The 57671-nt window shown below is 39.7% G+C and carries 50 protein-coding genes and 1 tRNA gene (1 of these 51 only partly in view); 28 read left to right on the top strand and 23 right to left on the bottom strand.

Annotation, left to right across the window (positions count from 1 at the left end):
* A protein-coding gene (locus tag AC0L7T_RS28025; protein ID WP_473340130.1) for a Gfo/Idh/MocA family protein crosses the window boundary here: on the bottom strand, nucleotides 1–747 show its 5' portion. It extends 420 nt beyond the left edge of the window; the window shows 747 of its 1167 coding nt (coding positions 1–747); the start codon lies at nucleotides 745–747; the stop codon falls past the left edge of the window.
* Nucleotides 748–996: 249 nt separating this feature from the next.
* Between AC0L7T_RS28025 and AC0L7T_RS28020 the strand changes: the two genes are divergently transcribed.
* From AC0L7T_RS28020 to AC0L7T_RS28005, 4 genes are all read left to right on the top strand, one after another.
* Nucleotides 997–2268: a nucleoside permease gene (locus AC0L7T_RS28020; protein WP_473340128.1), complete on the top strand. Its 1272-nt coding sequence runs from the start codon at nucleotides 997–999 to the stop codon at nucleotides 2266–2268.
* Nucleotides 2269–2412: 144 nt separating this feature from the next.
* Nucleotides 2413–4092, top strand: a complete 1680-nt coding sequence (locus AC0L7T_RS28015; RefSeq protein WP_473340127.1) for a GMC oxidoreductase — start codon at nucleotides 2413–2415, stop codon at nucleotides 4090–4092.
* Between the two features lie 17 nt (nucleotides 4093–4109).
* On the top strand, nucleotides 4110–4679 hold the full coding sequence (locus AC0L7T_RS28010) for a gluconate 2-dehydrogenase subunit 3 family protein (RefSeq protein WP_473340125.1): 570 nt from the start codon (nucleotides 4110–4112) through the stop codon (nucleotides 4677–4679).
* Between the two features lie 118 nt (nucleotides 4680–4797).
* Nucleotides 4798–5526 (top strand): hypothetical protein, encoded by a 729-nt coding sequence (locus tag AC0L7T_RS28005; protein WP_473340123.1) that lies wholly within the window; start codon nucleotides 4798–4800, stop codon nucleotides 5524–5526.
* A 236-nt stretch (nucleotides 5527–5762) separates the two neighbouring features.
* Here the strand turns inward: AC0L7T_RS28005 and AC0L7T_RS28000 are convergent, their stop codons facing one another.
* The gene (locus AC0L7T_RS28000; RefSeq protein WP_473340121.1) at nucleotides 5763–6488 is read right to left on the bottom strand and encodes a hypothetical protein; all 726 of its coding nucleotides are present in this window, start codon (nucleotides 6486–6488) and stop codon (nucleotides 5763–5765) included.
* A gap of 112 nt (nucleotides 6489–6600) precedes the next feature.
* Here AC0L7T_RS28000 and AC0L7T_RS27995 point away from each other — a divergent pair.
* Nucleotides 6601–6673, top strand: a tRNA-Lys gene (locus tag AC0L7T_RS27995).
* Between the two features lie 281 nt (nucleotides 6674–6954).
* Here AC0L7T_RS27995 and AC0L7T_RS27990 read toward each other — a convergent pair.
* Complete coding sequence (locus AC0L7T_RS27990; protein WP_473340119.1) at nucleotides 6955–8781, bottom strand: RagB/SusD family nutrient uptake outer membrane protein; 1827 nt, start codon at nucleotides 8779–8781, stop codon at nucleotides 6955–6957.
* 20 nt (nucleotides 8782–8801) lie between these two features.
* Nucleotides 8802–11927, bottom strand: a complete 3126-nt coding sequence (locus AC0L7T_RS27985; RefSeq protein WP_473340118.1) for a SusC/RagA family TonB-linked outer membrane protein — start codon at nucleotides 11925–11927, stop codon at nucleotides 8802–8804.
* A 780-nt stretch (nucleotides 11928–12707) separates the two neighbouring features.
* Here AC0L7T_RS27985 and AC0L7T_RS27980 point away from each other — a divergent pair.
* Together AC0L7T_RS27980 and AC0L7T_RS27975 are read left to right on the top strand one after the other, a co-directional pair.
* Nucleotides 12708–15914: a DUF1553 domain-containing protein gene (locus AC0L7T_RS27980; protein WP_473340117.1), complete on the top strand. Its 3207-nt coding sequence runs from the start codon at nucleotides 12708–12710 to the stop codon at nucleotides 15912–15914.
* Nucleotides 15915–15921: 7 nt separating this feature from the next.
* Nucleotides 15922–17415: a DUF1501 domain-containing protein gene (locus AC0L7T_RS27975; protein ID WP_473340116.1), complete on the top strand. Its 1494-nt coding sequence runs from the start codon at nucleotides 15922–15924 to the stop codon at nucleotides 17413–17415.
* A gap of 46 nt (nucleotides 17416–17461) precedes the next feature.
* Here the strand turns inward: AC0L7T_RS27975 and AC0L7T_RS27970 are convergent, their stop codons facing one another.
* The 7 genes from AC0L7T_RS27970 to AC0L7T_RS27940 form a co-directional block, all read right to left on the bottom strand.
* Nucleotides 17462–18070: a transporter gene (locus tag AC0L7T_RS27970; protein WP_473340115.1), complete on the bottom strand. Its 609-nt coding sequence runs from the start codon at nucleotides 18068–18070 to the stop codon at nucleotides 17462–17464.
* Nucleotides 18071–18079: 9 nt separating this feature from the next.
* Nucleotides 18080–18622 carry an outer membrane beta-barrel protein gene (locus tag AC0L7T_RS27965; protein ID WP_473340114.1) on the bottom strand — a complete coding sequence of 181 codons (543 nt, stop codon included), beginning with the start codon at nucleotides 18620–18622 and terminating at the stop codon, nucleotides 18080–18082.
* A gap of 293 nt (nucleotides 18623–18915) precedes the next feature.
* On the bottom strand, nucleotides 18916–20217 hold the full coding sequence (locus tag AC0L7T_RS27960; RefSeq protein WP_473340112.1) for a DUF2254 domain-containing protein: 1302 nt from the start codon (nucleotides 20215–20217) through the stop codon (nucleotides 18916–18918).
* Nucleotides 20218–20679: 462 nt separating this feature from the next.
* Nucleotides 20680–21156, bottom strand: a complete 477-nt coding sequence (locus AC0L7T_RS27955) for a DUF4199 domain-containing protein (protein ID WP_473340111.1) — start codon at nucleotides 21154–21156, stop codon at nucleotides 20680–20682.
* A gap of 8 nt (nucleotides 21157–21164) precedes the next feature.
* Complete coding sequence (locus tag AC0L7T_RS27950) at nucleotides 21165–21554, bottom strand: VOC family protein (protein ID WP_473340110.1); 390 nt, start codon at nucleotides 21552–21554, stop codon at nucleotides 21165–21167.
* A 73-nt stretch (nucleotides 21555–21627) separates the two neighbouring features.
* Nucleotides 21628–22212, bottom strand: a complete 585-nt coding sequence (locus AC0L7T_RS27945; RefSeq protein ID WP_473340108.1) for a Crp/Fnr family transcriptional regulator — start codon at nucleotides 22210–22212, stop codon at nucleotides 21628–21630.
* 44 nt (nucleotides 22213–22256) lie between these two features.
* Complete coding sequence (locus tag AC0L7T_RS27940) at nucleotides 22257–23279, bottom strand: quinone oxidoreductase family protein (protein WP_473340107.1); 1023 nt, start codon at nucleotides 23277–23279, stop codon at nucleotides 22257–22259.
* A gap of 206 nt (nucleotides 23280–23485) precedes the next feature.
* On the opposite strand from AC0L7T_RS27940, the gene AC0L7T_RS27935 reads away from it, so the two are divergent.
* On the top strand, nucleotides 23486–24706 hold the full coding sequence (locus AC0L7T_RS27935) for a DSD1 family PLP-dependent enzyme (protein ID WP_473340106.1): 1221 nt from the start codon (nucleotides 23486–23488) through the stop codon (nucleotides 24704–24706).
* Nucleotides 24707–24768: 62 nt separating this feature from the next.
* Here AC0L7T_RS27935 and AC0L7T_RS27930 read toward each other — a convergent pair whose 3' ends face one another.
* The gene (locus AC0L7T_RS27930) at nucleotides 24769–25995 is read right to left on the bottom strand and encodes a cation:proton antiporter (protein WP_473340105.1); all 1227 of its coding nucleotides are present in this window, start codon (nucleotides 25993–25995) and stop codon (nucleotides 24769–24771) included.
* Between the two features lie 202 nt (nucleotides 25996–26197).
* Here AC0L7T_RS27930 and AC0L7T_RS27925 point away from each other — a divergent pair, with 202 nt between their 5' ends.
* On the top strand, nucleotides 26198–28480 hold the full coding sequence (locus AC0L7T_RS27925; RefSeq protein WP_473340103.1) for a hypothetical protein: 2283 nt from the start codon (nucleotides 26198–26200) through the stop codon (nucleotides 28478–28480).
* Nucleotides 28481–28598: 118 nt separating this feature from the next.
* Here AC0L7T_RS27925 and AC0L7T_RS27920 read toward each other — a convergent pair whose 3' ends face one another.
* Nucleotides 28599–30467, bottom strand: coding sequence for a DUF4139 domain-containing protein (locus tag AC0L7T_RS27920; protein ID WP_473340102.1), 1869 nt, complete (start codon nucleotides 30465–30467; stop codon nucleotides 28599–28601).
* Nucleotides 30468–31054: 587 nt separating this feature from the next.
* Here AC0L7T_RS27920 and AC0L7T_RS27915 point away from each other — a divergent pair.
* Both AC0L7T_RS27915 and AC0L7T_RS27910 read left to right on the top strand, forming a co-directional pair.
* Complete coding sequence (locus AC0L7T_RS27915) at nucleotides 31055–33364, top strand: alpha/beta fold hydrolase (RefSeq protein WP_473340101.1); 2310 nt, start codon at nucleotides 31055–31057, stop codon at nucleotides 33362–33364.
* A 41-nt stretch (nucleotides 33365–33405) separates the two neighbouring features.
* Nucleotides 33406–34710, top strand: coding sequence for a RidA family protein (locus tag AC0L7T_RS27910; RefSeq protein WP_473340099.1), 1305 nt, complete (start codon nucleotides 33406–33408; stop codon nucleotides 34708–34710).
* Nucleotides 34711–34880: 170 nt separating this feature from the next.
* Here the strand turns inward: AC0L7T_RS27910 and AC0L7T_RS27905 are convergent, their stop codons facing one another.
* Together AC0L7T_RS27905 and AC0L7T_RS27900 are read right to left on the bottom strand one after the other, a co-directional pair.
* Nucleotides 34881–35177 (bottom strand): type II toxin-antitoxin system RelE/ParE family toxin, encoded by a 297-nt coding sequence (locus AC0L7T_RS27905; protein ID WP_473340098.1) that lies wholly within the window; start codon nucleotides 35175–35177, stop codon nucleotides 34881–34883.
* Complete coding sequence (locus AC0L7T_RS27900) at nucleotides 35167–35403, bottom strand: hypothetical protein (protein ID WP_473340096.1); 237 nt, start codon at nucleotides 35401–35403, stop codon at nucleotides 35167–35169. Before AC0L7T_RS27900 ends, AC0L7T_RS27905 begins: the two co-directional genes overlap by 11 nt.
* A gap of 492 nt (nucleotides 35404–35895) precedes the next feature.
* Here AC0L7T_RS27900 and AC0L7T_RS27895 point away from each other — a divergent pair, with 492 nt between their 5' ends.
* The 3 genes from AC0L7T_RS27895 to AC0L7T_RS27885 all read left to right on the top strand — a co-directional run bounded on the left by AC0L7T_RS27895 (nucleotide 35896) and on the right by AC0L7T_RS27885 (nucleotide 36750).
* Nucleotides 35896–36117 carry an addiction module protein gene (locus tag AC0L7T_RS27895; protein ID WP_473340095.1) on the top strand — a complete coding sequence of 74 codons (222 nt, stop codon included), beginning with the start codon at nucleotides 35896–35898 and terminating at the stop codon, nucleotides 36115–36117.
* Nucleotides 36114–36416, top strand: a complete 303-nt coding sequence (locus AC0L7T_RS27890) for a type II toxin-antitoxin system RelE/ParE family toxin (RefSeq protein ID WP_473340093.1) — start codon at nucleotides 36114–36116, stop codon at nucleotides 36414–36416. The genes AC0L7T_RS27895 and AC0L7T_RS27890 overlap by 4 nt, the downstream gene beginning before the upstream one ends.
* A gap of 106 nt (nucleotides 36417–36522) precedes the next feature.
* On the top strand, nucleotides 36523–36750 hold the full coding sequence (locus tag AC0L7T_RS27885; RefSeq protein ID WP_473340092.1) for a hypothetical protein: 228 nt from the start codon (nucleotides 36523–36525) through the stop codon (nucleotides 36748–36750).
* A 288-nt stretch (nucleotides 36751–37038) separates the two neighbouring features.
* Here AC0L7T_RS27885 and AC0L7T_RS27880 read toward each other — a convergent pair whose 3' ends face one another.
* The 3 genes from AC0L7T_RS27880 to AC0L7T_RS27870 all read right to left on the bottom strand — a co-directional run bounded on the left by AC0L7T_RS27880 (nucleotide 37039) and on the right by AC0L7T_RS27870 (nucleotide 40206).
* Nucleotides 37039–37587 (bottom strand): REP-associated tyrosine transposase, encoded by a 549-nt coding sequence (locus tag AC0L7T_RS27880; protein ID WP_473340091.1) that lies wholly within the window; start codon nucleotides 37585–37587, stop codon nucleotides 37039–37041.
* 271 nt (nucleotides 37588–37858) lie between these two features.
* Nucleotides 37859–38992 (bottom strand): DUF4221 family protein, encoded by a 1134-nt coding sequence (locus AC0L7T_RS27875; protein WP_473340089.1) that lies wholly within the window; start codon nucleotides 38990–38992, stop codon nucleotides 37859–37861.
* Nucleotides 38993–39051: 59 nt separating this feature from the next.
* Nucleotides 39052–40206 carry a DUF4221 family protein gene (locus AC0L7T_RS27870; RefSeq protein WP_473340087.1) on the bottom strand — a complete coding sequence of 385 codons (1155 nt, stop codon included), beginning with the start codon at nucleotides 40204–40206 and terminating at the stop codon, nucleotides 39052–39054.
* A gap of 398 nt (nucleotides 40207–40604) precedes the next feature.
* Here AC0L7T_RS27870 and AC0L7T_RS27865 point away from each other — a divergent pair, with 398 nt between their 5' ends.
* From AC0L7T_RS27865 to AC0L7T_RS27850, 4 genes are all read left to right on the top strand, one after another.
* Complete coding sequence (locus tag AC0L7T_RS27865; protein ID WP_473340086.1) at nucleotides 40605–42023, top strand: sulfatase; 1419 nt, start codon at nucleotides 40605–40607, stop codon at nucleotides 42021–42023.
* 539 nt (nucleotides 42024–42562) lie between these two features.
* Nucleotides 42563–42796, top strand: coding sequence for a hypothetical protein (locus tag AC0L7T_RS27860; protein WP_473340085.1), 234 nt, complete (start codon nucleotides 42563–42565; stop codon nucleotides 42794–42796).
* On the top strand, nucleotides 42793–42987 hold the full coding sequence (locus AC0L7T_RS27855) for a type II toxin-antitoxin system RelE/ParE family toxin (protein ID WP_473340083.1): 195 nt from the start codon (nucleotides 42793–42795) through the stop codon (nucleotides 42985–42987). Before AC0L7T_RS27860 ends, AC0L7T_RS27855 begins: the two co-directional genes overlap by 4 nt.
* Before the next feature lie 261 nt (nucleotides 42988–43248).
* Entirely contained in the window at nucleotides 43249–43698 is a 450-nt protein-coding gene (locus tag AC0L7T_RS27850; protein WP_157470395.1) for a hypothetical protein, read from the top strand.
* Nucleotides 43699–43779: 81 nt separating this feature from the next.
* Here AC0L7T_RS27850 and AC0L7T_RS27845 read toward each other — a convergent pair whose 3' ends face one another.
* Nucleotides 43780–44328 (bottom strand): REP-associated tyrosine transposase, encoded by a 549-nt coding sequence (locus tag AC0L7T_RS27845; protein ID WP_473340081.1) that lies wholly within the window; start codon nucleotides 44326–44328, stop codon nucleotides 43780–43782.
* A 233-nt stretch (nucleotides 44329–44561) separates the two neighbouring features.
* On the opposite strand from AC0L7T_RS27845, the gene AC0L7T_RS27840 reads away from it, so the two are divergent.
* Complete coding sequence (locus AC0L7T_RS27840; RefSeq protein WP_473340079.1) at nucleotides 44562–44780, top strand: hypothetical protein; 219 nt, start codon at nucleotides 44562–44564, stop codon at nucleotides 44778–44780.
* Between the two features lie 282 nt (nucleotides 44781–45062).
* Here the strand turns inward: AC0L7T_RS27840 and AC0L7T_RS27835 are convergent, their stop codons facing one another.
* The 3 genes from AC0L7T_RS27835 to AC0L7T_RS27825 form a co-directional block, all read right to left on the bottom strand.
* Nucleotides 45063–45197, bottom strand: coding sequence for a hypothetical protein (locus AC0L7T_RS27835; RefSeq protein WP_473340078.1), 135 nt, complete (start codon nucleotides 45195–45197; stop codon nucleotides 45063–45065).
* A gap of 1 nt (nucleotide 45198) precedes the next feature.
* Complete coding sequence (locus tag AC0L7T_RS27830; RefSeq protein ID WP_473340077.1) at nucleotides 45199–45405, bottom strand: addiction module protein; 207 nt, start codon at nucleotides 45403–45405, stop codon at nucleotides 45199–45201.
* Nucleotides 45406–45737: 332 nt separating this feature from the next.
* The gene (locus AC0L7T_RS27825; RefSeq protein ID WP_473340075.1) at nucleotides 45738–46946 is read right to left on the bottom strand and encodes a CehA/McbA family metallohydrolase domain-containing protein; all 1209 of its coding nucleotides are present in this window, start codon (nucleotides 46944–46946) and stop codon (nucleotides 45738–45740) included.
* A gap of 153 nt (nucleotides 46947–47099) precedes the next feature.
* Here AC0L7T_RS27825 and AC0L7T_RS27820 point away from each other — a divergent pair, with 153 nt between their 5' ends.
* The 4 genes from AC0L7T_RS27820 (at nucleotide 47100) to AC0L7T_RS27805 (ending at nucleotide 51802) form a co-directional block, all read left to right on the top strand.
* Nucleotides 47100–47546, top strand: coding sequence for a DUF2383 domain-containing protein (locus AC0L7T_RS27820; protein ID WP_473340074.1), 447 nt, complete (start codon nucleotides 47100–47102; stop codon nucleotides 47544–47546).
* Between the two features lie 115 nt (nucleotides 47547–47661).
* The gene (locus AC0L7T_RS27815) at nucleotides 47662–48996 is read left to right on the top strand and encodes a M16 family metallopeptidase (RefSeq protein WP_473340072.1); all 1335 of its coding nucleotides are present in this window, start codon (nucleotides 47662–47664) and stop codon (nucleotides 48994–48996) included.
* Nucleotides 48997–49016: 20 nt separating this feature from the next.
* Nucleotides 49017–51065: a M16 family metallopeptidase gene (locus AC0L7T_RS27810; RefSeq protein ID WP_473340071.1), complete on the top strand. Its 2049-nt coding sequence runs from the start codon at nucleotides 49017–49019 to the stop codon at nucleotides 51063–51065.
* A 17-nt stretch (nucleotides 51066–51082) separates the two neighbouring features.
* Nucleotides 51083–51802 carry a peptidase, M16 family protein gene (locus AC0L7T_RS27805; RefSeq protein WP_473340070.1) on the top strand — a complete coding sequence of 240 codons (720 nt, stop codon included), beginning with the start codon at nucleotides 51083–51085 and terminating at the stop codon, nucleotides 51800–51802.
* A gap of 233 nt (nucleotides 51803–52035) precedes the next feature.
* Here AC0L7T_RS27805 and AC0L7T_RS27800 read toward each other — a convergent pair whose 3' ends face one another.
* Complete coding sequence (locus AC0L7T_RS27800) at nucleotides 52036–53679, bottom strand: M61 family metallopeptidase (RefSeq protein ID WP_473340068.1); 1644 nt, start codon at nucleotides 53677–53679, stop codon at nucleotides 52036–52038.
* A 117-nt stretch (nucleotides 53680–53796) separates the two neighbouring features.
* Between AC0L7T_RS27800 and rpmH the strand changes: the two genes are divergently transcribed.
* From rpmH to AC0L7T_RS27775, 5 genes are all read left to right on the top strand, one after another.
* Nucleotides 53797–53955 (top strand): 50S ribosomal protein L34, encoded by a 159-nt coding sequence (gene rpmH / locus AC0L7T_RS27795; RefSeq protein ID WP_020894049.1) that lies wholly within the window; start codon nucleotides 53797–53799, stop codon nucleotides 53953–53955.
* 149 nt (nucleotides 53956–54104) lie between these two features.
* On the top strand, nucleotides 54105–54377 hold the full coding sequence (locus AC0L7T_RS27790) for a ribonuclease P protein component (RefSeq protein WP_473340067.1): 273 nt from the start codon (nucleotides 54105–54107) through the stop codon (nucleotides 54375–54377).
* Nucleotides 54374–56035, top strand: a complete 1662-nt coding sequence (locus AC0L7T_RS27785) for a S41 family peptidase (RefSeq protein WP_473340066.1) — start codon at nucleotides 54374–54376, stop codon at nucleotides 56033–56035. Before AC0L7T_RS27790 ends, AC0L7T_RS27785 begins: the two co-directional genes overlap by 4 nt.
* Before the next feature lie 217 nt (nucleotides 56036–56252).
* Entirely contained in the window at nucleotides 56253–56942 is a 690-nt protein-coding gene (tsaB, locus tag AC0L7T_RS27780; protein ID WP_473340064.1) for a tRNA (adenosine(37)-N6)-threonylcarbamoyltransferase complex dimerization subunit type 1 TsaB, read from the top strand.
* Nucleotides 56939–57451 carry a DUF2480 family protein gene (locus tag AC0L7T_RS27775; protein ID WP_473340062.1) on the top strand — a complete coding sequence of 171 codons (513 nt, stop codon included), beginning with the start codon at nucleotides 56939–56941 and terminating at the stop codon, nucleotides 57449–57451. Before tsaB ends, AC0L7T_RS27775 begins: the two co-directional genes overlap by 4 nt.
* Nucleotides 57452–57671: the final 220 nt, after the last annotated feature.

Here is a 57671-nt window from a genome sequence, read left to right as displayed (position 1 = left end):
AGCGCCATCTTCAAACTTCAACAATACGGCACCGTCATCATCAAGGGTTCGGCCTTCCACTACGCAGTTAAGATCCGCACATAATTTTGTCAACTTCAATCCGCTAACATATTCCGCCAGGTTGAAGGCGTGGGTTCCAATATCACCCATACAATTTGCAATACCACTTTTGGTAGGGTCCGTTCTCCAGATGGCCTGCTTGTAATCTGTATTTTCGAGTTTGTTCCACAACCAACCCTGAGGGTATTCCACATATACCTTTCTTACTTTACCCAAAACACCCGTGGATATCAAATGTTTTGCCTCCTTGATCATAGGGTAGCCAGTATAGGTATGGGTAAGGCAAAACATTAAACCCGTTTGTTCTATTATCTTGCTCAGTTCTTTGGCTTCTTCATAGCTAAAGGTCATGGGTTTGTCCAGCACCACGTGAAACCCATTTTCCAGTGCTTTTTTGGTGGGATCAAAATGAACATGATTGGGAGTAACAATTGCCACAAAATCAATCCTTTCAGCTTCAGGCAATAGCAATTCCTTTTCAAACATTTCATCGTAGGAGCCATAGACCCTTTCTGAGGGAAGGAAAAGCTCTTTACCTATTTCTGCTGATTTTTCGGGATTGCTACTAAAAGCACCTGCTGCCAATTCGATGATACCATCCATTGCAGCTGAGATTCTGTGGACAGCGCCTATGAAAGACCCTGGTCCACCTCCAATCATCCCCATTTTAAGTTTTCTGTTACTCATTTTTCTGGTCTTTGGTTTTTTCGGTTTCTATAATTCCCTATATTCTTTATATATTTCAATGCTAGAGGCTGAATCTACTAATTTTTGGAAATTGTTGAAAATATTTTCAGGAATTGAGAAATTGTATGCTCGCTTTCTGAAGTGATAAATTTACGTTAAATTGGCTTAAATTTTAAATTATTCTATAGATTGTTTGCTAACAGTGCCTAGCTTTATTTGATCATCCCAGACACTTACACACCAAAAACTATGACTTTAAATAATAGGATTAAGCTTTCCTTAATGATGTTTCTTGAATTTTTTGTTTGGGGCTCCTGGTATGTTACCATGGGAACATTTTTAGGGAATAACCTTCAAGCCAATGGAGGACAATTGGCTGCAGCATTTTCCACTCAGTCTATTGGTGCCATAGTGGCTCCTTTTGTAATCGGGCTTATAGCAGATAGGTTTTTTAATGCTGAGAAAATTTTGGGTGTATTGCACCTATTAGGAGCGGGATTGATGTACATGATGTTTTCTTCTCAAAGTTTTGTTTCGTTCTATCCTTACGTGCTGGCCTATATGATTCTTTATATGCCCACCCTAGCGCTGGTCAATTCAGTTTCTTTTAACCAAATGAAGGATCCCGCCAAAGAATTCAGTACCATCAGGGTTTGGGGAACCATAGGCTGGATTGCTTCAGGTTTGATGATTAGCTACTTTTTTGTTTGGGACAGTTCAGCGTCAATAGGGGAGGGAATGCTTCGAAATACCTTTTTGATGTCGTCTATCTCTTCTGTCGTTCTAGGGCTTTTTGCTTTTACACTTCCAAAGACACCTCCCGTGGCTAGCCAAAAAGGTGACAAACAATCGATAATAGAAATACTTGGTTTGGATGCGCTTAAGCTATTGAAAGACAAGGATTTTGCTATATTCTTTATATCGTCTATCCTGATATGCATTCCTTTGGCATTCTATTTTCAAAATGCAAATCCTTTCTTATCAGAAGTAGGGCTGACCAATCCTACTGGCAAAATGACCATAGGGCAGGTTTCTGAGGTATTGTTTCTTTTGCTTATGCCCTTCTTTTTTAAGAAATTCGGATTGAAGACAACCTTGGTTGTAGGCATGCTTGCATGGGTTGTGAGGTATGTGCTTTTTGCTTATGGAGATGCTGGAGAGGGTACCTACTTACTACTTATAGGCATTGCGCTACATGGTATCTGTTATGATTTCTTCTTTGTTTCTGGTCAAATTTACACCGACTCTAAAGCCGGCCCTAAATACAAAAGTTCTGCTCAGGGTTTGATTACTTTAGCGACTTATGGCATAGGCATGCTTATTGGATTTTGGATTGCAGGCATAGTTTCAGATTTCTATTTGTTAGCAGATGGAAGCCATGCTTGGGAAAATATTTGGCTAATCCCTTCTGGGATTGCATTGGTAGTGACCGTGATTTTCATTTTCTTTTTCAAAGACAATGATTTCATAAAAGCCAACGCAGAAAGAAACAGCCTGAAGGACAATAATATCGGGGAATAGTTGGGTAATGATTATGGCTTAATAAAATGCCTATTTAGAGCATTTATAAATTGTGTGTAAGAAATTCAGGAAAATGGAAAAATTATACCATTTCTTTAATAAAATCAATATTATTGCAATACCTAAAATAAACAATTAAAGCATATGGCTAATCAAAGTTATGACGCTATTGTCGTTGGATCAGGGATCAGCGGCGGTTGGGCAGCAAAGGAACTAACAGAGAAGGGGTTGAAAGTACTTCTTCTGGAAAGAGGTCCTAACGTGGTGCACGTAAAAGATTATAAAAACGCTACCAAAGCTCCCTGGGAAATACCCCATAGAGGAAGGCGGACAGTGGAGATGTTGGAAAACCACCCGAACCTGCGAAGAGATTATGTGTTGAACGAGTTGAACCTTGACTGGTGGGCGCATGAGGATGATTCTCCATATGTAGAAAAAAAGCCGTTTACCTGGTTTCGAGGGTATCAGGTTGGAGGTAGATCCCTACTTTGGGGCAGACAGAGTTATCGCTGGTCCGATACTGATTTTGAAGCCAATAGCAAGCAAGGCATTGCCATTGACTGGCCTATCAGGTACAAAGACCTCGCACCATGGTACAGTTATGTAGAGAAATTTGCAGGGATATCCGGCAACAGGGATGGGCTGGACATTCTTCCTGATGGAGAATTTATGCCTGCCATGCCGTTGAACTGTGTGGAGCAGAGTGTAGCGGACCGGGTTAAGGATCATTTCAAAGGGGCAAGGTTAATGACCAATGCAAGGATAGCCAATATTACCCAGCCACTTCCGGGTAGGCCTGGTTGTCAATACAGGAATAAGTGTTCCCTTGGTTGTCCTTATGGAGGGTATTTTAGTACGCAAGCCTCTACATTGCCAGCTGCAGTGGCCACAGGCAACCTCACTTTAAGGCCTTGGTCAATTGTAACCAAAGTGCTTTATGACAAAGACACTAAGCGAGCAACAGGAGTAGAGATTATCGATGGTGAAACCAACGAAACCTACGCATTCGATTCAAAAATCGTATTCCTTTGTGCTTCTTCCTTTAATTCTTCTGCGATATTGATGCGTTCGGCTACTGAAGTGTGGCCTGAAGGTTTGGGAAGTAGTTCTGGAGAGCTTGGCCACAATGTAATGGATCACCATTTCAGACTTGGCGCCAGAGGTGTGGTTGAAGGGTTTGATGACAAATACTATTTTGGAAGAAGGCCAGGTGGTTTTTACGTTCCGAGGTATAGGAATTTAGGAAACGAAAAAAGAGATTATATCCGAGGCTTTGGTTTTCAGGGAGGTGCTAGCAGACAAGGTTGGAGCAGAACCGTTGCTGAATTGGATTTTGGTGCTCCTTTAAAAGCAGAACTCACAGAGCCAGGACAATGGACTATAGGAATGACAGCCTTTGGTGAAATACTTCCTTATCATGACAATTCAATTAAACTCAGCAAAACAGTTACAGATAAATGGGGAATCCCCGTTTTAGAGATGGATGCTGAGATTCATGACAATGAGATGAAAATGAGGGTGGATATGAAAAATGATGCAGCAGAAATGCTTGAAGCTGCAGGAGTTAAAAATGTCACCACTTATGATACAGGTTATACTTTTGGACAGGGTATACATGAAATGGGTACAGCAAGAATGGGTAGAGATCCTAAATCTTCTGTTTTGAATGGTCATAATCAAGTGTGGGATGCCAAAAATGTTTTTGTAACTGATGGTGCAGCCATGGTTTCTGCAGCAGCACAAAATCCTTCATTGACCTATATGGCCATGACTGCCAGAGCGGCAAATTTTGCTGTTGAAGAGTTGAAAAAAGGTAATCTGTAAACCCAAATTGAAGCGATATGAATTTTATAAATAGAAGAGAAGCACTAAAAAGCGTGGTACTGATTATGGGTGGTACCATGGTAGGCGCCAATGTTATTTTGACAGGATGTGCTCCTGATAAGCAAATAGAGGGGCTGGATTTTTCTGAAAGTGAATTGGCTTATATGGATGAAATCGGTGAAGCAATTATTCCTACCACTGATACACCAGGAGCCAAAGCCGCAGGGATTGGCTCATTTATGGCCATGATGGTAAAATCTACTTATACTGAAGAACAACAAAAAACATTCGTAAACGGTCTTAATAAACTAAAGAGTGATTTTAAAGCGGACAACAGTAAAGATTTTATGGATGCAACGGTAGAGGAAAGAACAAACTACCTCAACCAGATCAATAAGAAGGCCATGGTTCCTGCTACGGAAGGAAACAAGGATGACAAATACATATTAATGATCAAGGACCTTACCTTGTTGGGTTACTTTACTTCGGAGATAGGTGCTACTCAGGCACTAAGATTCGTGGAGACACCAGGAAGATATGAACCTTGTATTGATTATAAAAAAGGAGATAAAGCCTGGGCCATTTAAAGGACAGCTTGTGCAAAATTGGAAATCCCGCTTAAAATTAGGCGGGATTTTTTTTGTATTTTTCCTTTGAATTGTACCTGATATTGTGTACTATACATAGATAAAACTAGTATAAAACATGACATATTTAATATTTAATATAATACTTTCTCTAAACGTTTTTTTGATATGCAATTCTGACGGTAGATTCAACAAAAAAGAACTTGTAACCCAAAACCAAATTCAACTTAAGCCAAACGATAAATTGGAAAAATTTGCCACAAATAAAATCATTCCCAAGGAAATCAGGGCTTTAACTTTGGAAGCGCTTTCATATTTTCCTGACTTGGTAAATACCAAGATTGATTTTCAATTCAAAAAAAATATCACTGGATCTGTAATGCAGGCACAGCCAAAAGTTGGATCCTTATTTTTTCACGCAAAGGATAATCGCTCCTATAAAATAAAAATCTCAAGGTTTCTTTTTCTGGAAGACAATCCTATTCCAATTGAAGCGCTTCCAGATGATGTGTTATTGGGTTGGATAGGCCATGAACTGGGGCATATTCAGGATTACCTAAAAAGGAGTTCGTTAGACTTATTGGGTTTTGGGGCCAAATATTACCTGTCCAATGATTTTGTGACCAAAGCTGAAATTGCAGCAGATAGTTTTGCTGTTGCCCATGGACTTGGTGAGAAAATAATTGCTACAAAAAACTTTGTGCTTAACCATGACCAAATTCCATTGGCTTACAAACAAAAACTTGAAGCCCTCTATTTATCTCCTGGCGAAATACTAAGTATGGTGGATCCAAACATGCACGATAGGAATGAAGGTGAAAATAAATCCACAGATACGTTGGAATAAAGTTGAATAGGTAAGCCTACAATTGGGATTGCCATTGCCTATTTTTTTAACCTTCCATTCACGTACCGTAAACGGGATTAATTCCAAAAGCTTGCTGACTTTTCATAGCATTGGTTTCATCTCGTAATAGATTGTCTATTTCGCCTTTGGGCTTGTAATGAAAATCGACACAGCAATTTTTTCTAAAATGTATTTGCTGCTAAATTCAGAATGGAAATTAATTTGGAAGGTGATTTTTAAATTTTAGAGATGTCCGTTTTGCGGATGTAGGCATCTTTATTGCCCCACTTTATCTGGTACCACATATCCTTGCTGGAAGAAATGGTTACCCTGTGGCCAGCCTCAACTCTTCTTACCAAATTTCCCGCAGCAGATGGGCTATCCATAATGAGTACTGGACCTCCGGTAATAATACCTGTATCCGGTTTATTTAGGAAATTATTGCTGGCAAAGGTCACCACTAAAAACAGAAGAGCAGGATAATAGAAAACAGTGCGTTTTGCAGGAAAGACAAATACCATTATCAAAAACACCAACATTAGTAATGCGGCAGTACCAGTAATTATGGTTTTGTAATCCAACAGCAATCGCAAAAACCTATCCTGGTCAGAAACCTGATAGCCTTCTAAGGAGGCTTGTCCAGTCAATGATTTGATTTTATCTATGACTTCGGGGTTGGGATTGTAATCATAATACTTCGATAAATACAAGGATGCTTTCCCATAATCTCCTAAGCCCTCAGAAATAAAACCCATCTTCAACAACATTGCCGGAGAGTAAGCTTCTTCCTCATAAAGGATAGTTTCGTATAGTTGCAAAGCTTCTTTGTACTTTTTCTCTGCAAAGATGCTATCTGCGGTTGACAAACTGCTTTTTCCGCTTACCTGACTATCAGCCTGATGCGAATACAGCAGAGAAAAACCTGATAAAAAAACAAGAAAGATCCATCTAAGATTTGGCATTTTCAATTTAGTCCTTTAAGTTTGCATTCCAATTACGGGAAAGTAAGGCGAAAAACCAAGTTTTCTTTTGATATTAAGCCTTGAAAAAAGAGGGTCTAAAAATTGGAATTTTGATTCTGTAGCTCAGCTGGTAGAGCATAACACTTTTAATGTTAGGGTCCTGGGTTCGAACCCCAGCGGGATCACATCAAAGTAGAAAAAGCCTGTTCATTTGAACAGGCTTTTTTTGTTCCTTACTTGGCTAGGTGGTTGATATGGTCTGCTGTAATGGTTTTTTATAAATTAATACCAGCCCATTATAAAATGGTTTCCTTCGAATATTAACCTGAGGAAAACTATTGACAAAGCTTAGCTCTGAAGAACAGGAATCTTATCAGTCATAACGGAAGGGACGATCCTTCAGCACGTAATAGATTACTATTTGGTTCTTTTACTTTTTCACTTTATCCATTACTTAACCCTAATATCAATAGCCAGGATTCTGTACCAAATGAGGTGCTTTGTTCATTTCATCATTTGGAATGGGTATCCAATACATTTTTTTGTGCACCGTACGATCCTGGACCGTTAATCGTCTCCAGATGGTGTTTACTGTTCCATCATCCAGGTTACGGGTTTCGACAATCTCAATTCCTTTGGCATCGTCAAGTTTTTCTTCGAGAATCTTCCACCTCCTGATGTCAAACCATCGGATATTTTCAAAAGTAAATTCAATTTCTCTTTCATACCGAAGTGCCTCCTCAATAGCTCCAGTAAAATCAGGCATGCCGGCTCGGTTTCTGATCATATTGATATAAGTTGTCGCCTCTTGGGTGTCTCCTAGCTCTAAGCTAGCTTCAGCATAGTTCAAAATTATCTCAGCGTATCTAAGCCATATCCAGACATTTTCATTGTATTGGTCTTTGCCAATAACTTCATGGTCCATCATCTTCTTCATCAAATAGCCTGTGTACCCTGCATTCCATGAATGTACAGGTCCCTGACGGGTATCAATGCCTACCAGGCTGCTTACCTCATTGCCTCCCTGTGTAGTTATACGCGTACGTCTGTCATATATACCTAAAGGATCTCTTTCTTGCAGGTCGGAAAACCGTGGTTGCCAATTTGCACTATCATATAATATAGAACCATAAAATCTCGGTTCACGATGATAATATGGGTTATCATTTTGGAACTTATCTGAAATATTCTGATAATAACTATTTTCATCTAGCGTGAAATGATCTGAAAAGCTAGAGCCATCTTCCATTTGGTAAGTATCTATTAGATCTTGAGTAGGGTTGTTGCTTCCATAGTTTGATAATCCGTTGGGTCCCTGCCATAAGTTATTTCTATGCCGTTCCCCAACATCTGCTACAAACATTTTACCCCAAATAATCTCATTGTTGGAAAGATCCCTTTGTCTGAAAAAATCATAATAATTGTTAGCCACTGCCTCTTTATCTGGGGCACCAAAATCAGCAAGGGAATAGGTGTTCAGTTCCATAACCGCCTTTGCCGCATTTTTTGCTGCAGTCCAAAGTGCTGTTCTATCGGGGTTTTCGTACCCCACATATTTATTTTCAGCTGTACCATCAGCGGTAAGGTCGCTGGCTGCAAACAACAAGATACGTGACTTGAGCGCCAATGCCGCCCCTTTGGTTGCTCTACCCATTTCCATTTCATCCTTTGGTAAAAGTAGGCTTGCCGCATTGTCACAATCCTGCACTATGAAATCGATTGTTTCTTCAAAAGATCCCCTTGGTGTTCCTAGATAATCATCTCCTATTCCGAAAGGCTCAGTTAATATAGGAAGGCCGCCAAAAGTTCGGGCCATCTGGGCATAGGCAAAGGCTCTCAGGAATAAGGCTTCTCCTTTCAAAATTTCAGCTTTTATTTTTGATGCTTCTCTTTCATTTTCTTGCGTATTTTCTACTACCTTATCTATATTTTCAAGGAAGGTATTGATGATTTGAATATTATCAAATAGCTGCCAATTAAGAAACCTGAACCGAGTATGATTGAATGGCCCCATATTGGAAGGAGTTATATTCCCCTGCACATAAACATCTGTTCCATAAATATGGATAAAAAAGGTGTGGTCAGACACCCCGGCGAGGTTTAAATTGGAGTTAAACCCACTTGACATATTACGATAGGCAGTATTAAGATAGCTATTGGCAAGGTTGATGTCCGACCAAACCAGCTCCTCAGCATATCTGTCTAAAGGGGCTTTATCCAAAACTTCTTCTACACAGGAAGACATCAAAAGTAGAAAAACTGATAAAACTTTAATATTTATATATTTTTTCATGACGATTGTTTTATATCTAATTAGAAAGAAACACTTGTACCAAATGAAAGGACTCTCATGATTGGATAGTTATTTAGATTTCCCAGTTCAGGATCCATAATATCAGTTCCGGCATGGATCAGGAATAAGTTTTGACCTGTAACAAACACTCTCGCAGTGGAAACTTGAATTGCCTCTAAGAGATGGGTGGGAATAGTGTAGGAAAGCTGGAGGTTCTTTAAGCGAGCATAAGAGGTATTGTGATAGGAATAGTCTGTCCTAAAATTTAACCGCCAATATTCCTCTTCTCTTTCAAATGCTCTGGGCTTATCTGCATTAATATTATCGGGAGTCCATCTACCTTCTGCGTCATATTGAAAATAATTACCTGAACTACCTTGCAATGACGTGTACATTAGTCTCATCGCTCTTCCTGCACCTTGCACCAGTCCTCTTAATTCCCAATTTTCATACTTAAAATTAAAAGAAAGACCATAGGTGATTTGTGGATTGGTTGTCCTGTCAAACAAGGTTCTGTCGTCATTATTAATGATGCCATTGCCATCATAGTCTTCGATGATAATGTCACCAGGGCGTGCACCTGGGACATGGGGTAGGGAATTCACATGCTCTTCATCCCGGAAAATACCTATTGATCGATAAAGCAAGGCAGAACCCTGAGGGTAACCAGTCTGAACCTGCCAGGGAACATTTCGTTCCGGTTCGTCAAATTCAATTACACTGTTTCGGGCAAAGGCAAGATTCCCATTTATTCCATAAGAGTACTTTGGTTTTTGGTCGTTGTATCCCAGAATAACTTCAAACCCCTTGTTGTCTACAATGCCAAAATTTTCATCGGGTAAGGAGATGCCAGTATAGTTGGGGACTGAAGCGCTCCTTTGAACAAGAATGTTGTTTCTTCTTTCATAAAAAAATTCGGTATCTAAACTCAATCTCCCGTCCAAAAAATTTGACTCAAAACCTGCATTGTATACATTGGCCACCTCCCAAGTGATAAAAGGATTTGGTGTCCCAGTTAGGTTTAGACCAGTGTTATAATTCCTACCAGACCCGAATACGGTGCCTTGGTCAAACTCATAACTTGTGAGGTATTGGAATGGATTTACCAGATCGTTCCCCATCTTACCCCAAGATGCTTTGACTTTGAAAAAATCAATAAACCCTATATTGTCTTTCCAAAAATCTTCATTGGAAGCATTCCAACCAGCAAGCACTCCCGGGAAATTCCCCCAACGGCCACTTTCTTCTGAGAACCTAAGGGAACCGTCCCTGCGGAAACTAAACTGAAATAAATAAGTTTCCTTAAAATTATAACTAAACCTACCAAAATAGTTTACCCGAGCATCTATATCAATCCATCCACCATTATCTTTTTCAGCATTTCCTCCGGCGAATAGGTAGGGTAGCTTATCTGAAACAAAATATCTTCTGAATGCTTCAATTCCCTGACCTGTATATTCAGAATTTTCGTAGGAAATAAAAGTGCTGATATTGTGAACCCCATTAAGGGTTTTGTCATAGTTCAACTTTAAGTTAAAAGTATTTGTAATGGTATTATCAAAGAAATCTCTAAGTCTTGGTTCTGGTGCCTGACCACTGGGAATTCCGGTTAGAAATGCGGATCCATCTTCACTACCGGTATTCCCTGCAGCCAAATACCCTCCCACGTCCAAGTGATAAAGGTTAAAAGGTCTTTCGAACAATTTTCTTTGCTTGAAGTAAATATCATAAGCATAATAACTGGAGAGTGTCAAACCTTCGACTCCGGGAATTTTTAAATTAGCAGAAAGCGTATTATTGCTTCGGTACCGTCTGTCATCATCGTATCCTGGTTCAAATGATGAGATCACAAGGGGTTGGTCTCCGCGTTCTACATCAGGCCCTGGTAAGCCGTTGGGCCAAGTTGCTGTTTCTGTAGGATAACCTCTTATCAAATGTGCAAATACTGTTCCTGAACCTCTGGTGGGGAACATCCTTTTTTCTTGAGAAGCAATAATATTAATACCTACATCTAAATATTCGTTGACTTTTACGTCTACATTTGCCGTTAGATTATACCGATTAAACGAACTAGCAGAGTTGGAATAAATCCCTCCATCGTATTGCGTGCCTAATGCTCCATAGTAATTAATAGATTCACCTCCGCCACTAACAGAGAAATTATGGCTGCGGTTTCTGCTATAATCAGCCAGCCCAGCACCAAACCAATCCGTATTGGGATGTGTCCAGGGTAAATTTCCTGCTTTGTATTTTTCAATATCTTCTAAAGAAAAAGACATGTTCGCTTCGTCCACTCCCCTGTAAGACTGCATTTCTCGGATCATCTGTGCATAGGTGGGGGCGTCTGCCATTTCAGGAACCATGGTAGGTGATAGAAATCCTTCGTAAAATTCATACCTGAAGGTGGCGGGAGTATTCTTTAACCCACCTTTGGTAGTAACAAGGATAACACCATTGGCGGCCCTGGAACCATAAATTGCAGCTGATGCATCTTTAAGTACGGTGATACTTTCAATACTGTTAGCTGGAACCGAATTCAAGTCCCGTCCTGGTATCCCGTCAATAACGATTAAAGGACTGTTATTGCCCAAGGTGGAACTCCCTCTCACCAAAATAGATGCTTGGTCATTGCCCGGTTCACCACTTGTCTGTTGAACAATAGCTCCCGGTAGACGGCCTGCCAAGGCATTAGAGATTGTGGAGACTGGAGCAGCGCTTAATTCTTCCTTACCTATGGTGGTTACAGAGCCGATTACATTGACTTTTTTCTGAGTGCCATATCCTACTACTACTACCTCTTCCAGGCCTTGGATATCTTCATCCATTATAATGTCAATCACAGCCCTACCATTCAAGGGCACTTCCTGAGTAAGATATCCAATGGAGGAAAAAACCAGTATATCACCTTCATTCGGCACATTAAGCGAATAGGTGCCATCAAGGTTCGTGACTGTGCCTATGGCTGTGCCCTTGACTAATATGCTGACACCTGGAATTTGCTCTCCGTTAGATGAGGTGACTGTACCTGAGACATTTATGAATTCTCCATTTGCAAACGAACTGCCAGCCATCAAAAACTGTCCTAAAATGACTATAAAGGAAAAATTGATGATCCTTAAAAGCGATTGGAAAAGTGCTTTTTTCATACTTTGGGTTTTTTGGGTTTATCTTTTATTAAATTTTATTTCTGTTAGAAAGGGTCCAGAAAATTCATAACCCCACCGTTTGGAGAGGTCCCTCTCCAAATACAACCTTCCTGTCTCTATTGATTGGTAAGCCCAAGGCAACAGGTGTCCATTGGTTATTTGATAAACCAATTATTGCCAATATAATTTTAATTTTGAAAAAATAACATAATTTAATGGAATACTTTTATTATTTACACTTAGATATTATTATATATATAATTATATAAGTAACATTTTATTTCAGACGATTTTCTATATATCAGTCCATTTTAAGTGTTTTTTAGTTTGATTTTTGTTATTTAAAAGAGTGGAATTCGGTTATAGTTTGACTCCTACGTTTAAGGGCGTATGACCTTCGTTTATCTGCCAACCGCTTTTCTTTATCCTCCATCATCTAGCTGATCAAGAAGAAGGAACTTTTAAATCAGCTGATTAGGATAACTATTCTATTTAACCCGGATTATGTAATAGAATTCGTGATGAGTGTTGCAATCGCAAGAAAATCAGGCTGTTTGGAGATTTTAGCATAGCACCGCTATGGTGAAATTGAAAACAGCAACGAAGTGGCTGATTTTAAAGCGATTTCAGCACGTAATAGATTGTCTATTGCATATTTCGGGTTTAATGAATTTGGCCTGGTTTTTAATTGACTCATTCTATGATATCTTCAAAAAATATGGGAATTGGGTGAAATTTCGGTTAAATTTATTTTGACAATAAATTAACCTAGGTAAGACAATGTTTCGCAGATTGATTTTTATATTTCTGGTGATCACGGGATTGTCCTGTAAGCCCAATTTACCTGATCCAATAGCTCAGGCAATGGAAGAACTTCCAGAGCAGGTGGATTTTAATATCCATGTTAAACCTATCCTTTCAGACAATTGCTTCTCTTGCCACGGCCCTGATGAAGCTGCCAGAGAAGCGGGCATGAGACTGGACCTTCCTGATGCTGCCTATGCAGCGACCGAGGAAAGTGGGAAAATACCTTTAACCCCAGGAAAATTAAACCAAAGTGAAGTCTTTCACCGGATCATTTCTGAAGATCCAGATTACCTGATGCCCACGCCTGAGTCTCACCTCACTTTAACCAATAGACAAAAGGCAATACTCATAAAATGGATACAATCTGGAGCAAAGTACCAACCCCATTGGGCTTTTATTACCCCTAAGTTACCGGCACCTCCTGAACCTAAAATTAAGGATTGGTCCAATCAACCTATAGACCTGTTTATTGGTCAGAAACTCGTGGAACATGGACTTGAACCAAGTCCATCTGCCTCCAAAGAATTGCTCTTGCGGAGATTAAGCCTGGATGTAACCGGTTTGCCTCCAAGCTTGGAGGAATTGGATGCCTTTTTAGCGGATGATTCGGAAAATGCCTATGAGAAGCAAGTTGACCGTTTGCTAAGCTCACCACATTATGGTGAGCAGATGGCGATGTTTTGGATGGACTTGTCAAGGTTTGCTGATACGCATGGGTACACCGTCGATAGGTTTAGGGACATGTCTCCCTGGAGGGATTGGGTAATAGAGGCTTATAACCAAAACATGCCCTATGACCAGTTTATTATCGAACAATTGGCAGGAGATCAACTTCCCAATCCTACTAAAAAGCAAAAACTGGCCACAGCTTTTAACCGCATACATCCTCAAAATATGGAGGGGGGAATCGTTCAGGAAGAATTCAGGGTGGAATATGTTGCAGACAGGACCAATACCCTCGGCAAGGCATTTATGGCGCTAAGTCTGGAATGTGCCAGGTGCCACGACCATAAATTTGATCCTGTAAGCCAAAAAGAATACTTTCAATTGAGTAGTTTTTTTAATCAGGTAGATGAAGCAGGACAAATTTCCTGGGACAATGCCATGCCTGTTCCCACCATGCTTTGGACAGATGACAAAAAAGATGAACTGCTTAAGCTCTTAAAGAATGACATTAACACAGCAGAAGTAGCGCTGGATAATATCAAAATTGCCGAAGAAGCTGATTTTGAAGCCTGGATAAACAGTGAGTCCTACAAAAACACCCGTTTTTACAAGCCATCGAAATCACTAATGGCTCATTTTGATTTTGATAAGGTGCCCTTGCAGGATAGGATAAATCCTGCTGTAAAGGGCGTTATGGAAAGTACAGGAGAAGCAAGCAAGCAACCCGAATTGGTGGAAGGCTATCAGGGAAAAGCGGCCTCTCTTAATGGAGATGCCTGGTTGAAAATGGGAGGGGTAGGAAGTTTCTCCAAAGACCAGCCTTTTAGTGTAGGCATTTGGGTGAATATTCCTGCAAATCTAGAAAATGGCGTGATCTTCCATACTGGCAACGGCGCTGTCTTGTTCAATAGGAGAGGTTATCATTTGTATTTAAGGGAGAATAGGCTGGAAATGATACTCGCCCATACGGCGCCTTATAATGTCATTAGCAACCTCACCTTGGAAGACATACCGAGAGACGAGTGGGTTCATTTGCTGATGACCTATGACGGCTCTTCCAAAGCCAAAGGAATAAAGACCTATGCCAATGGAGAGTTAATGGACAGCAAAATGTCAAGAGACAATTTGTACAAAGACATATTATTTGCTGGAGACAATCAGCCCGGTATTCAAGTGGGGGCCGTTTGGAGAGGAAGGGGCTTGAAAGGTGCCGCAGTAGATGAGCTTAAACTCTTTGACAAAGAATTATCACCTTTAGAAATTTTGGAATGGCTTAAGCCAGAACTATTGGCCAAGCTGGTGAAAAAGAGTGCCAATGATTTAAGTACTGAAGAACGGAAAGCTTTAGAAGTGTTTTATTGGAACAACCTGTCTCCAAAATACCAAAACCAGCTGAAAAAATTAGAAATCGCCCGGACGGAACATTCTGCTGCTGTGGAGCCGGTACAGGAGGTGATGGTCATGGATGACATGGATCCAAGAAGAGCTACCTATATACTGGAGCGCGGGGAGTATGCCGCACATGGCGAAGAGGTAGATGCCAATACCCCAACCTCTATTCTTCCCATGCCCGAAGATTATCCAAAAAACCGACTTGGCCTTGCGCGTTGGTTGGTAAATGATAAACATCCGCTTACAGCAAGGGTGGCCGTAAACCGTCTTTGGCAGCAGTTTTTTGGCAAAGGGTTGGTAGCAACCTCCTCAGATTTTGGTAACCAGGGTGAAATGCCAAGTCATCCGGAATTGTTGGATTGGCTGGCGGTGACATTTAGAGAATCTGGCTGGGATGTGAAAAAGACACAGAAAATGATCCTTATGTCTGCCACTTACAGACAGTCCTCTCTGGCGGGTAAAGAACTTCAGGAAAAAGATTATGACAATATTTGGTTGGCCAGAGGCCCTTCCGGCAGGATGCCTGGTGAAATGATTCGTGACAACGCCCTTTATGCAAGTAAAATGCTTGGGAAAGCCATAGGAGGCCCGAGTGTTAAACCCTATCAGCCGGATGGTTTGTGGTCGGTTAATGGTGGGCAATATGTGGAAGATACTGGAGAGAATCTTTTCAGAAGGAGTTTGTATACCCTTTGGAAAAGATCTGTACCCAATCCCACGCTGCACATTTTCGATGCTCCAGAAAGATCTGAGGTGACGATCAAAAGACAGGAAACCAATACTCCCCTTCAGGCCCTGGTATTGATGAATGACCCTATTTATGTGGAAATTGCAAAGGTCATGGGCATGCAGATTGCTACCCAGCAAGATACGAGCAAGGCTATTCAAGATGCTTTTCGAAAACTTACAGGAAGGTTTCCAAAAGAAAATGAATTGGCGCTGCTGTTGAAATTAAGAGAGGTAGAACTCAAAAAGTTTCAAGAAGCACCAGAAAAAATGGATGGATGGCTCAATAAAGGTGGCTATCCGATCAAAGAAGCGCCCGACAGGTACCAGTGGGCTGCCAATACAGTTGTAGCAAGTGCTATCCTTAATGCGGATGCTACCATTACCAAAAGATAAATTCACTATGTGCAAGCACCATAAAAATCATCATTTTCAAGCCTACCCAGAGCTTCATGACCTGGAAAAGAAAATAGACCGCAGGCATTTTCTTACCAAAACAGCAATGGGCATGGGTGGACTGGCATTGGCTTCTTTATTCTCTAATGATGGGCTGATGGCGAAAGATATGAATGCTAATCTTGGGACAGCCCTGTCAGGGCTTCCTCACCATGCCCCAAAAGCAAAACGAATCATTTATCTCTTTCAAAGTGGAGGGCCTTCACAGCTTGATCTTTTTGATTACAAACCAGGCTTAAGCGACATGCACGGCAAAGACCTTCCCGAATCCATTAGGGGAGGACAGCGACTTACAGGGATGAGTGCCAATCAAAGTATTTTTCCCGTGGCGCAGTCCAATTTTAAATTCCAGCAATACGGAAAAAGCCGAACCTGGGTGAGTGAATTAATGCCCCATACGGCAGAAGTGGTGGATGAACTATGCTTTATCAAATCCATGATCACGGAGCAAATAAACCATGATCCAGCCATAACCTTTATGCAAACCGGTCACCAGTTGCCCGGAAGACCCTCTATGGGTGCTTGGCTTTCTTACGGACTGGGTTCAGAAAATCAAAACTTACCAGGCTTTGTGGTTCTGGTGTCCAAAAATGCAGTGAGGGATCAACCTCTGTATGCGAGACTTTGGGGCAATGGTTTTCTGCCTTCCCAGCATCAGGGCGTACAATTCAGGTCAGGAAAAGATCCTGTGCTTTTCTTGAGCAACCCGGAGAACTATGACGGACATGATCGAAAAGAAATGCTGGATTACCTCAAGGACTTGAATGGCATCCAATATGATACCTATGGGGATCCCGAGATCAATGCCAGAATTGCCCAATATGAAATGGCCTTTCGCATGCAAACCTCGGTTCCTGAAGTATCGGACATGACCGATGAACCGGATTGGGTTTTTGATTTGTATGGAGAGGAAAGCCGTGATCCAGGCACTTATGCTGCCAATTGTCTTTTGGCCAGGAAGCTGATAGAGAAGGATGTGAAGTTTGTTCAGCTTTACCATCAGGGTTGGGACCAACACGGAAACCTTCCAAGTGGCATAAAAAACCAATGTGCCAAAACGGATCAGGCCACCGCGGCTCTGATTAAGGACCTTAAACAAAGAGGCTTGCTTGAAGACACCTTAGTGGTTTGGGGTGGAGAATTTGGAAGAACGGTTTACAGTCAGGGAACATTAACGGCCGATAACTATGGAAGGGACCATCATCCGCGCTGCTTTACCATGTGGATGGCTGGTGCAGGAGTCAAACCTGGTTTTACCTACGGAGCTACGGATGATTTTGGATACAATGTGACTCAGGACCCAGTGCATGTGCATGATTTTCATGCTAGCTTAATGCATCTATTTGGGGTGGATCACGAAAAACTCATCTTTAAACACCAGGGCAGAAGGTACCGCCTTACTGATGTGGCAGGGAATGTTGTCAATGACCTGTTTACATAATTTTTGGACGAAAAAGAATATAGCTTACGACATACTTTGTCTCGACTTATATGTAGAAACCTAACCTGGGGCCAATATAATGCCCCCTCTTTTCAAAAAACTGATCGTAATAAACTGCCCCCTGAATTCCTATACTCCATTTGTTGTAAAATTCCTTCCTCAAACTAAATTGAGCAGGAAAAGTTATGCCTTGTGTATAATCGTCTATACGAAAAAAACCGCGGTATTCCTGTTTGTCCTCATTGAAATATACAGGTGCATAGTAATTTTCCCGATCCACGAATAGGCCTATTCCAACTCCTCCCTCAAGAAAAATAGAAAATGGTAGTGCTATTTTTCTATTTACCATAAATGAAAAATGATCTGAAGTAAGTGTCCCTTCCAAAGGTAGTGGTATCCCCATTACTGGTGTCCCGGCTTTGGATTCTCGGTAATAATTGTTCCAAGAACGGTTGAGGGAAACTCCCATGGACCAGTGATTATCTACTTGATAAAAAAAGCCGAGGTTTGCATTTAACCCAACACTCGGTAATTCTATGGCCCTTTGATCAGAAATAGTAAAATGACCAAGGTTAAAATGCAGGTCTAAATTTTGGGCCGCTAGTCCCCCCATCGTACAAAATAAAAGTCCTGCGATTGTTAAAAGCTTGCTCATGAATTGATATTAAAAACGGTACCTAATTTCCGGACCTAAATGAAAAGATCCAATTCTGTAAAAAGGAGTTATAAAAAAGCCTGATTTAATGCCTGCATATAGGTTTTTCCCGATATTTTTATTGAAATTTAATTCTAAAGGCATTGCGAAATCCCTGTTGAATTTAGTGATTTTCGTAATTGGGTCGATTTCATCACTGCTGTACTCCAGGTAGTACCCAATACCAGTTCCCACTGCCATCAACCAGCCATTTTTCAATGGAAATTTTTTTTGAAAAGTAAGGTAGAATAGGTTTACTTTCTCCCGGATTTTTAATGAACTTCTATCAGAGGTATGATTGAAGTTTCCAAACATATAGTTAGAAGACAAGGCAAATTTATCATTAAAGTGGTAGTCAAACTTTATCCCGTAAGATGGGCCGAGTGTTCCATCGTTGTAGCTCCCAACACTTGTTGGCGAAAATACACCAGCATAAATACCAACGTCATATTGCTGGGACATACAGACGGAAGCCAGTAAGTTAAAATAAAAAAATAACAGTAGTTTTTTCATAATTTCGGTAAAACTATAAATTTATTATTGGATTTTCAAACCTTCTTAAAAATTTAGGTTACATTCTAGAAATCATACCATTATTAGATCTTCTGGGGAAATAGGTTCCAGATACCACGCCAATGAAGAATTAGCCAATTTTCCGATCCTAAAAAGTGATACTATATAGAATCTGTATAAAAATTATTTATTAAGGTTTCCTGACCTTAAATTGAAATCCCCAAACCTACTGGTTTTCTGGTAACTGCAACACGTTCAAAACAACAAGGGAAATCCTATCACATAAATAGAGTTTAACTTTGAATAGCATTAAATCGTTTCTGTAGATCCTCAAGGTCATTCTTTTCGTCAATTGAACGTTCGGCCAGGTTAAGGATCATTTCAGCATGTTTTTTTATCACCTGCTTGTGTTGCTGGTCCACTGCAAAATCATGGAGTGTGGCCATGGCTTCCATCAAGTGGATAATTACCGGAGGATTAGCCTTCGAATATTGTCGGATGGCATTGAATGACGCGCCGATCATTCCTTCAAAAGTCAATGCATTGGCATAAATTCTCAACCTGTCCTGCTCTCCAACTCGATAGGGTGAAGGAAACTGTACAGTGGTCAGGTAAGCCATGGTATTGCTAAGGTTGTCAATACAGGCGATGGCTGTATAGGGGTCATTTATACCAGGTGACAGGGCTCGGGCGGCGATTTCCACCATTTGGTGGATGGCATGTTCGGCATCCTGTTGGGAGGTACGTGTTCTTCCAGTAAGAAAGTTGTCTTTTAGAGGTTCCAGCACTTCTTCGGACAGGTCTTTATGAGAATAAACCATTCCAATCTGCCTATCTATAAATAAATAGTCTCCAGGCCGAAAATAAAGCTCAAGAAAAAGGTCTTTGCTGGAAATGAATTCCATTAACATTTCAGGATCCACATATTGTAAATAACCCTCTTTATTGCTTTTCAGAGGCTTAGAATAGGTAAATCCGGCCTTTATCTTTTCTAAGTCAAAAGAGGAAGTTGCCGCATCACCTATTTGTTCCGGGAACAGGGTCTTTAAATTCTGAGATAGATTTTTTGAGATTTTGTCAATAATATTGTCTGCCTGTATGCTATTGGCCACATGATGAATAAAAATGATTAGCAATACGATATTGCCTATGGTCATCAGTAAAGCAAAAAACACAGAAATGATTGGCACAAACTCCAGTTGCTCGGTGTCTTTCACTGTGTTGAGCACAATCAAGCAGTAAATGTACAAGGAGACATAAGTCCCTAATACCGTCTGGTTGATTCGGTCATACATGAAATTCTTTATTAACCTGGGGCCAAATTGGCTACTTGCCAGTGTAAGTGCCACAAGTGTAATCGAGAATACCGTTCCTGCCACCCCAATCATGGCTCCAGCTATGGTTGAGAGGATGTCTTTAGCGGCATTAGGACTGCTGGGAAATAAATATTTCCAGCCTCCTTTAGGCTCAAATGCGTGAGTATTGTCCAAATAAACAAGCCAGAATGGTAGGGCTATACCAAGAGCAATAATCAAAACAGGTACAAACCAAAAAGTAGACTTGAGTTTAGACCACCAGAAAAGCAATTTTTTCATACATAACCTTTTGTGTAACTAAATTCAAGTTACCAAATAACGCTTAATTTCCTACCAAAAAGATCTTTCAGGAGAAATGTAGCCTATTTTTGAAAAGCAAGCTGATTTAATGTCGCCCTTAAGAGCGCAAAAATTGGGTCCATTTTTTTTAAAGATAGGGCTATCACCCTGTACTGGAGTACCTTGCCCTTATAAGGCAACAAAAAAAATCAATATTAATTACGCCATAGCATGGGGAAACCCTGGCTTCAATCCTTTCAATAATTGATTTTACCCCTTAATAAAATGGTATTTAAAATTCTGAAACAACCAAGTCCTGTAGGGGAGATATATTAGTAGCCACGGGTGAAGCCCCTGGGATATATTGAAAAAATTCACTCGATTTTGGCGGCATTGTTGCTTTTTTTTCTGCAACAATGCTGACAAAATCAATCTGCTATGATTTTGAATTCTACTGTACCCTTACTTTTTCACCGTAAAGGCGGCCACTATTCCTGAAGTGACAATTCCCATGATTGGAGCACCTAAAATGCTTTGTATCATGTAGCTCTTAAAATTAAAATAATCATTGGCCTCCTGTGGCGTCATTTTTCCATTTGCTACAGCATAGGCGATAACATTTTCAAAATACTGTGGGGTAATGAATGTAAGGGTTATCCACTGAGTCAAAGGGGTAAGGATGGTCACCACCAAGGTAATTAACAAACCTGTTTTGAACCCTTGCCAATAGGTCATTTTGCCATGGTAGTAAACACGGCGTTTTTCCAGCAAGGCAAAAACATAAATGGCGATGGCAGGAATAGCGATCAAATTGGTATAGGTGGCATGATGAGCAATCAAGTCATCATGCAGACCGACCGAACGTTCTATGAACATCCAAACCAACATCATGCAGGCAAAAATTAACCCCCACTTGATCTCAAGACTATATTCTTTCATGGTTTGTTTTATTTCATTGAGTACAATCCAAATGTATTTCCTTCGGTATCCATACAAATGGCGCAAAAGCCATGTTCACCTATTTGGAATTTGGGTTGAAGCACATTGCCTCCAGCTGTTTCCACTCGGCTTTGTTCGTCAGCACAATTTTCACAGGAAAAGTAGATCAGTGTTCCTCCAGTTCCAGGTTTCATTTCAGCAGATTTTACCAAGGCACCTGAGGCATTGATGCCTCCATCTACATAGGGAAAGGCCACCATTCTAAGGTCTTCCATTCCGCCAGGAACTTGCATGTCTTCAAGCATTTTATTCAAAACTTTGGCATAAAATTTCTTTGCCCTATCCATGTCTTCGACATAGATTTCAAACCAGTTTACGGGATTTACATTTGCGCTCATGAGTAGGTTGTTTAGATTTAAATAGAAAAGTAATTAATATAATAAAATTATTTCTTGTCATAGGACAAGAAGTTCAAAATTCTTTAGCTACTTCCTTTCTAATCCTACTCAATGAGGTATCCGTAACGCCTAAATAAGTAGCAATTTGTTTCAATGGAGCCTGTTGGATAATCAGGGGCTGCTCTTTTTGTAGCCTTAGGTACCTTTCCTTGGCAGAATCAGTGATCATGTGTAAGGAGCGCAATTTGTTTTCTAAAAGAGAATTGGACATCCATGTTCTTCCCCATTCTGAAAACCCTGGAATTTTTTCAAACAATGCCTCAAAATCTCTAAAACTGATCTTCCAGCATTCACAATTGGTTACTGCCTCTATATTTTCTTCAGTTGGTACTCTTAAAAACAATGATGCGACTTCAATGACCACATTCCCAGGACTGAAAAAGCTCGTAGTGATGTCTTTTCCAGCACTATTTATCGCAAAAGCTCTGGCCAAGCCTGACTCCATACAATAATAGGCGTTGGACTGTTGCCCCTCCTTAAGTATAGTTTCTCCCTTTTCAAAATAGACACTTTTGTGAGCCTCAATTATTTCCTCACAAGCAGCTGAGTTTAACTGAGGATGCTGATAGATGGATTTTAATATTGAAGATGGATTCATGAAAGCCCAGTTTATTTATACTTTTTCGACAGTAATTATGTGACTTACCAATGCACATAAATTTTGCCAATGCTTTTTCCCGATTCTAAAGCCATATGTGCCTCGGCTAAACGATCAATAGGAAATACTCCTCCTACCTTTGGGGCAATTTTTTTATTGTTGTACAATTGAATAAGTTCATTCAGGCAGGTGCCTATTACGTCTACTTTATGGTCGGCAAAACGCAACATGTTCACTCCTATAAGTGCCTGGGCTTTCATCATCATAAATAGGGGGCTAACGAAACCGGTTTTGAATAAAAAAGAAACATCATTGAGCAAATTGTTCTTTTTACCGCTTCTGGCAGCACCACCGAAACAAAAAAGTTTGCCACCATAGCCTAGCAGCTTTAGGTCTGTTTTAAAACTATTGCCTGCCACGGCATTAAAAATATGGTCTACCGATCGTTTGCCCAAGTTTTTGATAATCCATTTTTTGTAGTCTGTTTGGGTATAGTTTATGGGATAATCTACCTTTAAAGCTTTCAGGTATTCCATTTTTTCATTTGAACTACATAAGCCGATCACTTTCACACCTCTTAGTTGACAGAGCTGAGTCAACGCAGTGCCTACACCACCAGCACAAGCATGTATTAGGGCTATTTCACCTTTGCGCATTTGTTGAAAATAATGGGTCATATAATATGCGGTGCAATATTGGGTGGCCAGCGCGCAGGCTTTTCCACCTAAAATCTCTTCTGAAATTATACCCAAGGCCTGGTAATCAGCGACGGCTTCTGTAGCGTATCCGCCAAATCGTGTAAAGGCCACCACTCGTTTGCCTATTAATGATTCAGGCGCTTCTGCTCCAGTTTTTATCACCTTACCTACTACTTCATAACCCGGCACGAATGGAATCTCTGGGGCTTCCTTATAAAGACCATTTCTTGCCATTACATCAGCGTAATTTAAACCAAAACCCTCCACTTCAATATGCACTTCATTGGCTTTGGGTACTGGTGAAGCAGCTTCCTGAATTTTAAAAGCTTCATCGGCATGCCCATATTTTATTATTGTGGCCTGTTTCATTGAGGATGGTTTATTTTCCAGTATGAATATACAATTTTTATCCAATTTCAGGTGCACTGGTTCTCTGCAAAATATTGACAGAAGCATTGCCTTCTCCATTCAATGCTTTTGTGTTTATAAAACGAAAAAAATATGTCAAAAAGAATTAAATCAGTTGTTAAATAAACAATATTCAATATTTTTAACCTAAATAAAACCACTTTAATATGAAAAATCACTTCAACCGCAGAAAATTTCTTCAATTCACAGGAATGGTGGGGTCTGCTGCCCTCTTGCCTGGAAATGCCTTTTCGAAACCTGCACCGCTATTGGAACAGGATGAAATTGGCCTTTCTAAATGGGAATTGGAAACACCTTCACTTTGTCTGGACCTGGACATTATGGAATCTAACCTTAAAAACGTTCATGAAAACCTCAAAGGAACAGGTATTGGCGTGAGGCCACATACAAAAACGCATAAATGTCCAGCATTGGCAAAATTGCAGATGGATGCCGGAGCCGTTGGTGTTTGTACTGCCAAACTAGCAGAGTCCCAGGTTATGCTTGAGAACGGTATCTCCCAAGTGCTGATGACTGGTGTTAATATCAGCAGCAGCAAAATCAGGAAGGCAATGCAATTGCGAAAAGCCCATTCCGGGTTTATTCAAGCGGTAGACAACAAACAGAATGCCCAAGACCTGCAGGATGCTGCAAAGGAAGCGGGCATTATCGCTGATGTTGTCGTAGATCTGGATGTGATTCGGAGATCAGGAGTACCCACAGGTCTACCCGCTTTAGAATTGGCTCAGCTAATTGACCAGCTACCTAATTTACGGTTTATGGGAATTCTTGCTTACGATGGAGGTGCTCAGCATATTCAAGGTTTTCAAAAAAGAATGGAAAGAACCATTCAAACCTTTGAACCAGTATCAGAAACCTATAAAATGATGGTTCAATCTGGTCTGAACATGGAGATTTTTAGCGGGGCAGGTACCGGCACTTACAATATGATGGCTGATGTACCAGGCTTTACAGATGTGCAGGTAGGAAGCTATTTGTTTATGGATACCCAATACATGGCCATAGGAAGTGAAAGCAATGAAAACCTTTATGATGATTTTGATCCCTCCCTTACTGTCATGGCATCCGTTATTAACACCAATCACCCCAACAGGTTAATTACCGACTCTGGGGCCAAAGCATTGACCATTAACAAGCCTAGCGGCATGGTAATAGGAGAACCTGGTTTTAGCTACAATGCAGGATCTGATGAATACGGAACGGTTACTTATGAGACGGCCAATAAAAGTTACAAGACAGGAGATCTGCTGGAGGTAATTGTGCCCCATTGTGATCCAGCTGTTAATTTATATGACCGAATATATGGTATTCGTAAAGGAAAAGTAGAAAGTATTTTACCAATAATGGCTAGAGGGCAATCCCGCTAGCCATTATTGGTTTTAAAATTATTTGAGCAGAAAATGGCTTGGTTATTACCTATCCCAAATGCTTAACTGGCCAAACTTTGGTTTTGCTCTTCGTCCTCTTTCCCCTTGCTTTGTTCTTCTTTGTCCAAATTGGGTTTGGAGGTCCACATGCCAAGCATCATGGCAAAGGATGTCAATATAATTACTTGAATGATCAATGAATCATTGATAATGGGAATGGCCATGGTCGCAGGAACACTAAGGTACAATAGAATGGTTACCAAACCTCTTGGAGAAATGAACATAAGAGGGAGTAGGTTTATTTTAAATGCCTTTAATAATAAAGCCCTTAAAAGGAATATTCCTGCTGTGATGGAAATGGACCAAATAAGTGTTTCAGTATTGATAAGCTCATTGGTTTCTATCAGGAAGCCAAAAACTAAAAAGAATAGTGTTCGGATCAAGAAGGTGAGTTCCATGGTCAGCTCCTTGAATTTTTTAATCTCTTTTTTGAAACTTTTAGTATGGAGTTTTTTTACAATTACACTTTGCTTGAGTTGGTTTAGGTTACCTATAAAGAGTCCAAAAAGAAGTATGAAAATCAAGGCTGGCAAATGGTAAAGTTCAGATACTGCAAAAATTAGAACGATCATAAGGATAATCGGAGCAAATTTTACAGGATGTTTAATGCGGCTCAGTAGAAAAGCCAGCATAATGGTTGCAAAGAAAGTAACGATTAAAATCATGACGATTTCCCCAAAGAATAGGCCGAGGGTTTTAACATTCATGATCTTTTTTTCAAGCAGGAAGTTAAAAAGTAGGACCCCGAAAATATCAGAAACACTACTCTCGTACGTTACAAATTCACGGTTCTCATTCCGTAAGTTTTGAACAGAGGGGATGGCAATGGCACTACTAATAATGGCAAAGGGGATGGCATTGAGTAAAGCAGATTTAAACTCTATATCTGTAAAATATTGCAATGCATAGGCAAGACTAAAACTAATAACAACTACAGGGATTATGGCAATCAAAATGGTTTTACCTACAAAGGATAATTTTGAGGTGTCAAAATCAAGTTCAAGGGCTCCCTCTAAAACGATCAAAACCAAGCCTATGGTACCCAAAAATGGCAATGCTGTAGTGAGGTCCGGAATGTCTAAATCTAGGAAGCTTGCAGCCTGATTTGCTGCCCACCCCATTGCAAACAATAAAATCACTGGCGGGATTTTTGTTTTAGCAGAGGTGATGTCAAAAAAGTAGGAAAAAAGCATTAAAGCACATAATACAATGATAATGGGTAGGGCCATAGATGGTTGGTTTAAGTTTAGGGGGTTTTCTCCTATTCAATAATTAATCAAAACCCTGCGTTTCCTCATTAATTTAAAGTATGCCAAGCATAAAATTACAATAAAGTATGCCAAGTTAAAAGTTTAGCTTTTATTAAAGCTTAAATTTTTATTATTTTAAGACAGTTAATTGACGAATTTATACCACCTTCTTAAGCAACTTATGAAACTATTTTTCGCATTTTCCCTTTTTGTTTGTGTATTCTTTCAAGATCCGGTTTATGCCCAGAAGTCGTTACCATTGGGTAGTCACCCACCTGCACTTACCTTTGATCATTTTCCCAATAAAGCTTTTGCTTTCGTTTGGAGAAACTGGAACCTGGTAAGTCCTGAGAAAATGGCGGAAACTATTCAATGTAAACCTGCGGATATACTTTATCTGGCCCAACTTATGGGGCTGGAAAATCAGAAGCTTTTACCTGAAAAATTCAAAGAACAAATTTATATTACCCTATTGCGAAGGAATTGGCACTTGCTGCCCTATGATCAGTTGCTTACTTTGTTGAACATGGACAAAGAAAGGTTGGAATTTGCATTGAAGGAAGATGACTTTCTTTTCCATAAGTTTGGCAACCTTAAACCTGCCAGTCCTGTTCTTCGTTTTGTTAGCCCAACTGAAGCCGAGATAAAAAAGGCTGCTGAAATAAAAGCCATTATTGGTCCTATTTTGGATATAAATGATGAGAATCCTTCGGAAGAGCTTTTTCAATTTATCGAAAAGCTTAAAACATACAATGAAGACGAAGTAATAAGTGAAAAGGATTCTTTGAAGGAAGACCAACTCCGTTTTATCTATTCTTATTTTGGCATTTTTGGGGACCCTTTAATGGATGAAGAAAATGATCCCTTTCCCGATGGACTTCTACAAAAACTAGCCCAGAAAGGGGTGAATGGCGTGTGGATGCACGTAGTGCTCAATCAACTTGCACCAGGGGGTGAAGCCTTTCCAGAGTTTGGAGAAGGCAGCGAAATCAGACTTCGAAATCTCCAAAAAATAGCGCAAAGGGCAAAAAAATTCGGTATTGACATCTACTTATACATGAACGAACCCCGGGCACAGCCCGATGTCTTTTTCGAAGAGCGTCCAGATATGGCTGGGGTAAAGAAAGACGGTTTTATGACCATGTGTACAAGCAATGAGCAGGTTAGAGATTGGATGGAACAATCCCTTACCCATGTATTTTCCGAAGTACCCGAATTGGGAGGGGTATTTACCATTACTGCCTCAGAAAACCTTACCAATTGTGCCTCACATGGAGGCAAAGACCAATGCCCCAGATGTAGTGTGCGTCCTTATGAAGACATTATCGCTGAAGTAAATCGGACGATCGCCAATGGGGTTCATGCTGCAAAACCCGAAGCGAATGTAATTGCCTGGGATTGGGGATGGAATGGTCATGGGATGGCAAGAGATGTGATCGACAAATTGCCAGAAGATGTGTGGTTGATGTCTGTCAGTGAATGGGCCAAACCCATAGAGAGAGGCGGGATTCCCAATACAGTAGGAGAATATTCTATTTCTGCAGTAGGACCGGGACCTAGGGCAAAATCTCATTGGAGTGGTGCCAAAAAGAACTTGCTCAAAACAGTGGCTAAAGTTCAGTTTAACAATACCTGGGAATTGTCCGCAGTGCCATGGTTACCAGTAATGGACCTTGTGGCGCAACATGCATCCAATTTGGCGCAAATGGATATTGATGGCTATATGTTAAGCTGGACACTTGGGTCTTACCCTTCCCCAAATCTTGAAATAGCGAAAAAATTCTCTGATGATCCGGGTGCCAGTATTGAAGAAGTACTCAATTCATTGGCTTTGGAAAGGTATGGAAGAGCTGCCGTCCCTTATGTACGTAATGCCTGGACTACATTTAGTACAGCTTTCGAAGAATACCCATATGATATTCGAGTGGTCTATTCTGCGCCACAACAGTATGGCCCATCCAACCTTTTATTTCTGGAACCTACAGGATATCGCTCTACTATGGTAGGTTTTCCTTATGATGATCTCATAGGTTGGTCTGGTCCTTATCCTCCAGAAGTGCTTATTTCTCAATTTGAAAAAGTAGCCACAAAATGGGAAAAAGGCTTAAAATTTCTAGTAGGAGCCATTGAGGTAGCAGAAAACGAATCGTATAAAAAGCTATTGGCAGAAGACCTTAACCTTGCCAAAGCAGCATACCTTCATTTTTTATCGGTGGGCCAACAGGGCCGTTTTATAATGGCCAGAGACATATGGCTTGAAAGTCAAAAAACCGACACGGTCCTTCGGGATCAGGTGAAGGCTATTTTACTGAAAGAAAAGCAAACGGCAATTGATCTACTTGAGGTGGCAAGTAAGGATTCCAGAATAGGTTTTGAAGCCTCCAACCAATATTATTATGTGCCACAGGATTTGCTAGAGAAAGTAATCAACTGTCAATTTTTGATCAATGAACTTGATAAATAGCTTCAATCACAAAAGAAATAGGAACCATGGATTTTAGCCATGGTTCCTGTCCTACCAATTTTTAACCCATTCATTTACTTATTATTGGGCTAAGAAATTAAGCTTTATTTTTTTCTCGCTATTCAATGACAAGATTCTTGTTTCTGGGATACTTGACCTCATATTCCAATTCCAGTAACTTGGTATCCGAAGGTGCCAACTTAAACTCCCACTTAATCTCACCAGTTTTCACGTCATGTTTTCCTCCAGAAAGACTTTGTATCTCTACCTCTATTTCTTCCAAAGTAGAAACAGGCACCTGGTCCAAAACTACCATGGAAATGGGCTGGCTTTTATTGTTTTTAATGGTGGTTTTCCACAATCTGCTTGCCGTCTTTTTATTCCCTAAAAACGATTTTTCTGTGAAATCACCTTCTTTCTCCCTTTCTATTGTGACCATTTTATCTCTACCCAGTGAGATTTCCAGGGTATCAGAAGCATAGCGCACATCCAGCAGGCTTTTACCTACAAAGGTTTGTTCAAAAAACACATTGGCCTCTCCTTCCAAAAGCTGGTATTGCTCCCAGTTCGTAATCCCAGCAATCAGGTAAGCTGTGTTATTGACTTTGGGAACAGCAAAATATTGGTAGAAAGCAGGCAATTCATAGGTTACCATATCCACAGTATAATTTTTACTGTCTGATTGAATGGAATAAGGGGTATTGATTTCAAAATTAATGGCCGTTTGGTTTTCCACCTGAGCCATCGGTAAAGGTTGACTTTGCAATTCCTGTGCATCATCAACGTCAAAATTGACCTCAATTCTTTCAGATTTACCTTTCAAACGTTTACTAATTCCATAACCGATTACCACTATCTCATCTAATGCAACCTGATCTTCTTTCATAACCACATTCATAACTTCAGCTCTAATTGGTCGGGATTGAGAAACATATCCAACGTAAGAATAGGTCAATTGGCTGGCATTGTTTGGCAAGGTGATGCTGTAATTACCGTCAAAATCTGAAACGGTTCCAATAGTGGTTCCTGCAACTACGATGGTTACACCGGGTATACCTACTCCTTCGGCGTCCATTACTTTTCCCGTCACACTTCCCGTCCTTTGGCTATAAATGGGTGGGGCGGTATTGTAATTGAGCAAATAGGGCCGTAGTTCTGGAGCTACACCGGAGACACTTGGCTCTGCTGAGGAAAAAGTAAGTTTTATATTGTCCCAATCTACTTTGGTGTCTTGTCGGACATTCGCTTTGTAGTGCAAGCTAACCGGGCTATTGATGTCTTTGGCACGGATGTCGTAAGAAGGAAACCAGCCAGCATTGTCAACAAGGTAGGACAACTCGAAAGAAAAACTACCGGGCATTTTAGCAGCTACTCTTACCAAGACCTCCCCTGTAGCAAACTCTTTTTCACCAGCCAGAGAATTGATTTGATTCTGAAGGTTATTTTTTTCTTCAAGTAATTTCTTAATCGTACTGTTTCTTTCAATGGTTTGCAGTTTTAAGGCAGTGAGTTGATTGCCATAATATTCAGCAGCCTGTTTGAGGGTGGCCACATTTAGGGTTTCATTTTTACCTCCTATCAGTCGGTTGGTTTGGAGAAAAGTGATCTCCTCTTGGGCAATGGACAAAAAAGTGTTTTCCAATTCGATCTTTTCATTAACCACTTCCAGGTCCCTGTCCAGCTTAAGAAGCTCCTCAGACTTTACCGATTTATCTAGAAAGTTTTGCTGGTGATTAATGCCCAAAACAGTCAACTCACCTCCAGCTTTTAGCTGTATGCTTTTGGGAGCTATAAAAGGGGAAAGGTTGGTAAATTTGACAATGGATTCCCCTTTAGCCAATTGCACTGTTTCCTTTCGTAGCACCTGTGCACCTTTTAGAAAGACGGTGGCTTCCGCCACTTTGGATTTAACTTCTTTTTCAGGTATTTCCTGAGCGAAGGATTGATTAAAAATCAGGAAGAACAAAAGGATGGACAAAGCTTTCATAGATAATGGATTGGATCGTTTTTATACAAAAGGATAAATGTACTTCTTCAAAAAAATGTTTTGTTGCCGATATTTTGCAAACAGAAAACATGTTGTCTTTAGTCTGCTTGCTTTTTACTATACGAGGCTGAAACTATAAAAGTCACAAATCAGGCCAAAAATCTAGAAGGTAAAATATAGGATAATAAAAAAATCCCAACAAGATACTTGAATCGACTCCAATAGGATAAAACACATCGTGATTTTTTAATTAGTAATATAAGAATTCTGGGAATGCTTATTTCTAATATTAGCTTAGTCTGTGCTATAGAAAAATATGAAAAACCCCTTTAACATTAGTACATTTTACTTTTCTTAGCTACTTTGAAGATGTATATGAATTAATATAAAACTCCAATTTGTCGACTAATAGAATTACGATCAAATTACCGCTGCCATCGACCCTTATCATGTGCTTTGGCCTATTCCTCAAAGTGTGATCACGGCCAATACTCTGGGCACGATTAACCAAAACATAGGATATGATGGCGCTGAAAACAATATTCCACCGCTAGAAACAATTGATGACACCATAGAATAAATAAACAATGGGAAAGGAAAAATATTCAATCGGCTTTGTATTCATTATGCTATGCCTTTGTCCGTTTATGGCAAAGGCTCAAGAAGATAAAGCGGTCCGCCAGGAATACTTGAGGGAGTTGGTCCTATTGCAGGAGAAACCTTCCAGTTATGATAGCTTTGTTAGTTTTCATGACCTTACCTGGGAAGATTGGATAAAAAGAACTGGAGAATTACCCCCTAATTACGGGGTAATTCCCTCCATTCCTTTTCTGCCTGATCCTCTGATCATTGGGGAAGGCAAGGAAAATGAGAAGGTTACCACCATGGCTCAATGGGAGGCCCAGCGGGAGTATTTTAAAGAGCAAGTGAAACACATTCTTTCAGGGACTTTCCCTGATCCTCCCACCAATCTGAAAGCTGAGATTTTGTCCGAAAGGACAGAAAATGGTGTCAGCATTCAGATGATTGAACTCAGGTTTGGAGAAGACCACAAGGCCAAATTGACCTTGGAAGTATTTACCCCGCCAGGCAAAGGGCCATTTCCAGTAATTATGACCCAGTGGAACCACAGAGGATGGGCACAGATAGCCGTAAGGAGAGGTTATATGGGGCTGATTTATGCCGGGGCAGACGCGAAAGATGATACCCGGGAATACCTGGAACTTTACCCTGATTATGATTGGTCTACTTTAATGGCCAGAGCCTGGGGTGCTCATAGAGCGGTGGATTATTTGTATACCTTAGATGAGGTGGATAAATCCAAAATAGCCATAACCGGTCACTCCAGAAATGGAAAACAATCCTTGTTTGCCGCCGCTTTTGATGAGCGGATTACAGCTATCATTACAAGTAGTGGAGGGACAGGAGGAGAATTCCCTTACCGGTATACCGACGAAAGACATTCCAATGAATCAATTGATTACCTGGTTTCCAGACGAACACATTGGTTGCATCCGCGCATACGGTTTTATTCAGGAAGAGAGCACAAAATGCCAATCGATCAAAATTCCTTAATGGCGCTGATTGCTCCTAATTCTCTAATGTTTAGCTCTTCCATCCGAGAAGGAGGTGGAGGAGATCCCTGGGCCATTGAGCAGATTTACACCTCACTTACCAAAGTTTATGACTTTTTGGATGCTCCGGAAAAATTGGGCATACGGCTGAGAGATGGGGAGCATGCGGTATCAGAAAGGGATTTAGAGGCCTTTATGGATTGGCTGGACATACAGTTTGGCAGAAAGAATTTTCCTTGGGACAATCACCTGAGTTACAATTATAGCTTTGAAAAATGGAAGAAAGAAAGTGGAGAATCCATTGATCTTAGCAAGTTTCCTATTCAGTCGACCCAAAATATTCCTGCCAATGGATCCCATTTGGAAAAGGCCCAAGAAAAAATAAAACAAGACCTCACCTGGCTGATGGGTGATGAACCTGCAGGTTTACCTGCCAGTGACATTGAGACCCTAAGCCAAAAGGAGGATTATGTCAGCAGTTTTATGCCTCGGCCAAGGGTGAAAAATGGTAAAAAACTTAATATTACGCCCTACAATGCCATGGGCGATTATTTATATGGATCCCTTTATTTCCCCACGGATGAAGCTGGAGAAAGAAAAACAGGGGCCAATGGTAAAATGCCTGTGCTTATATTTTTGCACAAATACACCAATACGGGCTATGATTCGGAGTTAAATGCATTGATTGATGGGCTGTTGGCCAAAGGGATAGCTGTTTTGACTTATGATATGATCGGCTATGGGGCCAGGATAGAAGAGGGCACTTTGTTTTATCAGAGATATCCCCATTGGTCAAAAATTGGCAAATTGGTTACGGATGCCAGAGCGGCGGTGGACGCATTGGAAAGTTTGGACTTTATAGATAAGGACAAGATCTTTGTTGGAGGCTATGCTTTGGGGGGAACAGTAGGCTTGATCACAGCTGCACTGGAACCTAAAATAGCAGGGCTTGCTTTGTCCAGTGCTTTTACCCCTTTGAGAAATGCCTCTGGTGATGTGGAGGGATTAAAAGCTTACTCCCATTTGTATGGGCTAATTCCAAGGTTAGGTTTTTTTGATGGAGAGGAAAACAGGATTCCTGTGGATTTTCCTGAAATGCTCACCAATATTGCCCCAAGACCGCTAATGGTCATTTCTCCAGAATTGGACAGGCATGCTGACCATGAAAATGTCAGTAATACCATGGAAGGTTTAAAGCAGTTGTACCAAAAATTGGGAGTAGGGGATGCGCTGGAATGGCAAAGCCCCCATGCTTTTAACCATTTTACGGAAGCCCAACAGCAAGAGATGATTAAATGGTTGGTGCAGGAAGTGGCAAAATAAATTAATAGCACTTAAGTTTGAGAAAAAGATACAATTCGATCATGACAATTTCAAATAGGTCTGTTTATGCTGGGGAAGGTTACCCTTCCGGAGTCAATTTTAATAGAATGAAGCGGGTGATGCTACATTATCCATTGGTTTTTTTGATGGTGTTTTTGGGTCTGGTATTGGAAAGCAAGGGACAATTCCAAGGCAAAACTTCAGACATAAACTATATAGAACCGAATGAGGAAACCGGAACTTCGCTGGGAACGGTAGTGGGAGATGTTCCATTGGCTTTTACGGATCAAATTTTCCCTTTTGATTTAAATGGGAATCTGGTAGGATCAAGCGATCTCAAAGTACAGCTTACTCAGGTGATTAAAAATTTGGAAGGAGCCTTGGAAGAAGCAGGTACTGATTTAAGTAAGTTGCTGAGGCTAAATGTTTACCTTCAGAAGGAAGAGCATTCCAAACCTGTTCGAGATTTAATCAAGGAATTATTACCTGAAGGAGCTTTCCCGGCCATTACCCTGATAGTTGGTGGCCAACCTCGTGAAAAAGTATTGTTAACCATGGATGCGATTGCTGTTGCGCCCATGACCTCAGTAAGTTCCAGGGGTGTGAATCTTCCGTTTAGCAAAGGGCTTAATGAAAAAGCCAATCGTGCTGCTGTTGCTGTTTTACCGGCAGGTAGGAAGGTATTTATCGCAGGTCAGGCTGAACCTGGTAAAGATCTTTTGGAGGCCAGTGACAAAACCATGCAAAACCTATTTGCTACCTTGGCATATATAGGGGCCAGTGGCAGTGATGTGGTCCAGGTTAAAGCTTTTATCAATCCCATAGAAGATGCAGCAGCAGTAGAAGAAGTAATCGCTGTTTTTTTCAGAGGGCAGCAAGTACCCCCCATTGTCATGGTGGAATGGTTGGTAGAAGAAAACAAGGCTGAAATAGAATTGGTCGCTTCGGCTCCTGAGCATTATAATGACAAAGAAGCCGTCAGTTATTACGCTCCACCGTGGATGATTCAGGCTACCACTTACAGTAGGATAGTAGACATTAAAGCAGGAGGGCTATTGTTTACTTCCGGCTTGTATGCGGAAGAAGGAATAGATGAGGAGGAAAAAGCCAGAAACCTGTTTGACACTTTGTCGCGAATTCTTGAAAAAGCCGGATCCGGTTACGACGACCTGGTAAAAGCAAGTTACTATCCTTCCCATGAAAAAGGCCGTGAAGGCTTGATGAAAGTAAGAACCGAATTTTACAATCCTGAAAGGCCTCCTGTTGCCTCCTTGATAAGGATCCAGGGAACGGGTCGTGAAGGCATTTACTTAAATGTCGATATGGTTGCAGTGGTGCCGGACTGATTTGGTAAAGCTTTTCAAGCCTCGGGTCTTGTGTCTGGGCTGGTCTAAGTTTAGCAGCGCGTAACTTAGACCCAAAATGCAGAAAGTTTTCAACTTTCCTAAGCCAATAGTAAGTAACAAGATTATTTTATTAAATATTAAAGAGCCTGATAAATCAAGGCTCCTACAGGTTACAATCCAGGTCTTTTACCAGGGTTTCGTTTGTTGTGGAAACAGGAAAGTATACGAACAGTGTTTTGGTTATCGTTAAGAACAAAATACAGTGAATGTGGAAACTTTTTGAGTTTTAGAGAACGGATGTTTCTATATACTACTTTAAAAAATGGGTTTGTTTTCAATGTTGCATATGCTTCTTTTAGTGCACTAATAAAATATAAAGGAGCGGTAGTACTATGCAGGGAATAATATTCTATAGCGTCTTCAATTTCCTTTTGGGCACGTGGTGAAACGATGATATTATACGCCATACTTTTTTTGGAGTTTGTCGATGGACTCTTCGGCAGTATGATAGGTGCTTTCATCTTCTTTTAAGCGTTCATCCAATTCTACTTTCATCTCTGTGGTAAGCGCATGATCGCTAGTATCCTCTTCCACAATTATCGTAATAGCCTTTGATTTGAAGGTGGCTTTTATTGCATCCAGTATTTCAGTATTGACTTCTTGTGCTGATGAAAAATGGTAAGTAGTAATCATAACATCTTATTTAAATTTTTTAAATTATACTCAAAAAAGGTCCTAAGTAAGCGCAAATCAAATGATTTTATAGACCTTCTTTTGTCATTTTCATTTCTAATCTAAGTTTAGCAATGCAAAATTTACACCTAAAATACCGAAAGCTTTCAACTTTCCCAAGTTGAGCTAAGTCAGAAAAAACAAGTAAACTTCCATTTAAGCCGCTCAGTCTACCCTAATTAAATTCCAAAATGCTGAAAGTTGAAAACTTTCATAACCCTTGCCTGAGTGTAGATTGCATCTACACTCAAATATTCAACCGGAATGTGATTGGCTATTGAGAATAGGATATTGAATTTTAAGCCTTTTTTATGGGTTAAATATATTAGTTGATTTACTTGAGTTGAAAACTTTCGTCATGATAGGTCGATTTGCCACTATCGCTTAAACTTAGACCATAGGAAACTTTATTAATCATTTATTAACTTAGTGGAATAAATAAACTGGATAAGAATGGATATTCAATCAATAAAAGTCGACTTAATCGATTGGATCACAAAGCTAGAAGATCGAAAAGTACTTGAACAGATCCAGGCTTATAAATATAGGCAAGGTGAAGGGTTAAGTAAGGCTCATAAAGCATTGCTGGATGAGCGGATAGCTTCTTATGAAAAGGATCCCAGCAAAGTGGTGGATTGGAGCGATGTGATGAAGGAGATAGAAAGCAGCCAATGAGCTATAAGGTAAAGCTGCTCAGCGAGGCCAGTTTGGATATCAAAGAAATCATTGAATGGTACAATGAAGAAAAGCAGGGTTTAGGTAGACGCTTTTATAAATCTTTGAAATCAAGGCTAAATTACATCAGTAATTATCCGTTTCACTGTCAGGTTGCATATAGAGATATTAGAAATATATTGGTCGATAAGTTTCCATATCAGATTCATTTTAGGGTAAAAGAATGTGAAAAATCTATTATTGTTATTGCAGTTACCCATACTAGCAGAAATCCTATGGTGTGGAAAAGAAAAAGATAGTTTCGACTAAATGTAGCATTACCTCTGGTCAAAGTTTAGCAGCGCGTAAATTAGAGCAGAAGGAAAAATATATGAAAAAATAGTATATTTGATATGAGGCAGTTTTATGGATATTCAGGCAGAGAAATTACAGTTGATAGAATGGCTCGCGGGACTTAATGATGCCAAAGTACTCAATGAGTTTATTGCTTTGAAGAAAAAAAAGGAAGTGGATTGGTGGGATCTGATTAGTGCTGAAGAGCGGGAAGAGATTCAAATAGGTCTTTCTCAAGCAGATAAAGGTGAGGTTACCCCCCACAAGGAAGTAATGGCGAATTATAAGAAATGGCTTTAGAAATCGTATGGACTAATCGTGCCCAAACAGGTTTTGCGAGAATTATTGAGTACTTGTAAACTCAACTTTCATAACCTTTGCCTGAGTGTAGATTGCATCTACGCTCGAGTATCCAACCGAAAGGTAATTTGGTATTGAGAATAGGATATTAAATTTTTAACCTATTTTTATTGGTTAAATGTATTAAGTGATTTAATAAATTATTCAACTCCCCCGTCTGGTCTAAGTTTAGCGAAGCGTAACTTTAGACCTAAAATGCTGAAAGTTTTCAACTTTCATAACTCAACCTCAGGTGGCAAAAATAATAGGTATAACTCCCTTCCCTCCTGCATAGTCTATGGCACTGCTGTATTGGTAATGTTCAGGTAATACTACTAGTCCAGCTTCTACAGGATTTTGATGAAGGTAATTCAATCGTTGTTTCAACATTTTTGCATTAGAAAGCTCTATGGGGTGATTACTTTGTTGCCAGAATTGAAATTTTTCGTTGTTGGCGTTTCTTTTCCCTGACCTTCCAAACATCCAAAGCATCCATTCTTTCCTGCTTTCTTTTGGGTTTTCGGCAATCGCTTTTAACAAAGCTTTGGAGGTATGCCGTTTCAAGTCCCTCATAATGTCTGAAAGTATATTGTTTTCAGAACTAATGATAAGGTGCACATGGCTAGGCATTATACACCAAGCATATAATTCTAACCCTTTGTTTTTGCTACAATACACCAGAGAATCAACGATAATTTCAAAGTATAATTTTCTCGTAAATACATCTATCCAGTTTACCGTAGCAAAACTTACAAAATAAAGTTCACGAGAATCATGGAAAACAAATTTTCTGCCCATAAAACTACCATGTCTAAATTTTTGAAAATAACTTTAACAATGAGGTTTCAAACGATTATAATTTAGTGAAAATCTAGCTGTTTGGACCCACTCAAGTTGAAAACTTTAGACATGATGGGACGAAGTTACCACTATCGCTCAAACTTCGACCAGTGGTTAAATGTATTAAGTGATTTAATAAATTATTCAACTCTCCTAACCGTAACCAGGTGTTGTAAACGCTCACCTTTACCAAATTATTAAAACTTTTACTAGGCCGAAACCGATTGCTCTATTCAACATCCACAGTTAACCGCACAAAGCCCATTTCATCTTGCAAATTAATATACAACCAGATCTTTCCGTCCTTGACAAAATGGTAGCCAGGTGGTGTATTTAGCGCTTCAACAAGTGACGCTGCAATCACATTAAAATCAGGGTCAAAAACAGTCAGGTACACGTCTGATTCAGTATCCTCATAATTTTCTACATCCTTTCCTATTTTGATAATTTTATGGGAAAACCGGTAAAATAGCTGCTTCTCTTCATCCCAAAGGGGAGCCATAAAATTAATCTCCTTACGCATGTCTAAGGATGTCTGCTTAAACGCATCTTCGTTTTCAAAATCTTGATTGTATTTTCCTGTTTTTTTATCAGCAGTCAATTTACTCTGGTAATCGATCTGCAACAGGCTGTCATTATCATAAAGTAAAATACTGTTTGAAATTTCATTGCTGATAATGTAACTTTTTTGGTGCTTACTTATCGTTACAGTTGGAAAGGACATTTGGATTCTGGAAGGACTGCTTAATTTAAATCTAAAATTTTCTAATGCTTCAAAAGGTAAAGGTACTTTAGTAAGGGATTGGGTATCTGTATTCAAAATCCCCAAGGCATATGTTTTCTCACTATTATCTCGAATCAAGCCTATCATGGTGTGCAGGTCAACCATTTGGTTACTTAAAAATTGAAAATTTTCACTTTCTCCCATCTTGTCTCCGGCAAACGGTATACCGTAAAAGGCAAATTCACTCCTCTTGCTTCCTTCTAAATCGAATAGCCTTACATTCATATAGCCCATAAAAGCAATGGCATTGGAGGAAACGAGGTTTAATCCAAAAACCATCTCGCCTACGCCATTGGGTCCTTCCTTTTCAAATGGAAGTTTTTCTGCCAGTATCCCCTTGTTCAAATCAATCTTTTCGAGGGTATAATCATTTGGGTTAAAATTATACAAGTATTGTTTTTTCTCATCAAGTGAAGCTACCCGTAGCCCGGCATTTAAGTAAAGAAATTCATCTACCGGATCGATTAGTAGGGTATCAAGCGTAAAATGCATCTCCAAAGGAACATTCACTTTGCCCTCGTTTTTTTCTCCGCAATAAACTAATAAACCACATAGAACAATGATGAATGATTTTTTCATAGATAAAGGTATATTTTATTAGGTAGGAGTTTTTATGATTTTCTAAATTCGATTATTGATTACAAATCAAAACTAAGGCGGACAAACGCCATCTCGTCCTCCATATTCTCAAAAATCCAAATTTTGCCGTCTTTGGCGAAATGGTGAGCAGGTGCTTTGTCCAAGACAGGCACCCTAGACTCCCGCAACATATTAAAATTACCATCATATATAGTAAGATAGACTTTAGCTCCAGATGGATTAGGTAAGAGTTGACCAGGAGGAGGGCTTGCATCTTGACTGTATTCCAATTCGTATGAAAATCTCAAATACACCTGACGGCTCTCGTCCCAGACGGGACTGTTGTAAGAAATTTCAGCCAAACTTTCCCTGAGAAGCTCTTGAAACAAGATTCTGTCGTTTATTTTTTCGGGAAAAACGGTCTCTTTTTCACGGGGAATCCAACCGTTTTCAAAAGTCTTTTCGCGAAAATCCTTCTCTCCGGGTTCCTTAATATAAAGGTCTGAACTTCCAAACAAGCCCAGCAATACCTTGCCATTGATCACTTTCAGGTATTCCCCGCCTCCTACAAACAAAGAAGTCGTCCCATCGTCAAAATCCGTTTGGTATTGAATTGATTTTTTTAATAAGGGATTTTTCACTATTCGGAAGGCTTTTTCATCGATATCCCAAAACATTACGGCTGGTTCCCGATTTCCAGGAGTTATATATATACCAGCATAAGTAGAAGTGGTACCAGGCAAACGCTCAGGAAATAGCACGTTCCCTTCTTCCTTGCTTGAAACAAATGCTGGGATTTCCCGCGGTCCTACGGCAGATATATTTTTTCCACTGCGGTCAAACAAGGCATGCTTTCTATAGCCCGACATCAAAAACCTGTTCTCTTCAACAAGTTTTATTCCAAGCATATATTCTCCTAAACCATTCGGCCCTTCTTCTTCGAAAGGAAATATGGAAGCAAGCGCCAACTTATCCAAATCGATCTGCTCGATAGAAATGGTTTGCCGGTTTAGGTTATACAGATATCGTTTTTTATCATCAAGTACAGCCGAACGCAGTTCATTGTTCAAAAACAGAATTTCTCCTTTGGAATCGATTTTTACAGTATCAAGTGTAAAATTTAAATCCGTATCTATCGCTTTTTCACCGGAAGAATCGGCAGATCCACAAGCCCACAAAAAGAAAAAAAGCAAAGCGTAAAAGAATTGTTTCATGGGGTTTTATAGATTGAGAGAGAAAAATAAAGAAAAAATGAGCGGGTTAAAAGCTAATTCTGCTTAAAAACCCCAGTCTAGTCTAAGTTAATTGTGCATAATTTACACCTAAAATACCCAAAGCTTTCAACTTTCCCAACTCGAGCTAAATCAGAAAAAACAAGTAAACTTTCATTTAAGCCGCTCAGTCTATCCCTGTTGAAGACCATAACTTCTCGTTAATGATTTATCCGAATTTGCAATTCGGTTTTGAGAATAGGAAAAAGATCTCGAATTTTAAACCTATACCAATTGGATAAGGATAATGGAGCAATTACTTAAGTTGAAAACTTTCCTAATGATAGATTGAAGTAATCACTATCCCTCAATTGATGGTATTTCTATTCTAAAGTTTACTTATGCGACTTTCAAAGATTTTTTTGAGTGTATTTTATCTATTGCTGCTAAGTTTTCATTCAAACCTATTGGCACAGGAGAGACCTCCAAATATTGTTTATATCCTGATAGATGATTTGGGTTGGAAAGACCTGGGCTGCTATGGGAGTGAATTCTATGAAACGCCAAATATTGACAAGTTAAGGGACCAAGGGATGAAGTTTACAGCTGCCTATTCAGCAAGCCCTGTTTGTTCTCCTTCTCGGGCAAGTATATTGACGGGGAAAAATCCTGCGAATATCGGTTTTACGGGTCATATAACTGCCATTGGTAAGCACAGGTATCCGGAGGAAGGAAGGATTATTCCACCGGATGATTATATGCACGTTTCGCTTGAAGAAAAAATGATTCCTGAAATTTTGCTTCAGTCAGGCTATACCTCGGCAAGCATAGGTAAATGGCATGTTGGGGAAGAAGAAAAGTACTTTCCTACACATCAGGGATTTGCTATTAACATCGCGGGATATGAACATGGAAGTCCTCCGACCTATTGGGGACCATTTGAATCGGAAAAAAGCTGGAACCCAGTGATAAAAAATCTGGACAATAGAGAAGAAGGGCAATATTTAACCAACAGACTAACCGATGAGGCCATCAATTTTATTGGGGAGAATAAGGAGAGGCCCTTCTTTTTGTACCTGTCCCAATATGCCGTGCACACTCCTTTAGAGGCGCCTGATTCCTTGGTGAAAAAATATGAATTGAAGTTAGAAGGGCAAAAGGAGCAAAAGAATGCGATTTATGCAGCCATGATAGAGAATGTCGACTGGAATGTTGGAAGGTTATTGAAGTCCTTGGATTCTCTTGATCTGGAAGGTAATACCATTGTTATTTTGGGAAGTGACAATGGAGGTGAAGGTAGGGTGACCAACAATGCCCCACTTAGAGCCGGCAAGGGTTATATTTATGAAGGGGGAATCAGGGTTCCATTAATGATCAAATGGCCAGGGAAAGTCAAGCCAAACAGTACAAGTGAGGTGCCAGTAATCACGGATGATATGCTTCCGACGATTGTTGAAATGGCAGGATTAAGCATTGACAATCAGGACATAGATGTTGTTTCTTTGCTTCCTTTATTGACCGGTGAAGGTGGATGGGATCGTGACATGCTCTGTTGGTATTATCCACATTACAGTCCACAAGCCAAAATGCCCGGGTATGCCATACGCATAGGAGATTATAAATTGGTAGAATACTATGATCCGCCATCCATAGAGTTGTTTGATCTTTCTAAAGATATAGGCGAAACCAATGATTTGAGTGGAGTGGATGTTCAGAAAGTGGAGGAAATGAAAACATCTTTTAAAGAATGGTTGATGGATTTTAATCCTATCCTACATACCGAAAACCCCAATTACAATCCTGATAATAAATCAAATTAAAATAGCAATTTTCAAGTACCGTCTGGTCTAAGTTTAGCGAAGCCTAACTTAGACCCAAAATGCTGAAAGTTTTCAACTTTCATACTTTCCCAAGATTAAAATAAACGTTAAGAGTTTCGCACAGAATTGCGGAGCCACAGAAAGGATTTTCAAAACCTTAGCGTCTTTGCGAGGATCATGAATAAAGTAAACGTTGAAAGCTGCACGCAGAGTCGCGGAGTCGCAAAGAAGTATTTTAAAGATCTTAGTGTCTTAGCGCCTTCTTGAGAGCCTACTCTAGGCTGGTCACCCAAAATGCTGAAAGTTTTCAACTTTCAAAACCGCACGAGGAGTAGATTGCATCTACTCCTTCCTATCAAACGAAATCTACAATTCCTTTTAAGTCTGAATTATAAATATTCTAAGGCCAAGTTTAATGTGCTTTCCCAATTCTACTCTAGGTACCTACCGCTAACACTTAAACTTCGTCTAAAAGGTATTCAAAAGCGATTTTATAAAAGAGAAAATTCGTTAACTTTATAACAATAAACTTCATTAGTATGGACCTAGCTGTTAAAAATATTGAATTGATTAATTGGTTGACCACTCAAGATGAAACCATGATCAAAAAAGTTGATGCATTGCGTAGATCTTCAATGGAATCAGCCTACCTAACAAGAATGGGTGAGAATCTGGAATCCAAATTAACCCGATCGAAGGCCGACAGAAAGAGTGGTAAGACTCACAGCCAAGAGGATGTTGAAAATTTTTTTAAAAGTAAGTGGGACCGGTGAAGAAATTACAGGTGATTTGGACCGATGAGTCGTTGAATGATTTAGAAATCATTTATGACTTCCTTGCGGAAAAATCCCGAAAAGCTGCAAAAAACGTTGTCCAGTCTATCTTAACCAAAACCAGACAATTAGAAACTTTTCCCGAATCAGGATCACCTCATGAGGCCAATATATCGATAGTGGGTTCATAGCGCTTCCTAGTCCAAGGAAATTATAAGATTATCTATAGTATCAAAGGAGACGCTCTGTATGTAGAAGCCGTAGTGGATACCAGACAGGATCCCGCTAGTTTAAGGGTTTAACTATCCCTTTATTGGTCTAAATTTTCTGCCCTATATAGGGCTATTCCCCTAAGATCCTCACCAAAAACTTTTTAAGACCTTGAACTACATGCTTATGACGAAGTTTATGATTTCCTTCTCCAGGTCTAAATCCCTATAAGTTTTATGGTGATGAAAGGTAGATTGTATTTACTATTATTATTGATTTGGACTATTGGTTGTTCAAAAGATGGAGATTCAAAGCATGTAAGCGGAGAGGAAGAACTCTTCGATGAGTTTTATCTAAGTTTTTTTAATGATAGAGTTTTTCAAATGTCTAGAATTAATTTTCCTTTGAGGGGAGGTAGTACAGAGTATGTTTTTGATGAGAGTATTCATCCGGATATTGAAAATGACAAATTCATGGTTTCTGATGGAAAATTCTATTGGCAAGAAAAGGGCTGGGTTCACCTGAATGAAATGGATAAATCAAATCTTAACTACAGCCTGGAATTTACCAATAAAACCAATAAAGTAGATTTAATTATTAAATCTAAAATAGATGACTTCATAATTGTTATGGAGTTTGAATTAATTAAAAAGCAGTGGTATTTGGTTTATTATAGTTCAGACTGGTATTAGAATATGGAATCTGGTCTAAGTTTAGCGAAGCGTACCTTAGACCCAAAATGACGAAAGTTTTCAACTTTCCAAAACCTAGCCTCAGGTGGCAAAAATTATAGGTATAACTCCCTTCCCTCCTGCATAGTCTATAGCACCGCTGTATTGATAATGTTCAGGTAATACTACTAGTCCGGCTTCTACAGGATTTTGATGAAGGTAATCCAATCGTTGTTTCAGCATTTTTGCGTTAGAAAGCGCTATAGGGTGGTTATTTTGTTGCCAGAATTGAAATTTTAAGTTGTTGGCGTTTCTTTTGCTGGCCCTTCCAAACATCCAAAGCATCCATTCTTTCCTGCTTTCTTTAGGGTTTTCGGCAATCGCTTTTAACAAAGCTTTGGAGGTATGCCGTTTCAAGTCCCTCATAATGTCTGAAAGTATATTGTTTTCAGAACTAATGATAGGGTGCACATGGCTAGGCATTATACACCAAGCATATAATTCCAGTCCTTTGTTTTTGCTACAATACACCAGAGAATCAACGATAATTTCAAAGTATAATTTTCTCGTAAATACATCTATCCAGTTTACCGTAGCAAAACTTGTAAAATAAAGTTCAAGAGAATCATGGAAAACATATTTTCTACCCATAAAACTAACATGTCTAGATTTTTGAAAAAAACTTCAGCAATGAGGTTTTAAACTATTATAATTTAATTAAAATCCAGCTGTTTGGATCCACTAAAGTTGAAAACTTTAGACATGATGGGACGAAGTTACCGCTATCGCTCAAACTTCGACCAGTGGAAGGAAAAGATGAAATTGATTAAATCTATATTCCTTTAAAATCGTTATATTTAGAATGTACTTTAAAACCGAATAGGATGGAGACAATCGCCACCAGAAAATTTGCGCTTATAGAAAAGGTGATGAGCTTGAGTGAAGAAGAACTTACAGAGCTGGAAACTTTAATGGTTAAGCTTTCAGAAGAACCTGTGAATGTTGAGCAATACAATCGCCAGATTGAGGCTGCTGAAGGTGAAGTGGACAGGGGAGATTTTTATAGCCAGGCTGATGTAGAAAGAATGTCGAAAAAGTGGTAAGCATAAACCCTCTAGGCTGGTCTAAGTTTAGCAAAGCGTAACTTTAGACCCAAAATGACGAAAGTTTTCAACCTTCATTACGCATACTCAGGTAATAAAAGTCGAAAATGTTTCCTACCCTCTGAGTGTCCAACTTTCAGCATCTTTTGAAGTGTGGAATACAGCAACAATTAGGACATGTTTTTTGGTTTCATTGACACGGAAGTGAATGCCGTATGGGAATTTTTCCAATAAGAAAATACGAGTGTTGCCGTACCTGATTTGAGTTTTAAGTGGATTGCCTTAAATGCTTTCAACAGCTTTGGAGACATGCTGACCAAACAAACTGCCTAAGTTAGTTTTTTGCTCTTCATACCAAAGGAATGCTTCTCTGATATCATTTTCGGCCACCTCAGCAATCGAAATGGAATAGGCCATATTACTTTTTGAAGATCTCTTCTTTAGCCTCTTTCCAACTTCGGGTTTTCATCTCTCCATCATCGATCATTTGCAATCGTCTGTTGACTTCATCCTGTTGCCATTGGGGAATTACCCCTTCTTTATTGATGGTTACATAATCTAAGGTCTTAATGTAGCTCAGGAAAGCATCAAATCTGTTGTCCTCTATATCAAGTGTGATTTTCATAAGCTCATTAATTAAAATAATTGCCTTTTATTCAATAGGAAATACCATTACAGAAAATCTCAGTAATTCTTTAATCCTAATATAGAAGAAATTTTTTGGCCTTCAAAACCGTCTGCTCTAAGTTTAGCACCTTCTGGTCTAAGTTTAGCGAAGCGTAACTTTAGACCTAAAATGACAAAAGTTTTCAACTTTCATAACCGCACTAGGAGTAGATTGCATCTACTCATTCCTATCAAACGAAATCTGCAATTCCTTTTAAGGCTGAATTATAAATAACCTAAGGGCTAGTTTAATGTACTTACCCATTAAATACGGAAAGAACTTACCCAATACTACTCAGGCCTTACCGGCTGGGTCCAGGCCAGTTGGTTTTTCATGTTTTCAACAGGATTGTGCTGTGGTTCGGAAGAGGTGATTTTGCACCGTACAAATAGTAGGTCTTCACTTACTTCAAAAGATCCGGCAATGCCTTCAACGGTCTTTAATACCTTGGTATCCTTTTCGCCTTCTTTGCAGCCAATAAACTCCAAAGTGTAATTTACCCCTTCTTTGGGAAGGGCCGCAACCTTCAAAACATTGTTTGCATAGCTAAGCTTTTCCAATTCCACACCTGTGGATGCATAAAAATCCCCTCTTTCCATCGCTTCTACCAAAGTGCCAGCTTCCAATGAATCCGCCTCAACGACTACCCAACCTCTACCGGCATTGCTAAATTTTGCGCCTTGTTTGTGGTAATTGTGACTGTCATCAGTTGCCAGGCCAAAAATCAAAGGTTGGCCTTTTTCCAAGTAGGCGATATTGATAAAATCCCACATGGCTTCATAACCCATTCTGGCGGAATCACCTAAATTATGAACCGCAGGATGGCCATTATATACCTCAAAAAAACGTTCTCCTTTTAACCGAATCATGTCTTCAAGGGTGATGGCCCAAATGAAATTGGGATGATTGATATGCACCATCATTGGTTTGCCAGAAGCCTTTCTTTGCTCCAAAACCGCATTGATATTGTTCTGTAGCACTTCAACTACACTGCCTCCCTCCATTGGAACAATAAGTCTTTCCAGATTGGTAAGGTTGAGGTGTAAAGGTTTTCCTTCAAAGCCTGCTGTGATTTCCTGAGCAGGAATCATGAGGAATTTTTCTTTTTCATTGTATAGGGGAGCATATTCTTTAAAAGTCTTCAATTTCACTTTTAGCTCTTCATCCTCCTGCATATATTCCACCCATTCCTCACCGTATTCTGAAAGGTAGGCCTGGAAAGCATTTCTATATAGACTGTCAGCTTTAATAGATCTCCATTTTTCACCTTCCTGGAAAATATTGTGATCAGACAAAGCCACAAATTGATAGCCTTGATCCTTGTACCATTTCATGATTACTTCAGGAAACTCATCTCCATCACTCCAATAGGAATGGGTATGCAGATTGCCTTTGTACCAGTTTTTACCCGATTCTTCCTGGCTTGTTTTTTGCGTACAGGACAATACAAAAAATAAATTTAAACAGGTAATTATTACCGGTATCGAATAGGCTTTCATTGATTTGGTGGATTAAGTTGTTCTTGTTAAGCTTGAGCAATATATTCAATGCATAACTAAAATCAAACTGGCAGGAAAGCTAATTTCCAGACCTATAGGAGGGATAAAAGCAATTTGATATATTTAACCTTTCAAACCGGCATAAATTTTCATATGGCTAACCAGACAAAATTGATTAATTACCTGAACCAGATACTTAAAAACACTTATGATGGCATAAAAAGTTATAAGGATGCTGCTAGAAATGTGGAAACAGGTGCAATAAAAGAATTTTTTATAGAACGCGCCAAAGATAAATTGGTTTTGATTGATGCGCTTAAGGAAGAGATTTACCTGTTGGAAGGAATCCCTGTTGAGGAGGGGAGTTTAATGAATTTGTTTTCGAGATCGTGGAATAACTTTAAAACCTCTCTTGATCATGACAATGCCAAAGAAATAGCGAAATATTGTCTGGAAGAAGAAAAAAAGCGAATGGAGGAATTCGGCGTTTTGTTGAGAAATCCTGAACTCGTTTCGGAAGCGTTTTTCGAGGTCTTGGATGATCAGAACGAAAAAAACCTTGCTGCCATAAAAGCGTTAGTAGAACAGATTAAATCCTAAGTATTTGGCCTATAAATTTCAATGTATTCGACACAAATTATTTAGGCTACTAATTTGAAAAATAGGACCAAACTTTTAAAAGCATAAATAGCAATTTTACTATAACTATAAACCTATGAAAAAGCATTTAATTTGGCTAGTTGGGCTGTGTTTTATTCAAACTTTAGCTTTTAGCCAGACCAAAATTGATTTTAGGGAATTCACGTTGGACAATGGTTTGAAGGTGATCATGCACAAAGACAGCAAGACGCCAATAGTCGTTACCTCAGTGATGTACCATGTAGGGTCCAAAAATGAGGACCCAGAGCGTACCGGATTTGCTCATTTCTTCGAACACCTTCTTTTTGAAGGTTCAGAAAACATCGAAAGGGGTGAATATACAGATATCGTAGAAGGCAACGGTGGGGCATTAAATGCTTTTACGAGCAATGACATCACGTATTATTATGAGCTAATGCCTTCAAATTATCTGGAATTGTCGCTTTATCTGGAAAGCGAGCGCATGCTGCATGCTAAAATTGATGAAATAGGCCTGGAAACACAGCGAGAAGTGGTCAAAGAGGAGAAACGTCAGCGTTATGACAATCAGCCTTATGGAACCATTCTTCCTGAAACTTTGGTAAGGGCTTATAGTAAACACCCCTATCGTTGGGCGCCAATCGGATCCCTAGACCATCTGAATGCGGCAAGTTTGGATGAATTCATGCAGTTTTATAAAGATTTCTACGTTCCTAACAATGCCATACTTACCATCGCTGGTGATATCGATTATTCTCAGACCGAAGAGTGGGTAAGGGAATATTTCACGGAAATCCCTAAAGGAAAGAAGGCCATCTATAGACCGGATATCGTAGAGCCAAAAAAGGAAACAGAGATCAGGGACATTATCTATGACAATATCCAAATACCTGCCATCATTCAGGCTTACAATCTTCCACCTAAAAATCATCCGGATGCTTATGCGATGGAAATGCTCTCCACCTATCTTACAGGAGGCAAATCTTCGCTAATGACCAAAGAGCTTGTAGACAAACAACAAAAAGCTTTGTTGGTCGCTGCCATTCCACTTGATCTGGAAGATGGAGGCATTTTTATAATGTATGGCATTGCCAATATGGGCGTTGCTCCAGAAGATCTGGAAAAGGAAATTGATGTCCTAATCACGCAAGTGCAAGAGGAAGGTATTTCGGATCAGGACTTTCAAAAATTGCAAAATATCATTGAAAATAACCTGGTAAGTAAAAATTCATCCATTGAAGGAATTGCCCAAAATCTTGCTGAAGCCAGTTTGTTTTATGGGGATACGGAGTATATCAATAGAGAACTGGAAGTGTACCGCAAAGTAAGTAAGGAAGACATACAGCGGGTGGCCAGGAAGTACCTGACCCTCGATGGCAGAGTGGTATTGTATTACCTTCCTAAACCACAGGAATCGGCTCAAAACCAATAAAAACCCTAACTGCTAAAAATATGAAGACCTTATATATATATCTTTTTGCCGTACTTATTTCCTTCGGAGCACAAGCACAAGTAGACAGAACTGTTTTACCTCCTCCTGGACCAGCACCTAAAATTGAATTTACCGACCCTGCCACATTTACTTTGGACAATGGTCTGAAAGTTTTTGTCGTACCAAATGATAAACTGCCCAGGGTAGCATTTTACTTGATCTTAGACAGGGATCCGCTTTTTGAAGGGGACAATGCAGGATTGACAGGTTTCGTTGGGGACATGATGATGGCAGGAACTTCCTCCAGAACAAAAGAGGCCTTGGATGAGGAAATTGACTTTATTGGTGCTTCCCTGGGAGCAGGTGCTACTTCTCTTTCTGGATCATCGCTCAAAAAACATCAGGGCAAAGTACTAGAGTTAATGACTGATGTATTGTACAACCCGGTTTTTCCACAGGAGGAGCTTGACAAACTCAAAAAGCAAACCCTTACTTCTCTGGCTTCTTCGAAAGACGATCCGGATTATTTGGCAGGCGTTATTTCCAATATTTTGGTATATGGTAGAGAGCACCCTTATGGGGAAACCATGACCGAGGAAACGGTAGAAAATGTAAGTCTGGATGACGTAAAAGAATATTACCAAACCTATTATAAACCAAACATCGCCTACCTCGCAATCGTTGGCGACATTGATGCCAAGGAGGCAAAAACATTGGTGGACAAGTATTTCGCGTCTTGGGAAAAAGGAGAAGTTCCGACATTTGAGTACCAGCAACCTGAATTGCCTTCTGAAAACAAGGTGGCCCTTCTGGATCGTTCTTCTGCTGTGCAGTCGGTAATCAACATTGCTTTTCCTGTAGAAATGCACCTCACGAACCCGGATTATATGGCCACGAGGGTAATGAATTTTATTTTGGGAGAAGGATTTAATTCCAGGCTCAATGGCAACTTGCGTGAAACCAAAGGATATACTTATGGGGCAAGATCAAGTTTTGGATCCGATAAATTGATAGCCAGGTTCTCTGCCGGCACCTCTGTAAGAAATGAGGTCACGGATTCATCTGTCTATGAAATGATTTATGAAATCAGAAATTTGAAAGAGAAAGGCATTACAGAAGAGGAACTTAAAATGGCCAAAGCCAATCTCAGTGGTAGGTTTGGAAGGTCTCTTGAAAACCCAAACACCATCGCTACTTTTGCCATAAATATTGACAGGTACAATTTGCCCGATGATTTTTATAGTACTTACCTACAGCGATTGGATGAGTTGACTGTTGAGGAAATAAATAATGTAGCAGCCAAATACCTCAAACCAGACAATATGTACATCACGGTGGTGGGGAATGGCTCGGCTATAAAAGAAGGCTTGTCTCAGTTTGGAAAGATCAGGATGTACAATTACAAAGGGGAAGAGGTTCAGGAAATTGAATTGTCTGATGATAATAAAACAGCCATAGACGTGATTGGCGATTACCTCACAGCAGTGGGGGGTGTGGATGCTGTTGAAAATATCAAAACTGCCAAACTTCAAATGTCAGCTGAAGTTCAGGGCAACACAGTGGAAATTTTTGCTGATTATGATATGGAAAACCAACGCACAGTACAAAAGGTAAATGTAATGGGCAACGAAGCTTCCAAAACAATTGTAAAGGAAGGCAAAGCCACTGTCAGTGCCATGGGGCAATCTCAAGTCCTGACAGACGAACAATTTGAGGATTTTAAAATGACCTCCTTATGGTTCATACCTGAGTTATACTATGAAACCATGGGCTACACCCTTACTTTAGATGGGGCGGCTGATTTAGATGGCAAAGCGGCTTACAAAATTATCATTTCCAATCCTACAGGTGGTCAGGTGATCAATTATTACAGTATAGACAATGGGTTGAAATTAAGAAGTGAAAATAAAATTTCAGGAGAAGTTACTTTTCTAGATTATCAGGAATATGAGGGTGTAATGGTTCCTGTAAAAATGATAATAAAAAGTCCGATGGTGCCAGTTCCTCTTGATACGGATGTTACAAAGGTGGAATTGAATGCCCCTGTTACTGACCAAGATTTTAATTAATTATATACATGATATCGATGAGAAAACATATTTTTTCTTTACTTATAGTTTTATTGTTTGTGGCTGGGCATTCGACGAATGCGCATACCAATATTGATACAGATCCTTTGCCAGAGAAAACGCCAAAGGAAATCATTGATGATTATATTAAAGCCATAGGAGGGGAACAGAAAATTTCAGGAATCAAAACGATAGTTTTGGTGATGGAGGCTGAGATTCAAGGGATGAAAATAGAAATTGATACCAATAGAGACATGGAGGGCATGCGTTTGATGCAACAGATGGTGGTCGATGGAAGTGTGATACAAAAGACGGTGGTAAAAGATAATGAAGGGTACATGAGTTCGATGGGACAGGTGAAAACACTTTCAGCGGATGAATTGGAAACGCTCAAAACCAATATTTATGCTTTTCCTGAGCTGTATTATGAGGAAATGGGATTTATAGTGACCAAAGGGGAAAACGCCATAATTAAAGGTGAAGATGCCTATACATTGTTGGTGACCAATTCAACTGGACTAGAAACCAAGGAATATTTTAGTGTTGCCACAGGGCTTAAATTAAAAATGATTGCGGATGTTGCTGGAGATGTAGAATTTGATGATTATCAGGAAGTCAAAGGCATATTGTTTCCGATGAAAGTTACCATTTCAAATGCAATGTTGCCCGTTCCCATGGAGACCCACGTGGTCAGTATACAGTTGAATGAACCGCTTGACAATTCTTTATTTGAATAAGAAAAGGGACTTTAAAGTCCCTTTTCTTATTTTACCGGTATGGTATTGCTCCTAAAAGATTTAGCCGTTCTCAAATTAAGCCCCTTCAAAGGTGAAAATAGCATAACCATTGGCTCATTCCATTGGTAGTCAGATAGCTCCCATTGTATTGCTTTTTTTAATACCCTATTCACAAATTGCCGACCTAAGGTCGCTACCTCACCTTACGTTTTCACCTGTCTTTTAATGGGCATTTAAAGTTTAACAAACTTGTTGAATTCTGATAAATCACCGGTAAGTTTGATTTTATAGCTTGCATAGTATAGCCTCTTTTCAATAGGCAAGCTTATGTCCATTGTTTCACCCCATCTGCTGATTTGCATGTGGAGGCCATCATTGTCTAAAGCGTAAGACAATATGCGGTCTTTTATCATCAGTTGCTTATAGGCTGGAGATTTGGGGTGTATTTTTATCAGATGGCCCTTAGGGTCTGTAACTATTCCAAAATCACTTTGTAGCGGAGTATCGGTGCTTCTTTTTTCTATATGAAGCCCTATTTCAGGCAAAACCTTCTGCAGCAAGGAAAACAAATCCCCTTTTTCCCATACATAATCCGTAAAAAACTGCTGCATTTCTTCTTGCTCCTTCGCCAGAGAAACAACTACTTGCTCAAAGTCTTTCAGTTCATAGCCTTTAGCATTTTTCCCAAAGCGTTCCCACATAATTCGCATGGCAGCATGCATGCGCTGTCCACCTCTCATAAGCATCACATCCATGGCCAACACTAAAAGTGCCCCATGGGTATAAATACTAACTTTTTTGTCGGGTACGCCTGGTTTGTACCCGTCGAGCCACAGGTCCCAGCTCGAATCTACTATGGCTTGATTCTCCCAGCCCAGGCTTTCAAAGCCTCTCTCCATCAGCTTCTCCAATACTTCCAAATATCTTTCTGAGGAATAATACCCTGATTTTAACAAGTAAAAATCACCCATAAAAGTTGTAACCCCTTCAGCGATTAGTCCTTCCTTTAGATATGCCTCACGAGAGAAGTCATAGGGCTGTATGGACTTTGGGCGGATGCGGCATACATTCCAGAAATGATAAAGTTCATGTGAAGAGATGCCCATCAACCTGTCCATGCCTTCCTGGGTTTGAAATAAACGGTCTGGCCCCAGGGTAATCACTGTAGAATACTGGTGTTCCACGCCATGGTAATGAGGAAATGGCAGCAGGTGGATAAGAAAGTGATAGTCTTCAGCGGGGAAGTTGCCTAAATCATCGATCTGTTTTTCGGTAAAGCGACTGAATTCCTTGGTTAATGTTGACCAATCAAAAAATACCTTTCCATGCACCCATAGGTGAAAAGTACTTGCTTTTACTTTATAGGTTTTATGATGCAAATCCGCAGCTGCCAAAAATGGGCTGTCTACCAATTCCTGATAATCGCTCGCCAAAAGAGTATGTTTCTCCTCTTGAGGCAGGGCACAAGCAACCTGATATTCCTGAGGAAGGTCCAGTTCGACGGTTATTATTTCTTCAGTTCTGTTAGAAATGGCAAAACAAATATTTATAAAATTAACATAAACCTGGTCGGGAGCTACCCAAGAACCGCCGGCATCGAGTTGGGCAGCATGGTAAGAATAAGAAATTTTATAATATCCTGCTGATTTTGTAAAAAATGTCCAGAGGTCTTTTGTTTGTTTTTTTGAAGTCACCTTTCCGTCTGGCCCGGTCACCACCAATCGGCTGATATATTGGGCATAATTGGCTATTTCATACCTTCCAGGGCGCCAAGAAGGCAATTGAAGGTCAATTTTTTCGTCTTTTTCACACCTAAATTCCAATTGAATTTTCAGAATTTGGGACGTTGGTAAGGGTGTACTTAGGGTATATTTCATGAAATGTATTGAAATGGTCTTAAACAAAAGTAAGCCACTGGTTTGTAAATAAAAAAAACCTCTCTATCTTTGCAATCCTTTAAAAAACGAGAATCAAGCGATTAAAATATAGCAATAATGAAAAGAACATTTCAACCTTCCCGCAGGAAAAGAAGAAACAAGCACGGTTTCAGAGAGAGAATGTCCACTTCCAATGGCAGAAGAGTAATTAAAGCCAGAAGAGCAAAAGGTAGACATAAGTTATCGGTATCTTCTGAGAAGACCCTTAAGAAATAATTCTCTCTCATAAAATAATTTATGGGATAATTTATTCAGTGCTGTTTTATGGATTGTAAATTTTCAAAGAACGAAAGATTACATTCCAAAAAGTTAATAAAGGAACTTTTTGATAAAGGTTCCTCTTTTTTTTATATCCCTTCAAGGTATTGTATCTTGATGAAATAGGGATTTCTGACAATCAATTACTGGTATCCGTTTCTAAAAAGAAGCTGAAAAATGCTTCGGACAGAAACTATATTAAAAGGAGAGTAAAAGAGGCTTACCGCCTCAACAAACATCTCCTTCCTTCTACGCAAGGGTCCAAAAAACTTATCGCTTTAATTTACGTTTCAAATGATCTAATGGGTTATCATGAGATAGCCCCCAAAGTCATAAAGGTCCTTAAGAAAATACCTGTAGCAAAAACACCTCAAGAATGAATAAATTTATTTCACGTAAAGGCATTTTTACTAGCCTTACTGTAGTAGGCATCGCAATTTTAACACTGTCTTTTTATCCTAAGAATGACAAACTTTTTGACCTGGCCAAAAACCTGGATATTTTTGCCTCCTTGGTAAGGGAACTTGATACGTATTATGTAGATGAAATTGACCCCAATGAGCTGGTCACCATAGGCATTAATGCAATGCTTGCCCATCTTGATCCCTATACAGAATACATTCCTGAGGAAGGATCTGATGATTTTAGGGTAATGACCACCGGAGAATATGGTGGAGTAGGTGCTTTGATAGGAAATCGCCTTGGTAAAAACATGATCATGATGCCCTATGAGGGATTTCCTGCGCAGGTGTCAGGTTTGAAGGTGGCAGATGAGCTTTTACAGGTAGATACCGTGAATGTAATTAATGAAAATACTGGAAATATTTCTAAGTTGCTTAAGGGCCCGGCAAACACAGAAGTTCAAGTGGTGGTCAAACGTGGTGAGGATACCTTGTCTGTAAAACTTACCCGGAAGAAGATTGTCATCAGTAATGTGCCTTATTATGGAATGGTAGAAGGTGAGACCGGTTATATCAAATTGTCCGATTTCACAACGAATGCAGGTCAGGACGTGGCCTTGGCATTGCAGGACCTAAAAACACAAGGAGCAAAAAGAATCATACTGGATGTTAGAGATAACCCAGGGGGGATTTTGCTTGAAGCAGTAAATGTTGTAAATGTTTTTATTCCAAAAGGCCGAGAGGTAGTTAAGACCATTGGGAAATTGGATAAAGTGCTTTCTGAATATAAAACCAGAGCATCACCTCTTGACAAAGAAATTCCATTGGTAGTGATGATCAATGAACGAAGCGCATCAGCTTCAGAAATTGTTGCTGGTGCTTTGCAAGATTATGACCGAGCAGTTTTGGTGGGCAGAACCTCATTTGGAAAAGGGTTGGTACAAAGTACTATTCCTTTGTCTTACAATTCACAGGTTAAGCTCACGACTGCCAAGTATTATATTCCAAGTGGTCGTTGTATCCAGGCCATTGACTATAGCAAAAAAGACGAAGATGGTAACGGCATCTACGTGGCGGATTCCTTAAGAAAAGAATTTCAAACCAAAAATGGTCGAAAAGTGTATGACGGAGCAGGCATTGAACCTGATCTTGAATTAAACTCAAGAAGTTTTGCTCCCATTACCTATAGTTTGGTAACAAGAAGTCTGGTTTTTAGTTTTGTCAGCGAATTTGCTTTAAAACATGATAGTATCGCCAAGCCAAGAGAATTTGAAGTGAGTGATGAACTGTATACCTCTTTTGTAGATTGGCTTCAGGACAAAGAATACGATTATACTACAAGGGTAGAAAAAACCATAGAAGATCTGGAGAAATATGCCGAGCGTGAAAAGTACTTTGATGATATCAAAGAAGCGCTTGATAATTTGAAGAACAGTGTTAGTCATAGCAAAGAGCAAGACCTCGTTACTTTTAAAGACGAAATCAAAGAAGCCTTAAAGGATGAAATTGTTTCCAGGTATTATTATCAAAACGGGGTAATAGAAGCCTCATTGGATCAAGATTCGGAGATTAAAAGTGCCTTACAAGTATTTGCCGATTCAAAAGTTTATGCTTCCTATTTGACTCCGACCGAATAAAGAAAACATTTGAATAATCGTTTTCTGTGGAAAACCCTTACAATGTTTGGCCTTTGCTTTGGGTGGTGAATGACTTCGGCAGCCAGTAAAAGAGATACCACAAAATTCAAGTAATATAAAACGGCTGCTCTATTTTTGAAGCAGCCGTTTGTTTTTAACGACAGTCCGTTTCTAAATTGCTTGATTAAAATATGCAATACATATACTATAATTATACATGAGTAAAATACTTTCCATAGAAACTTCAATTGCCGTTTGTTCTATAGCGATCCATGAGGATGGCAAGCTACTTGCTCTTTCTGAATTGCATCAGGACAATGTGCATGGGAGTAAATTGGTGCCATTGATAAAAAGCTTGTTGGAGCAGGCGGATTATAGCATTAGCAGTTTTGATGCCATTGCGGTAGCCCAAGGTCCAGGATCCTATACTGGATTGCGTATTGGGGTCTCTACAGCCAAAGGTCTGGCCTTTGCCCATGACTTGCCATTAATTGGGATTGATAGTCTTGATGGGCTTGGCTGGCAATTGGTAGGGCAGGTGGATGCAGGGTCTTTTATTGTGCCCATGATTGATGCCCGCCGAATGGAGGTATACGCCAAAGTTTTGGACGCGAATGGGGAGACAATCGCTCCGTTGAAGCCTGTAATTTTGGAAGAGGGTGTGTTTGGAGATTTCTTAGACGCTGGAATTGTTTATTTTTTGGGTAACGCCAATAAAAAAACAGAGGAGTTCCTGAACCATGCCAATGCCCGGTACATCGACCAGCTAAATTCTGCGGTAAGTTTAGGTGAATTGGCTTACCATAAGTTTATGAACAAAGATTTTCAAGACATCGCATACTTCGAGCCGAACTACTTAAAGGAGTTCTTGGTTTTAAAATCAAAGAAGAACCCATTACTATTATGAGCGAAATTATAAACAGGGTAGCCAACAGTCCTATCGTTACCATTGATCTGGAAACCTACCACGTTGCAGGAGAGCGAGTGGTATTTGATTTGGAGCCATTTTTGTTTCAGGGCCTGGTGATTAAAGAAAAGGAATACCGTGAAAGCTTTAAAAGCTTTGACTGGTCATTTTATGCAGATAAGCTGGTGGCCATTACTTGCTCAACTGATGCGATCATTCCGAAGTGGGCTTACATGCTTGCCATGGTGAATTTGCAGCCTATAGCTAAGGAAGTGATTATAGGAAATGTTGAAGACCTGGAGAAACATCTTATAAGTGATGCTTTAAATACACTTGACTTGGCTTATGTTCAAGATAGGCCAGTGGTAATAAAAGGTTGTGGCAAGTTGTCTGTACCGGATTACGCTTATGGAGAGATTGTCAAGAAAGTTATGCCACTCGCAAAAAGCGTGATGTTTGGGGAGCCGTGTAGTACTGTTCCGGTATACAAAAGGCCGAGGGTTAAATAAGTTTAATTAATATCAGACTGTTTTTGAGTGGGTTAAAAGATATTCACCAATTCTTTTTGACAAGTGTTTGGCATATTCATAAAAGAGCCCTATGTTTGCATTCCCAAATGAGAGACGCTCGAGGGAATAAGCAAATAGAGAAATAAACTTTTGTTTTAATTTGAAAAAGAGAATAAAATTTTATTAATATTTTTCTCTCAATAATTTTAAAACGTCAAAA

This window comes from Cyclobacterium sp. 10D3-21, assembly GCF_055809755.1.
The sequence above is the reverse complement of the archived record's forward strand: the minus strand, read 5'-3'. Positions and strand labels throughout refer to the sequence as shown.

What these genes read in the sequence shown, in the direction of transcription:
- AC0L7T_RS28020 (WP_473340128.1), top strand. Translation starts at nt 997, where the DNA reads ATGACTTTAAATAATAGGATTAAGCTTTCCTTAATGATGTTTCTTGAA.
- AC0L7T_RS28015 (WP_473340127.1), top strand. Translation starts at nt 2,413, where the DNA reads ATGGCTAATCAAAGTTATGACGCTATTGTCGTTGGATCAGGGATCAGC.
- AC0L7T_RS28010 (WP_473340125.1), top strand. Translation starts at nt 4,110, where the DNA reads ATGAATTTTATAAATAGAAGAGAAGCACTAAAAAGCGTGGTACTGATT.
- AC0L7T_RS28005 (WP_473340123.1), top strand. Translation starts at nt 4,798, where the DNA reads ATGACATATTTAATATTTAATATAATACTTTCTCTAAACGTTTTTTTG.
- AC0L7T_RS28000 (WP_473340121.1), bottom strand. Translation starts at nt 6,488, where the DNA reads ATGCCAAATCTTAGATGGATCTTTCTTGTTTTTTTATCAGGTTTTTCT.
- AC0L7T_RS27990 (WP_473340119.1), bottom strand. Translation starts at nt 8,781, where the DNA reads ATGAAAAAATATATAAATATTAAAGTTTTATCAGTTTTTCTACTTTTG.
- AC0L7T_RS27985 (WP_473340118.1), bottom strand. Translation starts at nt 11,927, where the DNA reads ATGAAAAAAGCACTTTTCCAATCGCTTTTAAGGATCATCAATTTTTCC.
- AC0L7T_RS27980 (WP_473340117.1), top strand. Translation starts at nt 12,708, where the DNA reads ATGTTTCGCAGATTGATTTTTATATTTCTGGTGATCACGGGATTGTCC.
- AC0L7T_RS27975 (WP_473340116.1), top strand. Translation starts at nt 15,922, where the DNA reads ATGTGCAAGCACCATAAAAATCATCATTTTCAAGCCTACCCAGAGCTT.
- AC0L7T_RS27970 (WP_473340115.1), bottom strand. Translation starts at nt 18,070, where the DNA reads ATGAGCAAGCTTTTAACAATCGCAGGACTTTTATTTTGTACGATGGGG.
- AC0L7T_RS27965 (WP_473340114.1), bottom strand. Translation starts at nt 18,622, where the DNA reads ATGAAAAAACTACTGTTATTTTTTTATTTTAACTTACTGGCTTCCGTC.
- AC0L7T_RS27960 (WP_473340112.1), bottom strand. Translation starts at nt 20,217, where the DNA reads ATGAAAAAATTGCTTTTCTGGTGGTCTAAACTCAAGTCTACTTTTTGG.
- AC0L7T_RS27955 (WP_473340111.1), bottom strand. Translation starts at nt 21,156, where the DNA reads ATGAAAGAATATAGTCTTGAGATCAAGTGGGGGTTAATTTTTGCCTGC.
- AC0L7T_RS27950 (WP_473340110.1), bottom strand. Translation starts at nt 21,554, where the DNA reads ATGAGCGCAAATGTAAATCCCGTAAACTGGTTTGAAATCTATGTCGAA.
- AC0L7T_RS27945 (WP_473340108.1), bottom strand. Translation starts at nt 22,212, where the DNA reads ATGAATCCATCTTCAATATTAAAATCCATCTATCAGCATCCTCAGTTA.
- AC0L7T_RS27940 (WP_473340107.1), bottom strand. Translation starts at nt 23,279, where the DNA reads ATGAAACAGGCCACAATAATAAAATATGGGCATGCCGATGAAGCTTTT.
- AC0L7T_RS27935 (WP_473340106.1), top strand. Translation starts at nt 23,486, where the DNA reads ATGAAAAATCACTTCAACCGCAGAAAATTTCTTCAATTCACAGGAATG.
- AC0L7T_RS27930 (WP_473340105.1), bottom strand. Translation starts at nt 25,995, where the DNA reads ATGGCCCTACCCATTATCATTGTATTATGTGCTTTAATGCTTTTTTCC.
- AC0L7T_RS27925 (WP_473340103.1), top strand. Translation starts at nt 26,198, where the DNA reads ATGAAACTATTTTTCGCATTTTCCCTTTTTGTTTGTGTATTCTTTCAA.
- AC0L7T_RS27920 (WP_473340102.1), bottom strand. Translation starts at nt 30,467, where the DNA reads ATGAAAGCTTTGTCCATCCTTTTGTTCTTCCTGATTTTTAATCAATCC.
- AC0L7T_RS27915 (WP_473340101.1), top strand. Translation starts at nt 31,055, where the DNA reads ATGGGAAAGGAAAAATATTCAATCGGCTTTGTATTCATTATGCTATGC.
- AC0L7T_RS27910 (WP_473340099.1), top strand. Translation starts at nt 33,406, where the DNA reads ATGACAATTTCAAATAGGTCTGTTTATGCTGGGGAAGGTTACCCTTCC.
- AC0L7T_RS27905 (WP_473340098.1), bottom strand. Translation starts at nt 35,177, where the DNA reads ATGGCGTATAATATCATCGTTTCACCACGTGCCCAAAAGGAAATTGAA.
- AC0L7T_RS27900 (WP_473340096.1), bottom strand. Translation starts at nt 35,403, where the DNA reads ATGATTACTACTTACCATTTTTCATCAGCACAAGAAGTCAATACTGAA.
- AC0L7T_RS27895 (WP_473340095.1), top strand. Translation starts at nt 35,896, where the DNA reads ATGGATATTCAATCAATAAAAGTCGACTTAATCGATTGGATCACAAAG.
- AC0L7T_RS27890 (WP_473340093.1), top strand. Translation starts at nt 36,114, where the DNA reads ATGAGCTATAAGGTAAAGCTGCTCAGCGAGGCCAGTTTGGATATCAAA.
- AC0L7T_RS27885 (WP_473340092.1), top strand. Translation starts at nt 36,523, where the DNA reads ATGGATATTCAGGCAGAGAAATTACAGTTGATAGAATGGCTCGCGGGA.
- AC0L7T_RS27880 (WP_473340091.1), bottom strand. Translation starts at nt 37,587, where the DNA reads ATGGGCAGAAAATTTGTTTTCCATGATTCTCGTGAACTTTATTTTGTA.
- AC0L7T_RS27875 (WP_473340089.1), bottom strand. Translation starts at nt 38,992, where the DNA reads ATGAAAAAATCATTCATCATTGTTCTATGTGGTTTATTAGTTTATTGC.
- AC0L7T_RS27870 (WP_473340087.1), bottom strand. Translation starts at nt 40,206, where the DNA reads ATGAAACAATTCTTTTACGCTTTGCTTTTTTTCTTTTTGTGGGCTTGT.
- AC0L7T_RS27865 (WP_473340086.1), top strand. Translation starts at nt 40,605, where the DNA reads ATGCGACTTTCAAAGATTTTTTTGAGTGTATTTTATCTATTGCTGCTA.
- AC0L7T_RS27860 (WP_473340085.1), top strand. Translation starts at nt 42,563, where the DNA reads ATGGACCTAGCTGTTAAAAATATTGAATTGATTAATTGGTTGACCACT.
- AC0L7T_RS27850 (WP_157470395.1), top strand. Translation starts at nt 43,249, where the DNA reads ATGAAAGGTAGATTGTATTTACTATTATTATTGATTTGGACTATTGGT.
- AC0L7T_RS27845 (WP_473340081.1), bottom strand. Translation starts at nt 44,328, where the DNA reads ATGGGTAGAAAATATGTTTTCCATGATTCTCTTGAACTTTATTTTACA.
- AC0L7T_RS27840 (WP_473340079.1), top strand. Translation starts at nt 44,562, where the DNA reads ATGGAGACAATCGCCACCAGAAAATTTGCGCTTATAGAAAAGGTGATG.
- AC0L7T_RS27835 (WP_473340078.1), bottom strand. Translation starts at nt 45,197, where the DNA reads ATGGCCTATTCCATTTCGATTGCTGAGGTGGCCGAAAATGATATCAGA.
- AC0L7T_RS27830 (WP_473340077.1), bottom strand. Translation starts at nt 45,405, where the DNA reads ATGAAAATCACACTTGATATAGAGGACAACAGATTTGATGCTTTCCTG.
- AC0L7T_RS27825 (WP_473340075.1), bottom strand. Translation starts at nt 46,946, where the DNA reads ATGAAAGCCTATTCGATACCGGTAATAATTACCTGTTTAAATTTATTT.
- AC0L7T_RS27820 (WP_473340074.1), top strand. Translation starts at nt 47,100, where the DNA reads ATGGCTAACCAGACAAAATTGATTAATTACCTGAACCAGATACTTAAA.
- AC0L7T_RS27815 (WP_473340072.1), top strand. Translation starts at nt 47,662, where the DNA reads ATGAAAAAGCATTTAATTTGGCTAGTTGGGCTGTGTTTTATTCAAACT.
- AC0L7T_RS27810 (WP_473340071.1), top strand. Translation starts at nt 49,017, where the DNA reads ATGAAGACCTTATATATATATCTTTTTGCCGTACTTATTTCCTTCGGA.
- AC0L7T_RS27805 (WP_473340070.1), top strand. Translation starts at nt 51,083, where the DNA reads ATGAGAAAACATATTTTTTCTTTACTTATAGTTTTATTGTTTGTGGCT.
- AC0L7T_RS27800 (WP_473340068.1), bottom strand. Translation starts at nt 53,679, where the DNA reads ATGAAATATACCCTAAGTACACCCTTACCAACGTCCCAAATTCTGAAA.
- rpmH (WP_020894049.1), top strand. Translation starts at nt 53,797, where the DNA reads ATGAAAAGAACATTTCAACCTTCCCGCAGGAAAAGAAGAAACAAGCAC.
- AC0L7T_RS27785 (WP_473340066.1), top strand. Translation starts at nt 54,374, where the DNA reads ATGAATAAATTTATTTCACGTAAAGGCATTTTTACTAGCCTTACTGTA.
- tsaB (WP_473340064.1), top strand. Translation starts at nt 56,253, where the DNA reads ATGAGTAAAATACTTTCCATAGAAACTTCAATTGCCGTTTGTTCTATA.
- AC0L7T_RS27775 (WP_473340062.1), top strand. Translation starts at nt 56,939, where the DNA reads ATGAGCGAAATTATAAACAGGGTAGCCAACAGTCCTATCGTTACCATT.